The 57610-nt window shown below is 40.3% G+C and carries 42 protein-coding genes and 1 pseudogene; 24 read left to right on the forward strand and 19 right to left on the reverse strand.

Annotation, left to right across the window (positions count from 1 at the left end; all coding sequences use genetic code 11):
- Nucleotides 1–879: 879 nt before the first annotated feature.
- From Q1W14_RS13385 to bglX, 7 genes are all read left to right on the forward strand, one after another.
- Nucleotides 880–3765 carry a triple tyrosine motif-containing protein gene (locus tag Q1W14_RS13385; protein ID WP_300702167.1) on the forward strand — a complete coding sequence of 962 codons (2886 nt, stop codon included), beginning with the start codon at nucleotides 880–882 and terminating at the stop codon, nucleotides 3763–3765.
- 291 nt (nucleotides 3766–4056) lie between these two features.
- Complete coding sequence (locus tag Q1W14_RS13390; protein WP_300702169.1) at nucleotides 4057–7263, forward strand: TonB-dependent receptor; 3207 nt, start codon at nucleotides 4057–4059, stop codon at nucleotides 7261–7263.
- A 20-nt stretch (nucleotides 7264–7283) separates the two neighbouring features.
- Nucleotides 7284–8873 carry a RagB/SusD family nutrient uptake outer membrane protein gene (locus Q1W14_RS13395; RefSeq protein ID WP_300702171.1) on the forward strand — a complete coding sequence of 530 codons (1590 nt, stop codon included), beginning with the start codon at nucleotides 7284–7286 and terminating at the stop codon, nucleotides 8871–8873.
- Nucleotides 8874–8905: 32 nt separating this feature from the next.
- Nucleotides 8906–10276, forward strand: a complete 1371-nt coding sequence (locus Q1W14_RS13400) for a hypothetical protein (RefSeq protein WP_300702173.1) — start codon at nucleotides 8906–8908, stop codon at nucleotides 10274–10276.
- A 138-nt stretch (nucleotides 10277–10414) separates the two neighbouring features.
- Nucleotides 10415–11770: a family 16 glycosylhydrolase gene (locus Q1W14_RS13405; RefSeq protein ID WP_300702175.1), complete on the forward strand. Its 1356-nt coding sequence runs from the start codon at nucleotides 10415–10417 to the stop codon at nucleotides 11768–11770.
- 12 nt (nucleotides 11771–11782) lie between these two features.
- Nucleotides 11783–13075 carry a cellulase family glycosylhydrolase gene (locus tag Q1W14_RS13410; RefSeq protein WP_300702177.1) on the forward strand — a complete coding sequence of 431 codons (1293 nt, stop codon included), beginning with the start codon at nucleotides 11783–11785 and terminating at the stop codon, nucleotides 13073–13075.
- 26 nt (nucleotides 13076–13101) lie between these two features.
- Nucleotides 13102–15351, forward strand: a complete 2250-nt coding sequence (gene bglX, locus Q1W14_RS13415) for a beta-glucosidase BglX (RefSeq protein WP_300702179.1) — start codon at nucleotides 13102–13104, stop codon at nucleotides 15349–15351.
- Between the two features lie 99 nt (nucleotides 15352–15450).
- On the opposite strand, the gene eno is transcribed toward bglX, so the two are convergent.
- From eno to crcB, 3 genes are all read right to left on the reverse strand, one after another.
- On the reverse strand, nucleotides 15451–16731 hold the full coding sequence (gene eno, locus Q1W14_RS13420; protein WP_300702180.1) for a phosphopyruvate hydratase: 1281 nt from the start codon (nucleotides 16729–16731) through the stop codon (nucleotides 15451–15453).
- Nucleotides 16732–16795: 64 nt separating this feature from the next.
- Nucleotides 16796–17464, reverse strand: coding sequence for a pentapeptide repeat-containing protein (locus Q1W14_RS13425; protein ID WP_300702181.1), 669 nt, complete (start codon nucleotides 17462–17464; stop codon nucleotides 16796–16798).
- A 4-nt stretch (nucleotides 17465–17468) separates the two neighbouring features.
- Nucleotides 17469–17843 (reverse strand): fluoride efflux transporter CrcB, encoded by a 375-nt coding sequence (gene crcB, locus Q1W14_RS13430; protein ID WP_300702183.1) that lies wholly within the window; start codon nucleotides 17841–17843, stop codon nucleotides 17469–17471.
- 471 nt (nucleotides 17844–18314) lie between these two features.
- On the opposite strand from crcB, the gene Q1W14_RS13435 reads away from it, so the two are divergent.
- From Q1W14_RS13435 to Q1W14_RS13460, 6 genes are all read left to right on the forward strand, one after another.
- The gene (locus Q1W14_RS13435) at nucleotides 18315–18965 is read left to right on the forward strand and encodes a hypothetical protein (protein WP_300702185.1); all 651 of its coding nucleotides are present in this window, start codon (nucleotides 18315–18317) and stop codon (nucleotides 18963–18965) included.
- 19 nt (nucleotides 18966–18984) lie between these two features.
- On the forward strand, nucleotides 18985–19446 hold the full coding sequence (locus Q1W14_RS13440; protein ID WP_300702186.1) for a hypothetical protein: 462 nt from the start codon (nucleotides 18985–18987) through the stop codon (nucleotides 19444–19446).
- A 199-nt stretch (nucleotides 19447–19645) separates the two neighbouring features.
- The gene (bla, locus tag Q1W14_RS13445; RefSeq protein ID WP_300702188.1) at nucleotides 19646–20521 is read left to right on the forward strand and encodes a class A beta-lactamase; all 876 of its coding nucleotides are present in this window, start codon (nucleotides 19646–19648) and stop codon (nucleotides 20519–20521) included.
- Nucleotides 20522–20937: 416 nt separating this feature from the next.
- On the forward strand, nucleotides 20938–21981 hold the full coding sequence (locus tag Q1W14_RS13450) for an alcohol dehydrogenase (protein ID WP_300702189.1): 1044 nt from the start codon (nucleotides 20938–20940) through the stop codon (nucleotides 21979–21981).
- Between the two features lie 348 nt (nucleotides 21982–22329).
- Nucleotides 22330–22812 carry a hypothetical protein gene (locus Q1W14_RS13455; protein ID WP_300702191.1) on the forward strand — a complete coding sequence of 161 codons (483 nt, stop codon included), beginning with the start codon at nucleotides 22330–22332 and terminating at the stop codon, nucleotides 22810–22812.
- Between the two features lie 221 nt (nucleotides 22813–23033).
- Complete coding sequence (locus Q1W14_RS13460) at nucleotides 23034–25220, forward strand: glycoside hydrolase family 97 protein (RefSeq protein ID WP_300702193.1); 2187 nt, start codon at nucleotides 23034–23036, stop codon at nucleotides 25218–25220.
- A gap of 101 nt (nucleotides 25221–25321) precedes the next feature.
- On the opposite strand, the gene Q1W14_RS13465 is transcribed toward Q1W14_RS13460, so the two are convergent.
- Complete coding sequence (locus Q1W14_RS13465) at nucleotides 25322–26725, reverse strand: MFS transporter (RefSeq protein ID WP_300702194.1); 1404 nt, start codon at nucleotides 26723–26725, stop codon at nucleotides 25322–25324.
- A gap of 234 nt (nucleotides 26726–26959) precedes the next feature.
- Here Q1W14_RS13465 and Q1W14_RS13470 point away from each other — a divergent pair, with 234 nt between their 5' ends.
- The 3 genes from Q1W14_RS13470 to gcvT all read left to right on the forward strand — a co-directional run bounded on the left by Q1W14_RS13470 (nucleotide 26960) and on the right by gcvT (nucleotide 30851).
- Nucleotides 26960–28369 (forward strand): amidophosphoribosyltransferase, encoded by a 1410-nt coding sequence (locus Q1W14_RS13470; RefSeq protein WP_300702196.1) that lies wholly within the window; start codon nucleotides 26960–26962, stop codon nucleotides 28367–28369.
- A gap of 138 nt (nucleotides 28370–28507) precedes the next feature.
- Nucleotides 28508–29731, forward strand: coding sequence for a peptidase T (pepT, locus tag Q1W14_RS13475; RefSeq protein ID WP_300702198.1), 1224 nt, complete (start codon nucleotides 28508–28510; stop codon nucleotides 29729–29731).
- A 34-nt stretch (nucleotides 29732–29765) separates the two neighbouring features.
- Complete coding sequence (gene gcvT, locus Q1W14_RS13480; protein WP_300702199.1) at nucleotides 29766–30851, forward strand: glycine cleavage system aminomethyltransferase GcvT; 1086 nt, start codon at nucleotides 29766–29768, stop codon at nucleotides 30849–30851.
- 98 nt (nucleotides 30852–30949) lie between these two features.
- Here the strand turns inward: gcvT and Q1W14_RS13485 are convergent, their stop codons facing one another.
- The 3 genes from Q1W14_RS13485 to Q1W14_RS13495 form a co-directional block, all read right to left on the reverse strand.
- A complete protein-coding gene (locus Q1W14_RS13485; RefSeq protein WP_300702201.1) occupies nucleotides 30950–32473 on the reverse strand; it encodes a M48 family metallopeptidase in 1524 nt (507 codons plus the stop codon).
- Nucleotides 32474–32565: 92 nt separating this feature from the next.
- The gene (locus Q1W14_RS13490; protein WP_300702203.1) at nucleotides 32566–34953 is read right to left on the reverse strand and encodes a transglycosylase domain-containing protein; all 2388 of its coding nucleotides are present in this window, start codon (nucleotides 34951–34953) and stop codon (nucleotides 32566–32568) included.
- An 89-nt stretch (nucleotides 34954–35042) separates the two neighbouring features.
- Nucleotides 35043–35294: a type B 50S ribosomal protein L31 gene (locus Q1W14_RS13495; RefSeq protein ID WP_300702205.1), complete on the reverse strand. Its 252-nt coding sequence runs from the start codon at nucleotides 35292–35294 to the stop codon at nucleotides 35043–35045.
- A 176-nt stretch (nucleotides 35295–35470) separates the two neighbouring features.
- Between Q1W14_RS13495 and Q1W14_RS13500 the strand changes: the two genes are divergently transcribed.
- Entirely contained in the window at nucleotides 35471–36478 is a 1008-nt protein-coding gene (locus Q1W14_RS13500; RefSeq protein ID WP_300702206.1) for an endonuclease/exonuclease/phosphatase family protein, read from the forward strand.
- A gap of 213 nt (nucleotides 36479–36691) precedes the next feature.
- On the forward strand, nucleotides 36692–37693 hold the full coding sequence (locus Q1W14_RS13505) for a class II fructose-bisphosphate aldolase (protein WP_300702207.1): 1002 nt from the start codon (nucleotides 36692–36694) through the stop codon (nucleotides 37691–37693).
- A 154-nt stretch (nucleotides 37694–37847) separates the two neighbouring features.
- Here Q1W14_RS13505 and Q1W14_RS13510 read toward each other — a convergent pair whose 3' ends face one another.
- From Q1W14_RS13510 to mce, 7 genes are all read right to left on the reverse strand, one after another.
- Entirely contained in the window at nucleotides 37848–39698 is a 1851-nt protein-coding gene (locus Q1W14_RS13510; RefSeq protein WP_300702209.1) for a glycoside hydrolase family 13 protein, read from the reverse strand.
- Nucleotides 39699–39813: 115 nt separating this feature from the next.
- The gene (locus Q1W14_RS13515) at nucleotides 39814–41157 is read right to left on the reverse strand and encodes a hypothetical protein (protein WP_300702212.1); all 1344 of its coding nucleotides are present in this window, start codon (nucleotides 41155–41157) and stop codon (nucleotides 39814–39816) included.
- A 162-nt stretch (nucleotides 41158–41319) separates the two neighbouring features.
- Nucleotides 41320–42480: a sodium ion-translocating decarboxylase subunit beta gene (locus Q1W14_RS13520; protein ID WP_300702214.1), complete on the reverse strand. Its 1161-nt coding sequence runs from the start codon at nucleotides 42478–42480 to the stop codon at nucleotides 41320–41322.
- A gap of 1 nt (nucleotide 42481) precedes the next feature.
- Nucleotides 42482–42922: a biotin/lipoyl-containing protein gene (locus tag Q1W14_RS13525; RefSeq protein ID WP_300702217.1), complete on the reverse strand. Its 441-nt coding sequence runs from the start codon at nucleotides 42920–42922 to the stop codon at nucleotides 42482–42484.
- Nucleotides 42923–42946: 24 nt separating this feature from the next.
- On the reverse strand, nucleotides 42947–43873 hold the full coding sequence (locus Q1W14_RS13530; RefSeq protein ID WP_300702218.1) for an OadG family transporter subunit: 927 nt from the start codon (nucleotides 43871–43873) through the stop codon (nucleotides 42947–42949).
- Between the two features lie 31 nt (nucleotides 43874–43904).
- Nucleotides 43905–45458: an acyl-CoA carboxylase subunit beta gene (locus tag Q1W14_RS13535; RefSeq protein ID WP_300702219.1), complete on the reverse strand. Its 1554-nt coding sequence runs from the start codon at nucleotides 45456–45458 to the stop codon at nucleotides 43905–43907.
- 60 nt (nucleotides 45459–45518) lie between these two features.
- Nucleotides 45519–45932 (reverse strand): methylmalonyl-CoA epimerase, encoded by a 414-nt coding sequence (gene mce / locus Q1W14_RS13540; protein WP_300702220.1) that lies wholly within the window; start codon nucleotides 45930–45932, stop codon nucleotides 45519–45521.
- Nucleotides 45933–47352: 1420 nt separating this feature from the next.
- Here mce and Q1W14_RS13545 point away from each other — a divergent pair.
- The 3 genes from Q1W14_RS13545 to Q1W14_RS13555 all read left to right on the forward strand — a co-directional run bounded on the left by Q1W14_RS13545 (nucleotide 47353) and on the right by Q1W14_RS13555 (nucleotide 52495).
- Entirely contained in the window at nucleotides 47353–49260 is a 1908-nt protein-coding gene (locus tag Q1W14_RS13545; protein ID WP_300702222.1) for a hypothetical protein, read from the forward strand.
- A gap of 46 nt (nucleotides 49261–49306) precedes the next feature.
- Nucleotides 49307–50086, forward strand: coding sequence for a BT1926 family outer membrane beta-barrel protein (locus Q1W14_RS13550; protein WP_300702224.1), 780 nt, complete (start codon nucleotides 49307–49309; stop codon nucleotides 50084–50086).
- 156 nt (nucleotides 50087–50242) lie between these two features.
- Nucleotides 50243–52495: a cation:proton antiporter gene (locus tag Q1W14_RS13555; protein ID WP_300702226.1), complete on the forward strand. Its 2253-nt coding sequence runs from the start codon at nucleotides 50243–50245 to the stop codon at nucleotides 52493–52495.
- 45 nt (nucleotides 52496–52540) lie between these two features.
- Here Q1W14_RS13555 and Q1W14_RS13560 read toward each other — a convergent pair whose 3' ends face one another.
- From Q1W14_RS13560 to Q1W14_RS13580, 5 genes are all read right to left on the reverse strand, one after another.
- Nucleotides 52541–53527 (reverse strand): Gfo/Idh/MocA family oxidoreductase, encoded by a 987-nt coding sequence (locus Q1W14_RS13560; RefSeq protein ID WP_300702228.1) that lies wholly within the window; start codon nucleotides 53525–53527, stop codon nucleotides 52541–52543.
- Nucleotides 53528–53545: 18 nt separating this feature from the next.
- Nucleotides 53546–53968, reverse strand: coding sequence for an RNA-binding S4 domain-containing protein (locus Q1W14_RS13565; protein ID WP_300702230.1), 423 nt, complete (start codon nucleotides 53966–53968; stop codon nucleotides 53546–53548).
- Nucleotides 53965–54528: an aminoacyl-tRNA hydrolase gene (gene pth / locus Q1W14_RS13570; protein ID WP_300702231.1), complete on the reverse strand. Its 564-nt coding sequence runs from the start codon at nucleotides 54526–54528 to the stop codon at nucleotides 53965–53967. Before pth ends, Q1W14_RS13565 begins: the two co-directional genes overlap by 4 nt.
- 123 nt (nucleotides 54529–54651) lie before the next feature.
- Nucleotides 54652–55239, reverse strand: a complete 588-nt coding sequence (locus Q1W14_RS13575) for a 50S ribosomal protein L25/general stress protein Ctc (protein WP_300702233.1) — start codon at nucleotides 55237–55239, stop codon at nucleotides 54652–54654.
- A gap of 139 nt (nucleotides 55240–55378) precedes the next feature.
- On the reverse strand, nucleotides 55379–55783 hold the full coding sequence (locus Q1W14_RS13580; protein WP_300702234.1) for a PUR family DNA/RNA-binding protein: 405 nt from the start codon (nucleotides 55781–55783) through the stop codon (nucleotides 55379–55381).
- A 220-nt stretch (nucleotides 55784–56003) separates the two neighbouring features.
- Between Q1W14_RS13580 and nusB the strand changes: the two genes are divergently transcribed.
- The 3 genes and pseudogenes from nusB to Q1W14_RS13595 form a co-directional block, all read left to right on the forward strand.
- Nucleotides 56004–56930 (forward strand): transcription antitermination factor NusB, encoded by a 927-nt coding sequence (gene nusB / locus Q1W14_RS13585; RefSeq protein ID WP_300702236.1) that lies wholly within the window; start codon nucleotides 56004–56006, stop codon nucleotides 56928–56930.
- Nucleotides 56931–56969: 39 nt separating this feature from the next.
- Complete coding sequence (gene yajC, locus Q1W14_RS13590; RefSeq protein WP_300702237.1) at nucleotides 56970–57305, forward strand: preprotein translocase subunit YajC; 336 nt, start codon at nucleotides 56970–56972, stop codon at nucleotides 57303–57305.
- 15 nt (nucleotides 57306–57320) lie between these two features.
- A pseudogene (locus Q1W14_RS13595) lies at nucleotides 57321–57610 on the forward strand (YbbR-like domain-containing protein); the annotation flags it as partial.

Consider the following 57610-nt stretch of genomic DNA (forward strand, 5'->3'; position numbering starts at 1 on the left):
GCTTTGGTCAGCTATAAAGTTACTAATTTTCAAGCACATCTACAATTTTTAAACAGACTATATTACAGCTTATCAAGCGGTTAGCTACAAATAAAAGAGCATAACAAACAAGTGGAAATGCACCTAAAGTGACGAAGAACCTTTGTTTTCGGGTTCTTCGTCACTTTAGGTGCAGCTATTTTTCTTCAACACTCCTATCCATCGGCGTTTCATGATTTTTTAATTCATATCAATAAACCAATATGAAATTTTGATCTAAACGTACTTCAATCTCTCTATAGATCAAGCTTTGAAAATATACAGGTTGCACCTAAAGTGACGAAGAGCCTGTTTTCGAAAAAATATCTGCCATCTGCCACACTTTTGCTTATATCGAATTCTTTCTCAATAGTTTACGCTGTTGCAGATACCTGTTGCAGATGGTTGCAGATGATTTTATCTGCAACACTCCATTCTAGTCAGAAAAGAAAAGACGATAATCATACACGAGAATACATAGTTTTAGCTTGAGGATAATTTGAGTTAAATACTTAGTTCATAGTACTGAACACTTTGTTTTATATGGTATGAACAAGTCATTTCAACATATAAAAACGATTTGTTTTACTTGTTGAAACGAAGTATTCAGCCTATTGAAACAAAGTGTATTGCTTATTGGAACTAGCCGTACAGTTAGTTGAAACAATTCGTTTTACTTGCTGAAACTATTTGTTTAAGCATCGAAACAGCAAGTGGACAAAACATAAGCAGCGGTAAGGCTTGTTAGTTTGGCTTGAAGTAATCTAAAATAGGATAAGAATTAAAATTGTGGTACGCTTTAGAATAATGCTTTGAAATAAATGCTATTTTTGTGAGACGAATCGAAAATGAGTAATACAAATGAAAAAACGCATATTATATTGGCTTTTTACTTTCTTTTTTCTTCTCCCTTTTGTTGAAACTATTGCCGGCTGGAATAATTTTATCATTAATTTTGATAAGAGTGTTTATGGTAAAGGTGCACAGACCTGGCAGATTGCTCCATACGATGATAAGTGGGTATATTTTGCTAATAAAAACGGTATGGTGCAATTTGATGGCAATGTTTGGAGTGTATTTCCCTTGAAGAATTCTTCGGATGTGCGCTCTGTGCTGCCTTCTGCTACCCAGAAACGTATATATGTAGGAGGAATCAATGAATTTGGTTATTATGAACCGAATGCTGAAGGATCGTTGGCTTATCATTGTATGTCTGATACATTGGACGGCGCTATTCGTTATCTTGGCAATGTGTGGGGGATTCATGAGGCGGATAATATTCTGTATATGCAGGGTGATAACCGGGTAATAAAGTATTTGAATGGAAAATATACCGCCATTGAGATGGAGGCTAAGATTGACTGCTCTAATATGGTGAATGGTATTCTTTATATAGGTACAGATAAAGGTGTGTGGCTTTTGGTTGGAAATACATTTTTTCCTTTGCAGGGAGCCGATGCATTAACTTCCATGCGTATTCGAGGCATAGTGCCTTATAAAAAAGGAGTGCTGGTAGTGACTGCTTACAATGGTTTGTTTTATTGCGATGGGCGTACGATGGAGCCATTTATAACCGGTGCCGAAGATTTTATGCGGGAGAATGAAGTGTTTTGTGTGGCGATAAAAGATGATAAAATTGTTCTGGGAACTATTCATAAGGGATTGCTGCTGATAGATTGCAATACTACGCAGTTAAAATATTTCAATGAGAATAATGGATTGCGTAATAATACCGTTCTTTCCGTCTCTTTCGATGCCGTGGGAAATCTTTGGGCAGGACTGGATAGTGGAATTGACTATGTTTGCCTCAGTTCTCCGTTTACAAACTTGTACTCTTATCCTTATTCATACGGCACCGGATACACAGCGGCAGCTGAAGGAGATTATCTCTATTTAGGTACTAATCGTGGGCTGTATTATACTCACTATCCGGTACGGTTGAATGGTAATTTGCCTGATATTAATCCTATGCCCCAATCCAGTGGGCAAGTTTGGAATCTCTGTCGTATTGGTGATGAACTGTTTTGCTTACACGACCGTGGAATCTTTCTTATTAAAGGTACTTCAGTGAAACGAGTTACGGATATTACCGGTGCATGGTGTTGTCAGCCTGTAGTAGGGCATCCTGATTTGATGTATGTAGGTGTGTATAATGGAATTTATCTGGTAGCAAAGAAGAATGGGGAGTGGCAGGTTGTTTGCAAGATTGATGGTATAGCCGATTCATGCCGGCTTTTCGAGCAGGAGAATGAAAAAGTGATTTGGGTATATAATAATGATCACGTTACTCGAATAGAATTAAATAGTGATCTCACAAAAGCAGTCAGAGTAAGAGAATATTATGCGCAAGACGGATTTCCGGTGGGGCGAGATATGTATGTGACAAAGATAGAAGGTCGAGTTTATTTTGCTACTCCTCAAGGTATCTATAAATATAATCCTCATAAAGACGTTATGGAGCCTTGTCCTGATATGAATAATCTTCTAAACGGCACTTCTGTCTATTCCCGGTTACTGGAGTATAATGACCGACTTCTAAGCCTGAGTCCTCATGAAATTTGTATCGCTAATCTCGGAACATATAAAAGAGGTTCCAATACGAGTATTAATCCCATTCAACAATCTTTAATGGAGTTAGTGCCTAATTTTGAGGCAATAATTCCTTTGTCCGATTCTTTAATGGTTATACCTAATGAAGAAGGTTTTGCTCTGTTCAGTATTCCGGCTGTGCGTGAGCGGCAAGATCATAGCCACTCCTTATATATAAGGAACATGTATTTGTCTTATCCTAAAGACTCCTTAGTGTACTCGGCTAATTTTTTGGGTCAGAAACCTATTCCAATGATTTCATACTCTATGAATTCAGTTCGATTTGATTATGGGCTTTCAATGTTTGCTATGGGCGATGATATTCATTTTCAATATCGTTTGAATAAAGGCGAATGGTCTGACTTTACAACGGTCCGTACCAAAGAGTATAGTAATTTGTCCGAAGGTGAATATACGTTTGAGGTAAAAGCTGTTTTCCCGGATGGAACCACTTCTTCGGATGAAATCACTTTTCGTGTTCTTCCTCCTTGGTATCGCAGCGTTCCGGCTTACGTTTGTTATATTGTATTGGCATTGTTTGCGTTATGGTATGTTTATCGTTGGGATGATATTCGTGTAAAACGTAAAAAACAACAAGCGGTAGTTGAAAAAGACAAGGAATTGCATGAGATGGAGAAAGAGTATGAAGAAGAAAAAACTCGTCAGGAGAAGCAAATTATGCAGTTAGAGAAAGAAAAGTTAGAGTATGACCTACAGCATAAAAGTCAGGAGATGGCAAATCTGATGATAAACTTTGTCCGCAAGAATGAAATGCTGACGGAAATTAAATCGGAAATCTTCAAAGTCTCCTCTATGTTGAAAGGCGAGGGGGCTCGCGAAGGAAAACAGCAACTTGTACTTATCAATAGCAAGATTGATGCTAATATACAGAGTGATGAAGTTCTGAAGCGTATTGAAGATCAGTTTGACCTGATACATAATAATTTCATGAAACGTCTTCATGCCAAGCATCCCGATCTCTCAAACAATGAACGTATGATGTGTGCGTATCTGAAAATGAATCTTTCTACAAAAGAAATAGCTCCTCTATTGAACATCTCAGTTCGTGGAGTAGAAACGATCCGTTATCGGCTTCGCAAGAAGTTTGGTTTGGAAAGGGAAGACAGTTTTACGGATTATCTGAACAATAAACTATAGCTTTCACATATTAACTTCCTTTAAATAGAAAGGTGTTTATGGAGGAGAAGGATGTTAAATTCTTCTCCTTTATGTTTTATAACATAGCATGACGTATTCTATGAAAGTATATTTATATTCTTGATTTATAATACTATAATTGAAATTGACGTATTATTAACGTATTCATTATTTTGATTTGACGTATTAAAGAATGATTGTTTTGTGTATGTTGTATTCGGTTTTACTCTATGTTTGCATCGTTCTACAAAGAACAAATTTGAGAATGTTAATCTTAATTTAGTAAAACTTATGAAAAAGTTATTATCAGTTTTATTTCTGTTAAGCTTTACCTTGGCTTCTGTATATGCACAAAATATACAGGTAAAAGGTACGGTGGTAAGTGGTTCGGATAATGAACCATTGCCCGGAGTAAATGTGGTGGTGAAAGGTAACACCTCGCTTGGAACAATCACTGGTTTAGACGGTGAATTTACCTTGTCGGTACCTGCCGATGCTGTTCTTTCTATTTCTTATATAGGATTTAAATCACAAGATGTTGCAGTAAAAGGACAGAAAATTTTGAAGATTGTACTTCAGGAAGATTCGGAAACGCTAGATGAAGTCGTAGTTGTAGGTTATGGTGTTCAGAAGAAGAGTGTTGTAACAGCTTCTATCGCTAAAGTAAGTAGTGAAGATTTGGAGAACAAAGCTCCAGTACGTATGGATAATGCATTAAAGGGCTTGGCGGCCGGTGTGGATGTAACTTCAGCTTCCGGCCAGCCGGGTGACTCACCTCGCGTGCGTGTACGTGGTATCGGTACTATTAACAATAGTGATCCTCTCTATATTGTGGATGGTATGCCTATTGGTGGCGGTCTTGATTTTGTGAACCCTAACGATATTGAATCTATTGAAGTGTTGAAAGATGCTGCTTCTGGTGCTATCTACGGTGCACGTGCTGCGAACGGCGTTATCTTGGTAACTACAAAGAAGGGTAAAATGGGTAAGGCACAAATTAATTACAACTTTTCCTATGGATGGCAAAGTGCATGGAAAAGACGTGATGTGACAAGCGCCACAGATTATGCTATACTTCAGAATGAGGCAAATGTGAATGGTGGTCAGTTACCGATTTATGCAGACCCTTATAATCTGATTGATGCTAACGGAAATGCTATCAACGGTTTCGGAACAGATTGGCAGGATCTTGTTTTCTATGACAACGCCCCGGTAGTGAATCATGATGTGACAGTCAGTGGTGCTTCTGAAAAAGTAAATTATTATTTGTCTTTAGGATATTATTCACAAGACGGTATCGTTGGCGGTAACCATGGACATTCTAACTACGACCGTTTGACAATCCGTTCAAATACTCAGTATAATTTGATTGATGCATCCAAAGAACGTAATTTCCTTAATAAATTGGATTTGGGCGTGAACTTGGCTTATATGCGTACCCACTCTACGGGGGTTGGCACTAACTCTGAATTCGGTTCCATTTTAGGCTCGGCTCTTTATCTGTCTCCTATTTTGACTCCTACGTTGACTGGTGATGCTGCTACGAAGATGATTGACACGTATAAAGATTATGATTTGCCCCGCGATGAAAAGGGTAATCCTTATACAGTGCCTGGTTATGGAGGTGCTTATCAGGAAATGAACAACCCATTGGCTATGATGACGCTGAATCCCACGAAGAACTGGTCACATAAGTTTGTTCCTAAGTTCTCTATTGATTTGCAGTTGTGGGATAATTTGAAATATCATTTCAATTATAGTGCTGATATGGGATTTTGGGGCAATGAAGGTGCTACCAAGACTAAATATTATCTTTCGGCCAATAATAAAGCGACACATACCAATGCATCTTCATTCAAAGCACAGAATGTGACGTGGCAGATAGAAAACACATTGACTTATGACAAGACTATTGGTAAACATTCATTTGGTGTTGTACTGGGACAGTCTGCACTCAAATACAAAGGAGATCAGCTTGGTGGAAACCGCTGGAATTTGGTGAATCCCAACAAGCCTTCTATTGATTATGCTACGGGAAATATTGAATACACTAAAGATGCAGACGGCAACATTACTGGTGCTACTGTTCAGCATGGCGTTTATGGAGGCCCTTATACAGAACACAGAATGTCATCTATGTTTGCTCGTCTGAGTTATAACTATGCTGAACGATATATGTTCCAAGCTACAATACGCCGTGATGGTTCAAGTCGTTTTGGAGCCAATAATAAGTATGGTACATTCCCTTCTGTATCTGTAGGATGGAATGTGACAAATGAAGAGTTTATGGCTGATACACGTGATTGGTTATCCAATCTCAAGGTTCGTGCTAGTTGGGGTAAGAATGGTAATGATAATATAGCTGAGTTCGGTTATACTTCTCTTACTGCTATGGGCAACAATGTGCTCTTTGGTAAGGATGCTGTTAAATTCATCGGATCGAAAGCTCAACGTTTGGCAAATCCAGATTTGAAGTGGGAAGAGAGTGAACAGACGGACTTTGGTATTGATTTAGGATTCTTTAATAATGCTTTAACATTCAGCGCCGACTATTACATAAAGAAAACCAATGGCATGATTATCACGATGCCTATCCCAAGTTATGTAGGTGAAACTAAGCCTCTTGGTAACGTGGGTGATATGGAGAACAGCGGTTTTGAATTTGAACTTGGCTATAAGTGGAATATTTCCGATGCCAAGTTTGCAGTGAAGGGTAATGCTACTTACCTCAAGAATGAATTGAAGAACTTGGGTAATGATACTGGCTATATGGATTTGGATGGTATTCAGGGATTTTCAGGTGGTGGTACACGCGGATCAAACGGTCAGCCTTTCCCATATTTCTTCGGTTATAAGACTGACGGCGTTTTTCAGAATATGGATGAAGTCCGCGCTTATGTCAACAAAGATGGTAAGATGATTATGCAGGACGCTGTTCCTGGTGATGTGCGTTTTGTGGATATCAATGGTGATGGCAGTATTTCGGCAGATGACCGTACCAACATAGGTAATGGTACTCCGGACTGGACTTATGGTTTGAACCTTAGTGCAGACTGGAAAGGCTTTGATTTCAACATCTTCTTCCAAGGTGTATCCGGCGCCGATGTGTTTGATGGAACTTATCGTACAGACGTTGCTTCCGGTAACTATCCTTCTTGGATGCTGGGACGCTGGACCGGCGAAGGTACTTCCAACAAATATCCTCGTTTGGCAGTGGGTAATGCTACAAACTGGATGGTATCTGACCTTTACGTGTGTGATGGTTCATATCTTCGTCTTAAGAACATTACTTTGGGTTATACATTACCTAAGACCCTTACTCGCAAACTCACTGTTGAGCGTCTGCGTGTGTATGTACAAGCCGAGAACCTTGTGACTTGGACCAAATATTGGGGATTTGACCCTGAAATTTCTTCAGGTGCTACTTCTCTCGGAGTTGACCGTGGTATTTATCCGCAGGCCCGTACTTATACAGTCGGTGTAAATGTCTCTTTCTAATTTTAAAAAACATGAATTATATGAAAACAAATAAGATATTAGCAATAGGCTTGCTTGCCGCCGCTACAATGTTGACTACTGCTTGCAGTGACAGTTTCCTTGAAGTGGAAAATCCCACAGGTGAACCATTGGAAGATTATTATACAACAGATGAACATATTCAAGAGGCTTTGATTGCAGCTTACGATCCTCTTCATTGGCCTGATTGGGGATTGGGACAATACAATGCCTTAAATATAGATGGTGAAATTATGGGTGATAATTTCTGGGTAGGCGGTGCTACCAAGACCGATATGCAAAATTGGCACATGTTGTTTAATTATGAGGCTAATGAAAATAATACACTAGGTTCTCTTTGGACAGTAGATTACTCAGGTATAAAGCGCTGCAATGACTTGTTGAAATATTTGGGATGGGCTACGGACGTCACTTCCGAAAACAGCAAGAGCTATGAAATGCAGGCTCGTTTACTCCGCGTGTTCTATTATAACATGTTGTGGCATTATTTTGGTAACGTGCCTTTCTATCTGGAAAATCTTTCCACTCCTCCTTATACAGCTCCTCAATATACGGCTGATCAGGTTTATGCTGAACTGATTGCTGAACTTGAGGCCGTAATAGACTCTAAGGTCTTACCTTTGAAGTATTATAAGACAATCAAAGACGGTAAAGAAATTGATGACGAAGGTCAGTTAGGACGTGTCACTCAGGCTATGGCTTATATGATATATGCTGAAATGGTGATGTATCAGAATGACGAAAGTCGTTTTTCAAGAGCTTTGGGTTATATGAAAGAACTAATTGAAAACCCCGGCTTTAAATTGAATCCTGACTATGCTAGCATTTGGGAGACGGAAGGTGAGTGGTGTGACGAATCTATTTGGGAAATTAATTATGAGCAGACTAATAATGAACGTGGTTGGGGTAGTCCGTTGGCTATTGGTGGTACAGTACTTCCCACTTTGATATCTCCCAACTCCTTCCCCGGTGACGATGGTTGGTCAAAAGGAAATGACGGTTGGGGATTCATGCCCATGCGTCTTGAAACCTATAAGATGTTCGGCGAGAAAGACAAGCGTCGTGATGCTACTTGTTGGGTGATTGCCCAAGATGTGGAATATACGAAACGTTATCAAGATACCCATATCTGGTTACAGAAGTATCGCCCGTATGACAAGAACTTCAAGCAGTCTTCTGGTGACCAGAACTTGAACTATAACAACAATTACCGTTATTATCGTTATGCAGAAACACTGCTCAATGCGGCAGAACTCTCTCTCCGTACCGGTGGAAGTGCTACCGGTGAGGCCAAAATATGGCTGAACGAAGTTCGTACTCGTGCTGGTTTAACAGAACTTAATAATGTAACGGTTGACGATGTCCTTACTGAGCGTCATTATGAATTTGTAGGTGAAGGCAAGCGTTACTTTGACTTGGTGCGTGCTGAAGGAATCAGCGGGGCATCAGCTAGAAACAAGGCTACTACCGCACTCATTCCTGATGAATATGGCTTCCGAACTAATTCCTGGACTGCTAAGAAGAAATACATTCCTATTGCGCAAGGAGAGTTGGATTCCGACCCGGCTTTGATTCAGAACGATTATAAATAAGTTTACCATCACTCTATTAATAAATGATTGATATGAAAAATATATTCAAATATATGGCTGGGATGCTGGTTACAGGTTTGGTGATGACAGCATGTTCACCCGAAGATTTTACGGGAGCCAATGGCAATATTCCACAAGCATCGGATTATGCCGATAATTTTAAAATCACGGTAGATCAAACAACTAATTATGCAAACTTTGAGTTTACCTCCGCTCCCGGAGTATCTCCGATTTGGATAATTGACGGCTCTTATATGGCCTCATACAACCTGTCCAAATACTATCGTAAGAAAGGTTCATATACGGTAGAATGTAAAGTGAAGAATGCGAACGGTATTAGTGATGGTTCGGTAACGAAAACTTTTACTGTGGACAAAACTATTATGAACGGTTTCGGCGGTTTTGTGGAAGACAGTGATTTCAACCTTTTCAAAGGAGTTACTTTCAATGTGGCATCTTTCTGGTATGCTCCGGGATGGAATCAGATTGCAGATCCGAAGTATTCCTATCAGAATGGGGCATTTGTAGTCACTTTGCCAGAGGCTACCACCGACCAGTGGCAGGCTCAGATGCACGTGGAACTTGATAAGGCAATTGCTTTGCCGGCTGATAAAACTTATGATTTTTCAGTGATAATTACTTCTACTACCAAGCATCCCGGGGTGACGGTTAAGTTACAGCAGAAGGGTGATGATAATATGCTTATTAATATGCAGCGTGTAGCTCTTGATGCTAATGAACCTAAGTGCGTATGGTTTAGTAATGTAGCGGGCGTAGATATTACAGATTTGAAGTTCGCACTAGATTTTGGCGGTAATGCAGCCAATACAGATATTACGTTGGAAAGCTTCGTGTTGAAAGACCATGCCAATGATGACGGTACAGTAGTTCCGGAAGTGCAAGAGCCTGAACCCTCTTGGGTAAAGGTGGGCAGTGATGACAATCTTTGGAACGGTGCGACATTCACCAATTCATTCTATTATGCACCGGGATGGGCACAGATTGCTAATCCGGACTTGGTGGCAGATGGAAATGCATACACATTGACTTTCCCTGAAGCTACTGGAGAACAATGGCAGAATCAGGTTATATTCAGTACTGATTTGTCTGCTGATGTAGAAACAGCTTATGACTTCTGTGTTATATTGAATCCCAGTGTCGATTTGAAAGGGGTGACTGTGAAACTGGTTCAGTCAGATGAGCCCGATGTGAAGCATGACGACAACTTCTTCTTTGCAGAGCAGACAGATTTGTTAGGCAATGAGGATAATAAGTTTTGGGTTGCAAGTAAAAAGGCCCCCAAAGATATGCACGCTATATCTCTGGTCTTTGATTTTGGTGGAAATCCTGCTGATACCAAAGTGACTGTCAAGGATATTATTTTCCAGACTCACAGAGATTGATGGACGACTTTGGATAGGATGTCGGTTTATCAGAAGTGATAAATTAGTAAGATATGGAGAAGGATGTTTGTTATCTTGGCGATTGCTCGAGTTCTCATCTTTCTCCTTTATCTTATTTATATAGTAAGAAAAATATATATGAAAGAATATTATCTATTACTTATTTTTTTGTTCTCGTTGATGGCTTGTGGAAGCAACGATGACAAAGATCCGCGATCTGAGAGTGTTACCATTAAATGCTCTCCTGAAAAAGTAGAGGCTACCGCACAAGCGGGGCAATATGTGGTGAATGTAGCTTGTTCAGGAAAGGAATGGACTGCTTTTGCTTCTGATGATTGTAGTGCTTGGATCAAGGTTAGTGTGACTGGTTCTTCTTCGAGTCAAGGTACGGCTACGATAACAGTCAGTGCTCATACGGGTACTACTTCCCGTGAGGGTACGGTGGTGATCAAGTCCGGCATTACCCGTGTGTCTGTTCCTGTGACGCAAGCTGCTCCTCTTTCTGTTTCGAAAACCGAGTTGTATTCTAATTCCGTAGGTGAAGCATTCTCTTTGTCAGTCATTACTTCGGGCGAATGGAACGTGAAGTCCAATGATAACTGGATTACCGCAGAAAAGATTGATGGGAAGATTGTTGTGACCACTTTGGCTAATGACGTAAAGACTTCACGTACTGGTTCTGTTGAGGTTGTGTCTGGTGCGGAGAAAGTAACTGTAACCGTTATTCAGGAATCAGCAGAGGATCGTGACATTCATACTCCTGAAGGATATCGTTTGATTTGGCATGATGAATTTGATGAAGGTACAACTCTTGGCAGTGACTGGACGCATGAGGTTCAAGGACCGGGTTGGGTAAATAATGAACTTCAGAGCTATGTCAACGGTTCAGCAGGCGGTAAGCGTGTAACTGAGCTGATGGATGGCAAACTGAATATCAACTGTTTTAAAGGAACTGACGGCAAGATTTATTCAGGTCGTGTCTATGCCAAAGTTAATGAAGGATGGCTTTATGGATATTTTGAGGCTCGTATTCTGCTTCCGAAAGGTAAAGGTACATGGCCTGCTTTTTGGATGATGCCTGTGAACAATAACTTTTCAACCAATCCTTGGCCGGGGTGTGGTGAAATAGATATTATGGAGGAAGTTGGTGCCGATCCGAATGTGGTATCATCTTCTATTCACTGTGCGGCTTATAATCATACGATAAATACTCAGAAGACCGCAGCCCGCAATATTGGTACAGCTGAATCTGAATATCATATATATGCTTGTGAATGGACCACCGACTATCTGAAGTTCTTTGTGGATGGAATCGAGCTTATGGCATTTAAGAATGAAGGAACTGGTAAGAATGTTTGGCCGTTTACCTATAACTTTTATCCGATTCTTAATCTTGCATGGGGCGGTGACTGGGGTGGATACAAAGGTGTAGATGAAAATGCCTTGCCTATTACGATGAAGGTGGACTATGTGCGAGTATTTCAAAAGAAATAATATTTAACTTGTATGAAAATTTTTCTATTATTTGCTATTCTCTTTTTCTCTTGCCAGTTTGTCGGCTGTTCTTCTTCATCCGGAGTAGGTATTGAGATAGAGAAAGCTGGCGATGGATATAAACTCTATATCGACGGAAAAGAGACTTATATTAAAGGTGTTGGCGGAACATACCGTTTAGATGTTGCCAGTCAGAACGGGGCCAATGCTTTCAGAACATGGGGAGGTGATGTTGAAGCAGTACAAAAAGCTTTGGCATCGGCTGCTGAGAATAAAATGTATGTAATGCAGGGAATAGGATTGACAAAAGATTCCCTTAAATACTATGATAATGCATACAAGAATAAGATGCGTGAAGAAGTGCGGACGCTGGCGGAAACATTTAAGAACGATACGAACTTATTGGCTTGGGGCATCGGTAATGAAATTGAATTGGGAAATGCCAATATAGGTGCTGCCTGGAGTTTTGTGGAAGAACTGGCACAGTTGATAAAATCAATAGATAAGCGTCATCTGGTGTCTACAGTGATTTCATACAATCCGAAAGCATTGGATTCTATTGCTAAGTACGTACCTTCTATTGATTACGTTGGCATCAATGTCTATGGTCCGATGGAAGCAGTAAAGAAAACGGTTGACCAGTCAAACTATGAAGGTGCTTTTATGATAACGGAGTGGGGACCGACAGGTTGGTGGGAAACTGCTTCTACAGAATGGAAAGCTCCTATTGAACAGACCAGTGAGGAAAAACGCGCCGTGTATGAAGAACGTTATACCCAATATATTCAATCCAATCCCCGTTGTTTAGGCTCTTTTGTCTTCTTATGGGGGCAGAAAGAAGAACGTACTCCGACTTGGTTTAGCATGTTTGTGGAAGATAATGTGGAACAACTTCCGTTGCAGGGAGAGAAGACACCAATGGTTGAGGCCATGCAAAGAGTCTGGACCGGCAATACTTTAACGGAAACAGCACCTGTAATCGGAGGAATGACCATCAATGACAAACAGGCTATTGATAACATTCGTGTGAAAGCCGGTGCAACATTTAAAGCAGAAGTTACTGTAACCGATAAAGAGAACAATCGCTTGACTTACGTTTGGGAGATACTTAAAGAAGCTACCGTACTGGGATTTGGTGGCTCATACGAACCTCGTCCCGATAGAGTAGGTGAAGTAGTAACTTTAGATACGAATGTATATGAAGGAACTGTCAATGAACCCGGAGAATATCGCTTGTATGTTTATGTCTTAGATAATACAGGTTTCGTATCTACGGTGAATGTTCCTTTCCAAGTAGTTAAATGACCAATTATATTTTGAAAACTACTATCATGAAAACAATTAAAATTCTTTCAGCATGTTTATTGCTGCTTCCGCTCGCTTCTTGTACGCAGATGCAATATAAGGGAGACGCAGTGACCGAACAGAAAGTCGAAGCTTTGTTGTCAAAGATGACCTTGGAAGAGAAGATCGGGCAGATGAACCAGATTTCTTCTTATGGGAACATCGAGGACATGAGCGGATTGATAAAGAAAGGTGAAATCGGTTCTATTTTGAATGAAGTAGATCCGGTGCGTGTCAATGCGTTGCAACGTGTGGCTGTAGAAGAATCTCGTTTGGGCATTCCTTTGCTGATGGCACGTGATGTTATTCACGGTTTTAAGACTATATTTCCTATTCCTTTGGGACAAGCTGCATCCTTCGATCCGCAAGTGGCGGAAGACGGCGCTCGTATTGCTGCTATTGAAGCTTCATCGGTAGGTGTCCGTTGGACATTTGCACCTATGATTGATATTTCCCGTGATCCTCGCTGGGGACGTATTGCCGAAAGCTGCGGTGAAGATACTTATCTTTCTTCTGTAATGGGAGCTGCTATGGTGAAAGGTTTTCAGGGAGATTCTTTGAATAGCCCTACTTCCATTGCTGCTTGTGCAAAGCATTTTGTAGGATATGGCGCCTCAGAAGGGGGACGCGATTATAACTCAACCTTCATTTCAGAGCGTAGCTTGCGCAATGTATATTTCCCACCGTTTGAAGCGGCTGCAAAAGCGGGTGTTGCAACGTTTATGACTTCATTCAATGATAATGACGGAGTACCATCTACCGGCAATAATTTCATCTTGCGGGAAGTGTTGCGTAATGAATGGGGCTTTGACGGATTAGTGGTAACCGACTGGAATTCTGCCCGGGAAATGATTGCTCACGGTATAGTTGCCGATGATAAGGAAGCAGCTGCCCAAGCAGTGAATGCAGGTGTAGATATGGAAATGGTAAGCTATACTTTCGTTAAGTACTTACCCGAACAGATTAAAGCAGGAAAGGTGAAAGAAGCTGTAATAGATGAGGCTGTACGCAATATCTTACGTGTAAAATTCCGCTTAGGACTGTTTGATAATCCGTATGTAGACGAGAAGCGTCCTTCGGTAATGTACGATGAATCTCATTTGGCAGCTGCTAAACGTGCAGCAGAAGAATCAGCTATTTTGTTGAAAAATGATAAAGAAGTATTGCCTTTGAAAGAGAATATTCGTTCGATTGCTATTATTGGCCCAATGGCAGATGCTCCTCACGATCAGCTGGGTACCTGGATTTTTGATGGGGAAAAGTCGCATACAAAGACACCGTTGACTGCTGCCAGGGAGATGTATGGAAACAAATTGCAGATAATCTATGAACAAGGTTTAGCTTATAGCCGTGACAAGAATACAGCGGGTATATCCAAAGCGGTATCTGCTGCACAGCGTGCGGATGTAGTAGTGGCATTTGTAGGAGAAGAATCCATTTTGTCCGGTGAAGCACATTGTCTTGCCGACTTGAATTTGCAAGGAGCACAGTCGGAATTGATTGCTGCTTTGGCAAAGATAGGTAAACCATTAATTACAGTAGTAATGGCAGGTCGTCAGCTTACTATTGGTAAGGAAGCGGAAGCATCTGATGCGGTGCTGTATTCTTTCCATCCGGGTACAATGGGTGGTCCGGCAATTGTTGACTTATTGTTCGGTAAATCCGTACCGAGTGGTAAAACGCCGGTTACTTTCTTAAAGACCGTAGGACAAGTACCTTTATATTATGCCCATAATAATTCCGGCAGACCGGCTTCTTCCCACTTTAAACCGTTAGATCAGGTTCCGTTGGAAGCCAGTCAGACTTCAGAAGGTAGCTCGTCTTCTTATATGGATGTCGGTGTGGCACCTCTTTATCCATTCGGATATGGTCTTTCTTATACTACTTTCAAATTCGGTAAGCCGCAGTTATCTTCCAAAGAGCTTTCTGGGAAAGATGTGCTGACTGTTACTTTCGATTTGGAAAATACCGGGAAATATGAGGGAACAGAAGTTGCCCAACTATACGTACAAGATAAAGTTGCTTCCGTAACTCGTCCTGTAAAGGAGTTGAAGCGTTTTACCCGCGTTACGTTGAAGCCGGGTGAAAAGAAGAATGTTTCGTTTGAACTTCCGATAAGCGAACTTGCTTTTTGGAACTTAGATAAGGTGAAAACGGTAGAACCGGGAGACTTCGGACTCTGGGTAGGACCGGATAGCCAAACTGGTGAAGAAGTTTTCTTTAAGGTAGTAGATTAATAGTTGATTTTTAAGGTTAAAAAGAGAGGGGGCAAACTAAATGGTTTGTCCCCTCTTACTTTACTAACACATGTTTATCTACTAACCTTCAAAATGCGACTATTTAAGTTTCTTATATCCGTAAACGGCATTACTACCCAATTCTTCTTCTATACGCAGAAGTTGGTTGTATTTTGCCATACGGTCTGAACGGCTCAATGAACCTGTCTTGATCTGTCCGCTGTTGGTAGCTACGGCAATATCGGCAATGGTTGCATCTTCCGTTTCACCGGAGCGGTGGGAAGTTACGGTAGTGTAACCATGACGGTGTGCCATCTCGATAGCGTTCAGCGTTTCGGTCAACGAACCGATTTGGTTTACTTTGATCAGGATGGAGTTGGCGCAACCTTTTTCGATACCCATTGCAAGGAAATCAACGTTGGTTACAAACAAGTCATCACCTACCAATTGACAACGACTACCGATGCGGTCGGTCAGTTTCTTCCAACCTTCCCAGTCGTTTTCACTCATACCATCTTCAATGGAGTCAATAGGGTACTTATTAATCAATTCTTCCAGATAATCTATCTGTTCGTCGGCTGTACGTTTCTTACCTTTTTCACCTTCGAACTTGGTATAGTCATAGATTCCATCTTTGTAAAATTCAGAAGCGGCGCAGTCCATGGCAATTTTTACATCCTTGCCCGGTTCGTAACCGGCTGCTTTGATAGCGGCAATAATGGAGTTCAAAGCATCTTCTGTTCCTTCCAGTTCGGGAGCGAAACCACCTTCATCCCCAACGGCTGTAGTAAGGCCACGATCTTTCAAAACTTTCTTTAGTGCGTGGAATACTTCGGCACCTATACGCAGACCTTCGCGGAAGGAATTGGCACCTACGGGACGAATCATAAATTCCTGAAATGCAATGGGAGCGTCGCTGTGCGAACCACCATTGATGATGTTCATCATCGGTACGGGCATTACGTATGTGTTGGTTCCGCCAATGTAACGATAAAGAGGAATATCCAGGAAAGCAGCAGCAGCTTTAGCTACGGCAAGTGAAACTCCTAAAATAGCATTAGCACCCAGATTGGATTTTGTTTTGGTTCCATCGAGTGCTAACATAGTATGGTCTATACCCATCTGATCGAGAGCAGACATGCCTATCAGTTTAGGAGCAATGATATCATTAATATTATATACGGCTTTCAAGACACCTTTACCGCCATAACGTTTCTTGTCGCCGTCACGCAATTCCAGTGCTTCGTGTTCTCCTGTAGATGCGCCCGAGGGGACGGAAGCACGGCCCATAAAGCCTGATTCCAGAATTACATCTACTTCTACAGTTGGGTTTCCTCTTGAATCGAGGATTTCACGTCCGATAATCTTTTCTATTTTCATGTTGTTTGAATTTTTAGTTTAAACTATACTTATAACAAACGAAAATAGAGAATTGTTTAACTGCTCAGTCTTTTATTATGATGCCCAGCAGCGAAGTTAAATCCATAGCTTGTGCTGTATTGACGATAGCTCCGCGTATATCGGGCAGGTTGGCGTGGATGCCTTCAATATGGGAATCGCTTAGATCAATGCCCCTGAGCGGAGTGTGCGAGAATTCACTTTCTACCAATTCGCAATTTTCAAAGGCGATGGAGGTTAGTTTGCAATCATTAAAATCGCTGTTTCGCAAGTCGCAAATGGAGAATCGTGCTTGATTGATTTTGCTCATAGAAAGATTGAGATACCGGGCATTGCAATCTTTCAGGTATAGATGGTTCAGGATGGATTCCGCAAGATTGGTACCGACTAATTTGCAAGAAATGAATTCTACTCTGAACAGGGAACTTTCTGCAAATGATATATTGGATAAATCGCAGTTCTCAAAGCGTACATCGGTGAAGTGGCTCGACTTTAGTTTGCAGTCGTTGAAGTGGATATGGCTGAATGTACAGTTGGTGATACTCTTGTATAAGTAGTCCATCTGTTCTTCATTCTGTTTGCTGAAACAAAGTGCCCGAACGGTTTCTTCAGTTTCAAGCCATTCACTCAGTGACTTGTTGCTTTCGTTTTGTCCTTCCAGGGTGGGAGGAACAATTCGCACGGGGGGCATTATGAAAGGTTTGCTTGGTCTCATACATTTATATATAACGTCCGAAAGCTCCACCTGCAAAAGCGGCGATCACTCCTAATACTATACTTAATAAGGTATATAGGATAAATAGGCTGTAAAATCCTTGTTTTATCATTATCAGTCCATCGTTGCTGAAGGTGGAGAAGGTGGTGAAACCGCCGCATAATCCGGTAGTCAACAGCATACGTACCTCGGTAGACAGGTTGAAACGGGCAGAAAGCGTATAGAATAGTCCGATCAGGAAACAGCCGAGGATGTTGACAGCAAACGTTGCCCACGGAAAAGAGTAGGGGACTATGCGTTCGTGCAATGCCACTTGCACACAATAACGCAGTACGCTGCCTGTGCCACCACCGAGAAAAATAAAGAATAATAATTTCATTTGATATTGTCGGAAATGTTTCGGGATGCAAAGGTAGTGAAGACGGATGGAATTTTGTTAATTTTAGGTAGACTATTTTTTATTGTATATATTTTGGAGGGGGAGAGAATATGGAGTCATTCGATTGGATATATTCCAATATCATTACTCTTCTTTATACGGTAAGCAAAAAATATTATATAGAATAAGTTGTTTTCGTATATTTTTATTAATTTTGCAATTGGGCTGAGGGAACTTTGCCCAAGACATATTAGAAAAAAAAGAAGCGTTATGCTTGTTTCTTGCGAATGAAGACCCGAGAAACTTTCAACTGTGTACAAGATAGCATAGTGGTTCTTACACTATATTAAGGGCTACAATTACTACATCTATCAGGACTTTTATTCAAAGACGAGGCATTTAGTTCCACGCTTTTTTACATTTAACCAAGAGACTTTCGGAGGGACTGGGGAGTCGGTAAATACCAGTGAAATGTTTCAAAAAATAACATTAATTCTTTTGGTGTTCTTTTTAACTTCAGGACCATCAATAGCTCAAACTTATTTTTATAAGAGAATTAAAATTATAGAAAAAGGTAGAATTACTAATGTAAATGATGATGCGCATTATGTTACTTTTTCTAGTACTGGTTGCTATGATTCTGATGAAAATGGCATATCTTCTACCTCATCAGGATTGAAATACATTAAAAGCAATAAAAATATATTGTGTTATTACGGTGACTGCATATATGGTTCATGTTGCTATTATTATGTTTCGAGTTCAAAAGACAGAATTAATCTGGAAAATGATGGTGTAGTCTATGTTTATACTAAAACAAGCCCTCATGAAACGACTGCTAAACTTAGGCAAGCAGTTGGTCAAAATCACAAATCAATCATAGTTACAAAACCTATTCTTAATGGGGCTGGTGAAAAAACATCGACAAGCCGAAAACAACGTAAAACGTGTCCATATTGTAATGGTAGTGGTAAAGGGAGTGACCAAATTACCTATACCCCTAATTATACAGGAAATGATAATTCTCAATATTGTAAAATTTGTGGAAAAGTTATGAATGCCCATACACACCGCCAACCAATGTGTAGGACATGTTTTGGTAAAGGATATATCGAATATTAACAATTTAATAAAGTATAAAATGAAAAAGCGATCAATTTTATTACTTATGCTACTTTTTGTGGGATGTGTAATGCAATCTGCATTAGCGCAAACGTATGCTTATAAAGTATCACATTCAGTCCAAGACGATGTGAAAATTGCTGGTGTAGTTTCTAAGGGTACAGTGTTCTATTTTACTTTTACTAAGGGTAAATCTATGTGTTACCTAACTAATAAAAGTGGTGTTTACGAAAGTGCGTATGGGCAGAACTCATACCGCTATATTGGAAAAAGAAATGGTATACGTGTATATGAGGAATGTAATCAAAATATGTTTAAGGCCAGAAATCAACAAGATATGCTTTATTTTGCTGATGATTATAGTCGTTTAAACTGGGATAATGGTTTCGATAATTTTCAAAATAATGGAGGTACGATAATCCGTGTGCTTAATTATGTGTCTGATCCGGATGAAGTAGAGGTGCCATCAGAATTATATTAACTTTTGATTTTACAAATAGCTGATAATACCTTTTTAAATTAATAAACTGATCCGCTGATAATCAATGAATAATCAGCGGATTTTTTATTATTTTAGAAAAGTGCTTGGCATTCTCCGTTTATTTCTCTCAGAAGATGGTGGTTGATTTAAGTATGATACGAATTTTATGTATAACTTCGCACACATAATTGTGTGTGTTATGAAGAAAATTATAGTTTTAGTAATTTTGCTTGCTTTGAACAATTTTGCTTTTGGGCAGCTATCCCAAGTGAGAAGCAGTATAGAAAAGATCGTTGCAGATAAAGAGTTGGAATTAGGATTTGCATTATATGACTTTTCTACAGGAGATACGTTAAGTATCAATGGGGAGAAACGCTTCCCGATGCAAAGTGTTTTTAAATTTCCGATAGCGTTGGCGATGTTGCATGAGGTTGATAATAAGAAATTTGATTTGGAGCAGAAGATATACCTCGGAAAAGAAGATCTTCGTCCGGGTTTATGGAGCCCTATCGAAAAGCAATACCCTGGTGGCGAGGTTTTTCTGCCATTGTCTGAGATACTAAAACAGACTGTGTCGCTAAGTGATAATGTGGGTTGCGATCTTTTGCTGAAGTTGATGGGTGGTCCACTTGTTGTCAACGACTATATCCACGGTAAGGGAATTGCTGATATTCGTATTCAAAACAATGAGCAGGAAATTCAATCTTCGTGGAATGTGCAGTTTGATAATTGGATTACTCCTGATGCCATGATCCGATTATTAATGCAGTTTAATGCCAAGAAGTTATTATTACCTGAATCACACTCGTTTTTATGGAAGATCATGGCCGAAACTTCAACAGGATCCATAAAAAACAAGCTCCCCCAAAACATTGTTGTTGTTCATAAGACCGGGCACTCGGGGTATAATGAGAAGAAAATATCAGCTGCAACCAATGATGTAGGAATTATGGTGGCACCTAACGGAAAGCGGTTGGCTTTTGCAATCTTTGTAGCCGATTCTAAGGAACTACAAGAAGTGAATGCGAATGTAATTGCGGATATTGCTGTTGTATTGTTGCAAGCTTTGCAGTAAATGACACAATGATATTGAGAAGACAAATATCAAATGACTTGAATACAGTATATAATTATCTATCTTTGTAAATAAAAGAGATCTCTGCTTTAGAACTGCAAACCCCACTCAGAATACCTTCTGGAATAGGGAGAAAATTTTTAGTAAATTTCCATCGGATTTTTACTAAAAACTGTCGGAGTTTTTAGTAAAAATTGGTCGAACTTTTAGTAAATATTCTGAGGGGTTCTTTAATGTCAATAATAATGATAAATACGCTAACGGTATACCATTTCTTTTTTTGTAAAGTCACTCTCCAAAAACTGATGATAGGAATATTAATCGGAAAAGTGTATAGCGCAGATTGAGATATTATTGGAAAAGTGTACATTTGTGATCGGATAAATCATGGAAAAGTGCAATAACCTATTAACATTATGCTGGCATACACATACATAGAGCAAGGAAAGTTCGAACTTCAAGAGAAACCAATACCTCAAATAACAGATTCGCGGGATGCCCTTGTGCGTGTTACGCTTGGGAGTATTTGTAGCAGTGATTTACATATCAAGCATGGTAGCGTGCCTCGTGCTATTCCGGGCATCACTGTAGGGCATGAGATGGTAGGTATCGTCGAACAAGTAGGCTGTAATGTTACTACGGTGAAACCTGGTGACAGAGTGACTGTGAATGTTGAAACCTTTTGTGGTGAATGTTTCTTTTGCCAAAAAGGATTTGTGAATAACTGCATTGACTCCAATGGTGGTTGGGCTTTGGGTTGTCGCATTGACGGTGGGCAAGCCGAATATGTGCGTGTGCCTTATGCCGATAGTGGTTTGAACCGCATACCCGATACTGTGAGCGATGAGCAAGCTCTTTTTGTAGGCGATGTACTTGCCACTGGATTTTGGGCTGCCCGCATTTCGGAGATTACCGAAGATGATACTGTGCTGATAATTGGGGCTGGTCCTACCGGCATTTGTACCTTGCTTTGTGTGATGTTGAAGAAACCGAAGAGAATTATTGTTTGCGAAAAGTCACCCGAACGTATTCAGTTTATCCGCGAACACTACCCTGATGTGTGTGTCGTAGAACCGGAAAAATGCAAGGACTTCGTGCTTCAGCATAGTGAACACGGTGGAGCAGATGTTGTTTTAGAAGTAGCCGGAAGTAATAACTCCTTTCGATTGGCGTGGGAGTGTGCCCGTCCCAATGCTATAGTTACTGTAGTTGCTCTTTACGACAGACCGCAACTTTTGCCTTTACCCGATATGTATGGTAAGAATCTTACTTTTAAGACAGGTGGAGTAGATGGTTGTGATTGTGCCGAAATTCTTCGTCTGATAGAGCAGGGCAAGATAGATACCACTCCGCTTATCACCCACCGATATCCATTGAATGAAATAGAAGAAGCCTATCGTATCTTTGAAAATAAATTGGATGAAGTAATAAAAGTGGCAATAATAGGAAAAAGTCGCTAAGAAGCTAATTGTAGATATCTAAAAAAAAAGATTATTAATAATCAGTTATTTACAATCTGAATAGTAGAGATTGTCTCCTAAATCTTCCTTTCTCTACTAATCATCATTTTTACACTTGTAGAGATTGCGTATTTTTAATATGCTGTTTTATAGTGATTTAACGGATTTGGTTGTAGATGCCCTTTTCTTGCATTCTTTGCTTTCCCACCCTAACTTTGCAACATCGCTTTTGAGAGAAACGGATGCTATACCGTTGAGGCCTCGCGGCAAACTTTCCGTCTTTTAAAGGAGATAGGGTTTCGACCCTTTACATTCTTATTATATTAACCCTTTAAAAAAGTAAAGATTATGGGACTTCAGTATGTAGTAACAAAGCGTGTGTTTGGTTTTGACAAGTCAAAAGCCGAAAAGTATGTAGCCAAATCCGTAGGAGCCGGTGATATGAGTTTTGATAAACTTTGTGCCAAGGTAAGCCGCATCCTTGGTATTCACCGCAAGGTGGTAGATTTGGTGGCTGTAGGTTTGGTAGATATCATGGCGGAAGAAATTGATGATGGAAAGACAATTGTTTTAGGAGACTTCGGACGCTTCCGCCCTTCATTTGTAGGCAAGAGTGCAGATAAGCAAGAAGATGTTTCGTCAAGTAATATTGTACGTAAGCGCATTCTTTTCCTGCCGGGAAAAGCTTTCAGCGCAATGCTGGGAAGTATGAGCATCACCAAAATGGCAATACCCGATACCGATTATACCGATGGAAGCAGTACCAGTGGTGGTAATTCAAATCCTTCGGGTGGAAACTCCGGCGATGAAAACGACAATCCTTTGGGATAAGCTGCCTTTAGGACAACTGCCTGTATACTTCGAAGACATAGGCAAATAGAAATGGGAGTGAAGGGGACATTAAATGCCCCTTCATTCCCGTTTTTGTTTCAGGAAATACCTCTTATGCAAACGTTTGCCGATAAATCATTTATCTTTTAGTTCGATAGCTTTCAATATTATCTCTTTACTGCTTATATTTGTAATACGTTAATTATTTTATAAATCATAATATGAGAAACATGAAAAGTATCTGCACGAAACTTGCCTGCCTCTTGCTCGTCTTATTGGTGAGCGGTGTGGCTAAGGGGGAAGAAATCAAACTCTCGACTGCTGAAAACATTGGATCTCCCAATGGACAACTGCAACTGAACTTCGCCGTAAACTTAAAAGGCGAGCCGCTTTACGAACTTATGTATAAAGGAAAAACGGTAATCAAACCTTCTAAATTGGGACTGGAACTGAAAGATGATCCGGGTCTGATGAATGATTTTACCATGACCGATGTCAAGACCTCTTCATTTGATGAAACATGGGAACCGGTTTGGGGAGAAGTAAAGCAAATCCGTAACCGCTACAATGAAATGGCTGTTACGCTGCATCAGAAAGAACAAGATCGTGACATCATCATCCGTTTCCGTCTGTTTGATGATGGTATGGGCCTTCGTTACGAATTTCCATTGCAGAAGAATCTGAATTACTTTGTTATCAAAGACGAGCATACCCAGTTTGCAATGGCAGGCGACCACACTGCTTTTTGGATTCCGGGCGATTACGATACACAAGAATATGATTACACCGAGTCCAAACTTTCTGAAATCCGTAGTTTGATGGCAGGTGCCATTACTCCGAACTCATCACAGACACAATTCTCACCCACAGGCGTACAGACTTCTTTGCAGATGAAAACTGCCGATGGCATTTACATCAACCTGCATGAAGCTGCTTTGGTAGATTATTCTTGCATGCACCTGAACCTGGATGATAAAAATCTTATTTTTGAATCTTGGCTGACTCCTGATGCAGTAGGGAACAAAGGCTATATGCAAGCTCCTTGTAAATCGCCTTGGCGTACGGTTATCGTAAGTGATGATGCCCGCGACATCTTAGCGTCCCGCATTACTTTGAACTTGAACGATCCTTGTGTATACGAAGATGTTTCCTGGATTAAACCAGTGAAATATGTAGGTGTATGGTGGGAAATGATCGCCGGCAAGAGCACTTGGGCTTATACTGATGATCTGCCTTCCGTAAAATTAGGTGAAACCGATTACTCAAAGACTAAACCAAACGGTCGTCATGGTGCCAACAACGAGAATGTAAAACGTTACATCGACTTTGCCGCCGATAATGGCTTCGACCAAGTCTTGGTGGAAGGTTGGAACGAAGGCTGGGAAGATTGGTTCGGTAAATCAAAAGATTATGTATTCGACTTTGTAACTCCTTATCCCGATTTTGATGTGAAGATGCTGAATGCATACGCCAAGAGCAAAGGCGTGAAGCTGATGATGCACCACGAAACTTCAGGCTCGGTTCGTAACTATGAGCGTCACATGGACAAAGCTTATCAGTTTATGGCTGATAACGGTTATAACGCAGTGAAAAGTGGCTATGTAGGTAATATGATACCTCGAGGCGAGTACCATTACGGTCAATGGATGAATAACCATTACCTCTATGCCGTGAAGAAAGCAGCTGATTATAAAATTTGTGTCAATGCTCACGAAGCGGTTCGTCCTACCGGTTTATGCCGTACTTATCCGAATCTGATTGGTAATGAATCTGCCCGTGGTACAGAATACGAAGCCTTTGGCGGTAGCAAACCGTTCCACACGACCTTGCTTCCTTTCAACCGTCTCATTGGTGGTCCGATGGATTATACACCGGGTATCTTCGATATCAAACTTGACTTTATGGGTGATTTGCCTCATGGCCGCGTTCAGACTACACTCGCCAAACAGATGGCATTGTTTGTAACCCTTTACAGCCCCTTGCAAATGGCTTCCGATGTAATTGATAACTACGAGAAGCACATGGATGCCTTCCAGTTCATCAAAGACGTAGCGGTAGATTGGGATGATAGCAAATATCTTGAAGCCGAACCGGGTGATTACGTTACTATAGCTCGTAAAGCTAAAGGAACAAACAATTGGTTTGTTGGTGGTATTACCGATGAGAACGCCCGTACTTCAAACTTTACTCTCGACTTCCTTGAACCTGACAAGCAATACGTTGCAACTCTTTATGCCGATGGTAAAGATGCCGATTATCAGGAAAATCCTACTTCCTATCAGATTAAGAAAGGTATTGTAACTGCTAAGACAAAGATGTCCGTAAAGGAAGCACGTAGCGGTGGTTTCGCATTAAGCTTGATTGAAGCGACTCCGGCTGATAAAAAGGCTGTGAAGAAATGGAAGTAAGTAAAAGCAATTATCGAACTTACATAAACTTAGGGTAAGAAGAGTTTTTTATTAGGTGTTGGTGGCGCCCCACAGAAGTTCGTTTCTGTGGGGCGTTTTTATTAATTAGTCTTTTTAAGTGCCGATGTCTCAGATAACCGGAGACTGCTTACCACTGCTGCTATTAAAGCAAATACACTACCCGTTATCAAGCAGACTTCCGTACTTTTACCTCCTACAATCCAACTGAATAGAAGTGCTACAAAGGTAGTTCCTAACGTTTGCCCCATAAGTCTTGCCATTCCCAGCATACCACTTGCCCCTCCTGAACGCTGGGTAGGAGCAGAAGAGATGATGGTACTGTTATTAGGAGTTTGGAAGATACCGAATCCCGCACCGCAAAGTGCCAGTCTCCAAATAATACTTATTACCGATGACCCGGCATCCAGGCTCGAAAGCGAGAAAAGTCCGATACCGAATATCACCATACCAACGCTGCCTAGAATACCCGGATGAATCCGCTCTACCAGATACCCGGCAATAGGAGCCGTAATCAAGGAAGCAAGAGGCCAGGGAGTTAATAACAAACCGGTCATAACTTCGCTATGCCCCAACGTGTTTTGCAGGAAGAAAGGCAAAGAGATCATTGCTAACATCTGTGCGGTAAACGAACAGACAGAAGTAAGTATGGAAAGCCTGAAAATAGGAATCTTCAGTAAATCCAACGGCAGCAAAGGAGCTTCCTGCCCTAATTGGCGTCTTATATAATAGGTACCCGCCACAGCCAATACCACTAGTTGAAGAATCAAATAGTCATACCGTTCGTGGTGTGCAAAACCATCCAATGTATATATCAGTAAACCGAAAGTAATTGCATTGGCAACAGCACTGATCGTATCGAACTTTCGTTTCTTATTCTCTTCCTGACGTGGCAAGAATTTAATTCCTAGTGTCAAAGCTATAATCCCTAAAGGTAGATTGATGGCAAATAACCAATGCCACGACGCAATAGATAATATCCCGCTCGCCACAGACGGACCTGCCGCCGCCGATATGGCAATAACCATGGCATTGATTCCCATGCCTCTGCCTATTTGGCTCTTGGGATAAATCTGCCGTAATAAGGCGGTGTTCACACTGGTAATAGCAGAAGCGCTGAACCCCTGGAAAACACGTGCAGTGGTCAATGTCCAAAAAGAGTCGGACAACGCACAGATCAGAGAAGTAATGCAAAATAAGATTACTCCGGATATGAAGACTTTTCGATATCCCCAGATCTCCCCCAACGACGAGAATGATAGCAACGATACAACGATAGCCAACTGATAACCATTGACAATCCATGTGGTGACCGAAGGTGAAGTACCAAAATCATGCGCGAGGGTAGGCAGGACTACATTACTTATATTAATGTCGAGTACCGACATGCTTAGTGCAAAGCCAATGGCTACTATTGCCCATATCCGTTGGGGTAAAGGTAGCCCGTCGGTTTCATTTCCGGCTTGTATATTTTCATTTTGAACCATAATGTCGTTTTTCTTAAAGATTATAGCGATTTATACACTATTCTGAAACCTAGAATCTGTTTTTTCATTTTAAAACAACCCTTAAAGATAACAATTTGTTCTTTTCATTGCTCAGCCCAATTTAGGAAAATAAGTTTTTTTAGAATTTGAATCTGTAGAATATGACGTGAACAAAGAAACTTCTTTGTAACTTTGCAGTCGTTAATTTAAGTAACTAATAACAAAAAAGAATATATGGGAGGTTTTTTTGGAACGGTCGCTAAGGCAGGTTGCGTGACAGACTTGTTTTACGGCACAGATTATAATTCGCATCTAGGGACAAAACGTGGAGGATTGGCAACGTATGATGCAGACACAACACTATTTACTCGCTCCATTCATAACTTAGAAAGTACCTATTTTCGCACAAAGTTTGAAGATGAACTGGATAAGTTTAAAGGAAATTCCGGAATAGGAATCATTAGCGACACAGACCCCCAACCTCTTATTTTAAACTCCCACCTCGGCCGCTTTGCCATCGTTACAGTAGCTAAAATCGTAAACATGCAGGAACTTGAAACAGAATTGCTTACTCACAATATGCATTTCGGTGAATTAAGTTCAGGCAAAACCAATCAAACAGAACTTATTGCTCTTCTTATCATACAAGGCAAAACATTTGCCGAAGGCATCGAGAATGTGTTTAAGCATATCAAAGGCTCTTGTTCCTTATTGCTTCTTACAGAAGATGGAATTATTGCTGCCCGTGACCGATGGGGACGTACTCCGGTGGTTATCGGCAAGAAAGATGGTGCTTATGCCGCCACAAGCGAATCGAGTAGTTTCCCTAATCTGGATTATGAGATAGAACGTTACCTCGGACCGGGTGAAATAGTACATATAAGTGCCGATGGCATAAAGCAACTGCGTAAACCTAATGAGGAAATGCAGATTTGCTCATTCCTATGGGTCTATTACGGTTTCCCCACTTCCTGTTATGAAGGCAAGAATGTAGAAGAAGTACGATTTACATCCGGTTTCAAGATGGGACAAAAGGATGATTCGGAGGTTGATTGTGCTTGCGGTATACCTGATTCCGGTGTAGGTATGGCATTGGGATATGCCGAAGGTAAGCAAGTACCTTATCATCGTGCCATCTCTAAATATACTCCGACCTGGCCGCGTAGCTTTACTCCAAGCAGACAAGAAATGCGTTCTTTGGTTGCAAAGATGAAGTTGATACCTAATCGTGCCATGCTCGAGGGTAAACGCTTGTTGCTTTGTGACGACTCCATTGTTCGTGGAACTCAGTTGCGCGATAATGTAAAGGTGCTGTACGAGTATGGTGCTAAAGAAGTACATATCCGTATTGCTTGCCCTCCGTTGATATATAGCTGTCCGTTTGTAGGCTTTACCGCATCCAAAAGTGACTTGGAGCTTATAACTCGCCGCATTATCAAGGAATTGGAAGGTGATGAAAATAAGAATTTGGAGAAATACGCCACTACAGGTTCTCCTGAATATGAGAAGTTGGTAGACGTAATTAGAGAGCGTTTTGAACTTTCTTCTTTGAAGTTTAATACGTTGGAAACTCTGGTAGAAGCTATTGGTTTACCCAAGTGTAAGATATGTACACATTGTTTTGATGGTAGTAGTCACTTTTGATTGACAATTTGTCGTTAATGAATAAAAAAGGGGCGTGAATTGCTTGGCAGTTCACGCCCCTTTTTTTATCTTTACAGCTGTATAAATGATTGAAACGAACTTCAATCGTAATTTGTAAATCGTTAAATCGTAAATAACATGACTCTAGTAGAACGTTTTTTAAAGTACGTGAGTTTCGATACTCAATCGAATGAGGAAACAGGTGTAACTCCGAGTACTCCGGGGCAAATGGTCTTTGCCAAGTATTTGAAAGATGAATTATCATCTTTAGGTTTAGAAGAAATTACGTTGGATGAACATGGTTATCTGTTTGCCACACTTCCGGCAAATATTGATAAACCGTTGCCGACTATAGGCTTCATTGCCCACATGGATACAAGTCCTGATATGAGTGGCAAAGACGTATCTCCCCGCATCGTGAAGAATTATGATGGCAAAGATATTGTACTTTGTGCCGAAGATGAGATTATTCTTTCTCCTTCCCAGTTCCCCGAACTGCTTGACCATAAAGGCGAGGACTTGATCGTGACCAATGGCAAAACTTTACTGGGCGCTGACGATAAAGCAGGTATTGCCGAAATAGTTTCTGCTATCGTTTACTTGAAAGAACATCCTGAAATCAAACATGGAAAAATTCGTATTGGTTTCAATCCGGATGAAGAAATAGGCTTGGGTGCCCATAAGTTTAATGTAGAGCAATTCGGTTGTGAATGGGCGTATACTATGGATGGCGGTGAAGTGGGTGAACTTGAGTTTGAAAACTTCAATGCAGCCGGTGCCAAGATCATTTTCAAAGGACGTAATGTACATCCCGGCTATGCCAAACATAAGATGATTAACTCTCTCCGTGTAGCTAACCGTTTTATCTCTATGCTTCCGAGTCATGAAACACCGGAACATACTGAAGGTTACGAAGGATTCTATCACTTGACCGGTGTTAATGGAGATGTAGAGCAAACCACTGTTTCTTATATCATCCGTGACCACGACCGTGCTCGCTTTGAAAGCCGCAAGCAAGAGTTTGAGCATCTTGTAAGGAAGATCAATGCCGAATATGGTGCAGGAACTGCAACCCTCGAACTTCGTGACCAATACTACAACATGCGTGAGCAGATTGAGCCGGTAATGCATATCATCGATACTGCTTTTGCCGCTATGCAAGCTGTAGGTGTGGAGCCTCATGTAAAGGCTATTCGTGGAGGTACGGATGGTGCACAACTCTCTTTCAAAGGTTTGCCATGTCCCAATATCTTTGCCGGTGGTCTGAATTTCCACGGTCGTTATGAGTTTGTTCCTATTCAAAACATGGAAAAAGCAATGAACGTCATTGTAAAGATTGCCGAGCTAGTAGCTGCGAAATAATTAACTAATACCTAATATTTAATACCTGATTTTTATGAAATCTACACCGTTTACCGAAAAGCATATCTCACTGGGTGCCAAGATGCACGAATTTGCGGGATATAATATGCCTATTGAATACTCCGGTATCATTGATGAACACCTCACTGTATGCCAGGCTGTAGGTGTTTTCGATGTTTCCCACATGGGAGAATTCTGGGTGAAAGGTCCTCATGCACTGGACTTCTTACAGAAAGTGACTTCTAATAACGTAGCCGCCCTGACACCGGGTAAAGTACAATATACTTGTTTTCCTAATGAAGATGGTGGTATTGTAGATGATCTCCTTGTCTATCATTACGAACCAGAAAAATATCTTTTGGTTGTGAATGCCTCCAATATTGAAAAAGATTGGAACTGGTGTGTTACTCATAATACCGATGGCGCTGAATTGGAAAATGCTTCTGATCACATGGCGCAACTTGCTGTGCAAGGTCCTAAAGCCATAGAGGTTTTACAGAAGTTGACTTCTATCAATCTTTCCGACCTTCCTTATTATACCTTTACTCATGGTGAGTTTGCCGGAGAGAAAGATGTTATCATTTCTAATACTGGCTATACAGGTGCAGGTGGTTTTGAACTTTACTTCTATCCCGATGCTGCTATGAAGATTTGGGATGCAGTATTTGAGGCAGGTGCAGAGTTTGGTATTAAGCCTATTGGTTTGGGCGCTCGCGATACTCTTCGTCTGGAAATGGGCTTCTGCTTATATGGTAATGACTTGGATGATACTACATCACCCATTGAAGCTGGTTTGGGATGGATTACCAAGTTTACAGAAGGTAAGAACTTTACCAATCGTGCATTGCTCGAAAAGCAGAAGGCAGAGGGTACCACACGTAAATTGGTAGGATTTGAAATGATAGACCGCGGTATTCCCCGTCATGGTTATGAGTTGTGTAATGCTGAAGGCGAGACCATTGGTGTAGTTACTTCCGGTACGATGTCACCTACTCGTAAGATCGGTATAGGTATGGGATATGTAAAGCCCGAATATAGCAAGATTGGTACGGAAATCTGTATTGACATGCGTGGACGTAAACTGAAAGCTGTGATTGTGAAACCTCCATTCCGCAAGTAAGCTTTAACTAAAGCATATCTACCTCTAAGTAGTTGGGTATTTACTTAGAGGTAGTTCTTGAACTACTACTAAGTAAATACCCAACTACTTAGAGGTAATTATATTCTGCTTACTTTATTCAGCATTTGATTAGCCCAACCTATTTCTTTGTTTGTCCAATCTTTATCTTCACCCTCTACACCTTGGCTTTGGTATCTGGTTAATAATGTGAGGTATTCTTTCAATGTATCGGCTGCTTTAGCTTGTTTATTCATACGCATCAAGAGTAAGATACGTTGTTTATAGATATCCAGATTATGATTTTCCCCTATCAATTCTTGAGCTTTGTCGAGCAGAGAGAGGCATTGGTTATTGATCTCTTCTGTATTGGACAATGCCATTTGTGATTTTACATAGATGATATAATCATTATCAGTGGCAAGCTTGTTATCCATGTTTTTGTTTATCAATCGGGTAGCTTCTTTGTAGCGCTTGTTGGCGTAGTTCATGGAGGCATTGAAGGTGACTGCATCACTAGTTGTTTTCAGGTAGGGGCGGCTATACAAACTTTGACCTACACCTATTTTCTCTACACGTTTTTGCAGATCTTTGATGCTGTTGTAACGAGTGATATCATCGCTACGCAGTTGTAGATTGTAATAATCGATAATTTTATTGAGGGCAGATGTCAACCCATCTGGATTATAACCCTTGAAAATCAGTAAATCACGAGCTATACGGTCGGAAATGTTTTCTTGCCCTATTTTATACTTCATGCCGAGGCGGTCAGTGGCGGGTATACTCAACAGAGAAGCCACCATGCCGATGTCGGCAACCAGGCTGACGGAGTATGCTTTGTCATTGTCATCCCAATAAGCTACATCGAGAGCGGCATTGGCAACATCGGCAAATACACCTGCCCAAAAGGAGGCACGCTTGGCACGCCGTTCGGCAATGTAGATGTTCTCGACTTGATGGTCAAGTACAAAGTGAGACAATTCATTGGCAATGATTGCTGCCAGTTCGTCTTCAGAATCAAGCGTACAAAGAAGTCCGGTACTGATTATCATAGAACCATTGGGGAGCATAAATGCATCCGGTTCGGGAGATTGAATAAGGCGTACGTTAAGGTTCTCATCACGATTGGGATCGATGGTTATTGCATTCAGTTTGGCAAATATGCCTTGGACGTAGGAGGTCAGATAATCGTCTTGATAAGCTATTTCTTGAAGTTTATCGAGATAATCAAGGCATTCTTCATCAATTTCCTGACGTAGTTTATGCTTGTAACCACGATTGTTGAAGTGTTCATAAAGGTGTTTTGTCAGATATACTTGTTGCCAGAACTCCTGATCTGTTTCGGGTTTGACAAGAGCAATCATATTCATTTCCTCGGAAGGGATGGTCTCTTGTATACCGTTTATTTCAACAGCATAGTAAATATTGCTATTGTAATTATCAGATTTGTTCATCTTCACCACCCGTCGAATCATAACAGATGTACCCATCGGGGCATTCTTGTACTCTTTCTTCAACTCTCCTCGGATTGCAATAGTGCCGCTTAAATCCTTTTGTTTGGGTTTGGCAAATCCTGTTGCAATGACAAGTGTTGCCAAAAGGAATAAAGTGATTAGTCGTTTCATGATTATTGGGATTTTATGTTTTTCTGATACAAAAATAGGAAAGAGTTTTTCCTCTTTCCTATTTTTTCTCCTATTAGATAGTAGGATTTTCCCTATTCTTCCATTACTTTTTCTATTACTTCTTCCAGTGCTATGCTGTCTATAGCTATAGAGTCGGTATCACGCGGATGGTAAATAGTGCGGCATCCATACTCTTTGTTGATTTTCTCTTTAGCTTGTGGGAATCGTGTTTGGTACTGTTTCAAGCCTTTGTCCTTGAGTACCTGTTCCATAAAATAAGCAAATATCGGCAATGCGGTGCGACTGCCTTGTCCAAGTTCTCCGGTACGGAAATGTATGCTACGGTGTTCACCACCTACCCACGCACCGCCTACCAACTTGGGAGTAACTCCTACAAACCAAGCGTCCGAGTGATTGGAAGATGTACCGGTTTTACCGCCGAATTCAGTGTTATAACGGAATAGATCATATCCCCATAGGGCTTGTGAGGTTCCTAATGGTTCAGTAAGTCCGGCTTTCAACATTTCTGTCATAAGGAAAGCTGTTTCGTAAGGAAGTACCTGTTTCTGCGTGGTTTTGTCTTCGTAGATTACATGTCCGTTTGAGTCTTCAATACGGGTAATCAACACCGGATCGTGTGTCTTTCCTTCATTGATTACGGTGGTATAAGCATTTACCAATTCCAGTAGAGATACATCTGAGGCCCCCAAGCTTAAAGAAGGAGTTTCCTCCAGAGGAGTTTTTATTCCCATAGCACGTGCTGTTTCGGCTACTTTGTGTGCTCCTACTTCTTGACCTACTTGTACGGCAATAGTATTGACGGAGCGTGCAAAGGCAGCTTTCAAGGATAGAGTATCACCGGTATAATCACCATTGGCATTGCGTGGAATCCACTTTGCCGGTTTGTTGTCTTCTATTACATCCCAAGCTTGTTGTTGGTCTATGCAGTAATCGCACGGAGACATTCCATCATTCATGCCTGCGGCATAGACAAAGAGTTTGAAGGTAGAGCCCGGCTGGCGTTTGGAAAGTACTTTGTCATACTTCCAGGAGCCAAAATTAATATCACCTACCCAAGCTTTCACTTGTCCCGTCTGAGGTTCCATCGCTACAAAGCTACAATGCATAAAGCGCTCCATGTAACGGATAGAATCCATTGTGCTAATGGTAGTATCACGCGTGCCCAAGTCATAATCAAAGACTTTCAGACGATGGGGGAGGTTGAGATAGTAATCTACGGAATCCGGCTGATCGGGATATTTTTCTGTTAGAATCTTGTAGGCAATGGTACGTTTGGCAAGGTCTTCAATAAAATGAGGTATCTCTTGGTGATTGCGGTCACGCCAAGGTGCTTGGTTCCCCCAATGATTGTTGAAGTTGCGTTGTACAACACGCATCTGACGGTTGGCAGCAGATTCGGCATATTGCTGCATACGACTATCGATAGTTGTATAGATTCTTAGTCCGTCGGCATACAAGTCAATGTCGTTTTCTTCGCACCAGGGTTTCAGATAATCAGCTATTGCTTCTCTGAAGTAAAGGGCTTCTCCGTCATAATTACTTTCTACATTATAATTCAGATGAATAGGGATTTGTTTGAGAGAATCGCATTCGGTACGGGTTATTCCATGATGCTTCATCAGGTTCTCCAATACCACGTTACGACGTTTCATACTATTCTCCGGATGCAGACGGGGATTGTAGGTAGTTGTTGCTTTCAATAGTCCTACAAGAGTGGCTGCTTGCTCGTATGTAATCTTTTGAGGAGTGGTGTGGAAATAAGTCTTGCACGCAGTCTTTATACCGTATGCGTTACTTCCGAAATCTACGGTATTGAGATACATGGTAAGAATCTCTTGTTTAGAATAAAACATTTCGATCTTAACGGCTGTGATCCATTCCTTTGACTTCATAATGAGTAGCTTTAGTCCCGGTATATACCCTAATAATCCGGTGGAGTATTGGGAACGGACTTTAAACATATTCTTTACCAATTGCTGGGTGATGGTACTTGCTCCTCGTGCTTCTCCTCGTGCCATATCCTTGATGGCAGCAAATACGCCTTGAAAGTCAATGCCGAAATGTTGGTAGAAACGCTCATCCTCTGTACTGATAAGAGTCTTTACCAGTATAGGAGAAATCTCTTCATAGTCTACCGGACTCCGGTTTTCACGGAAATATTTGCCTATGAGTTTACCATCGGCACTATATATCTCAGATGCAATAGGTTGGTTGGGATTGTGAATGCTCGATAAACTGGGAGATTTACCGAATAACCAAAGAAAATTAACATCTACCATGACCAGGTAGATTAAGAAGACAATGATGAAAGTAGTAACAGATACTAAAGCCCGTTTATACCATGGCTTATTAAGATAAAGAGATTTGTACCACCGTATGGACTTTTGGCAAACAGTTGTTGCCTTATGGAATACGCTCATTCCGAGTGATACCCATTTTTTGGTATCTATGTTTATCATATACTATATAATATAACTAGTATGTCGCTTGTAATAAAAAAGGGAATCTTACGTAAGATTCCCTTTTTTTCAGATCTCTTGATACTGATTTATTTCTTGCGGTTACCGTAACGGCTCATGAACTTATCAACACGACCTGCAGTATCAACCAACTTAGACTTACCTGTATAGAACGGGTGAGAAGTGCTGGAGATTTCCATTTTGAGTACCGGATAAGTTTCTCCTTCGAATTCGATAGTTTCTTTGCTATTTGCAGTTGAACGTGACAAAAATACATCACCATTGGACATATCTTTAAATACTACCGGACGGTAATTTTCAGGATGAATACCTTTTTTCATTTCGATATTTGTTTTTAAATTTATATTCTGTTACTATTTTGGTATTAAATAGTGTAATGGTCTTTTTCAGGCTGCAAAGATAATGTATTTCTCTGAAATAGAAAAAAGTTTCTGGAAAAAATAGGTTTATCTCGTTTTATTTCTGATTTTTGTAAACTCTTAATTTTGTTAGTTATATGAAGAAACTACTTATCTTTTTTTCTTTTTGGTTCTGTGTAGTCACACTGGGAGCGCAGAATACTGAACGGAATTTATACAGTGTTGCGTTCTACAATCTTGAAAACTTATTTGATACAATCCATGATACCGGTAAGGATGACCATGAATTCTTGCCAGACGGTAGTTATCAATGGACTGCGAAGAAGTATGAGGCCAAGTTACAGAATCTTTCTAAGGTGCTGAGTTCGCTTTCACGTGAATTAGTGTCGGAAGGACCTGCCTTTATTGGTGTGGCGGAAGTAGAGAATCGCAATGTTTTAGTTGATTTGGTAAGCCAGTCGGCTATTTCCAATTACGAGTTTGTACATTATGAAGGTCCCGATAAACGCGGAATTGATTGCGCTTTGCTATACGATCCGAAACAGTTTAGCGTAACGTCTTCCAAGTTGGTACTTTCCACTCCTTTTCAGGGAGATACAGTCCACCTGACGCGTGGTTTCCTTATTGTGGACGGGCAATTGGCAGGAGAGCGAGTATGTGTTATTGTCAATCATTGGCCATCTCGTGGAGCGAAATCTCCTGTTCGTGTGCATGCCGCCGAGCAAGTGAAAGCATTGAAAGATTCATTGATGCGTGAAGACAAGCGTTTGAAGCTTATAGTGATGGGTGACATGAACGATGATCCTATGGATGAAAGCATGCAGGAGCTGGGTGCACGCAAGTACGCAAAAGAGGTGAAGAAAGGTGAGTTCTTTAACCCTTGGTGGGGGACTTTAGAAGATAAAGGAGTAGGGACGTTGCTTTACCGGGGTAAGTGGAACTTATTTGATCAAATAGTCATTTCAAAACCTTTGTTGAAAGCAAAGAAGGGGTTACGTTATGATCATAATGAAGTATTTATCCGTGATTATCTTATTCAACAAGATGGAAAATATAAGGGTTCTCCGTTGCGTACCCACGGAGGTAGGGAATGGTTAAACGGTTACAGTGACCACTTGCCAACCATTATATATTTGAGGAAATAATGACTCAAAAAGTAGTGCATTTTTGCCGGACAAATGTAAAGAGTTTGTAATATAGAGATTACAATCCTCTGTTAAATGAAGCCAATACGTTTTAAATAGGTTGATTTAAAGGACCAATTTGGCTATTTTATTTAATTCAGGTTCTTTTCTTTAAAGGATAATGCGTACTTTTGCATAGAATTTTGATTCACTAACAATAAACATTAAAACAAAATGGTAAATTACAAAGAATTAGGATTGGTAAACACAAAAGAAATGTTTGCTAAGGCTATTAAAGGTGGATACGCTATCCCCGCATTCAACTTCAATAATATGGAGCAGATGCAGGCTATCATCAAGGCTGCTGCTGAAACAAAATCTCCGGTTATTCTTCAGGTTTCTAAGGGTGCCCGTCAATATGCTAATGCTACTCTGTTGCGTTACATGGCTCAAGGTGCTGTAGAATATGCAAAAGAATTGGGTTGTGAAAAACCGGAAATCGTTCTTCACCTTGACCACGGAGATACTTTCGAAACTTGCAAGAGCTGTATCGACTCTGGTTTCTCTTCAGTAATGATCGATGGTTCTCACCTTCCTTACGAAGAAAATATTGCTTTGACTAAGAAAGTAGTAGAATACGCTCACCAATTCGATGTAACTGTAGAAGGTGAACTCGGTGTGTTGGCTGGTGTAGAAGATGAAGTTTCTGCTGAACACCACACATATACTGACCCTGAAGAGGTAATTGACTTCGCTACTCGTACAGGTTGCGACTCTTTGGCTATCTCTATCGGTACTTCTCACGGTGCTTACAAGTTTACTCCGGAACAATGTACTATCGACCCTGCTACAGGTCATTTGGTTCCTCCTCCTTTGGCATTCGAAGTATTGGATGCAGTTATGGAGAAACTTCCGGGATTCCCTATCGTTCTTCACGGTTCTTCTTCAGTTCCTCAGGAAGAAGTTGAAACTATCAACAAGTTCGGTGGTGCTTTGAAGTCTGCTATTGGTATTCCTGAAGAATGGTTGCGCAAGGCTGCTACTTCTGCAGTATGTAAGATCAATATCGACTCTGATAGCCGTTTGGCTATGACTGCCGCTATCCGTAAGACTTTCGCAGAGAAACCTGCTGAATTCGATCCTCGTAAGTATCTGGGTCCGGCTCGCGACAATATGGAGAAACTGTACAAGCACAAAATTATTAATGTGTTGGGTTCAGACAACAAGTTGGCTTAATAAGAGTAAACTCTGATATATGAAATAGCCCTTACAATATATTTGTAAGGGCTATTTTTATGTGGTTTACACTTATAGCTGCATCAGCTTACGCTTATAACTGCGTTGGCTTACACTTATAGGAGTGTGAGGCGACGCAGTTATAAGTGTTTTTTTAGAGTTCAATAACCAGTGATTCTCTCGGTCCCATTTTCAGCTCTTCGCCGAATGTGATCATTTTCCCACTAAGAATATCTTTTCCGCTTTTTGAATCTTTCAGTATTTCCTTGTAGAACTTCAAAGGGACAGTAGTATCGGAATTGGTACCATTAAGCATTACGAATACGGTCTTTCCTTCATACTGGCGTGCGTATGCATATACACCGTTCTGAACCATGAATTGGGTCATGCTACCTTTGGCGATGACATCATTGCCTTTACGCCAGTTCAGGATTGTTTTGTAGAAGTTATAACAATCATTCTGAAGTTGTGTACGACCTTCGGCGGTGAATGCATTTTCTTTGTCGGAGGCCCAGCCACCGGGGAAATCTTTACGTACATAACCGTCGCTCTTTCCTTTTGTACCGTTCATCATGATTTCTGTTCCATAATAAAGCTGGGGAATACGGCGGGTAGTAAGTAGGAGGGTAGAAGCTTGTTTCAACATCGGTAAGTTGTCACTATCACCTAAGAAACGGTCAGTGTCATGGTTTTCAATAAATGCCAGTACCGAAGCCGGATTAGGATAGAGGAAATCGTAAACAAAGCTATTATAAACGCGGTCTAACCCTTTGAACCAGGTTTCTGTTTCTTCATTTTTAGCAGTATTGATTTTGTCGAAGAAACTGAAGTCCATAACAGTCTTCAAGTTACTGTTCTTAGGTGCCGAAAGTTTGGAATCTTTCTGCCACCAAGCGGTATAAGCAGGTTCGGTAACCCAAGTTTCGCCTACAGTATTGTAGTTGGGATATTCCTCATTCAGTTCTTTCATCCAATTGCTCATGGCATCGTAGTCGGCGTAGGGGTAAGTATCCATACGGATACCGTCTATGCTGGAAAATTCAATCCACCAGATACTGTTTTGTACCAGGTAACGATATACGTGTGGATTCTTTTGATTCAAGTCGGGCATGGCGGTAACAAACCAACCGTCGTTCATCTGATCGAAGTCATATTTAGAGGTATAAGGATCGACGTGCGGAGTCAGTTTGAAAGAAGTCTGCACAAAGTTGTTTTTGTGATCGGGATTATTGAAAAAGTCTTTTGAAGGCATGTCCTTTATCCATGCATGATCTACACCGCAATGGTTGAAAATCATATCCATAACAACCTTTATATCGCGGGCATGGCAATTTTCAATCAGCTGTTTGTATTCTTCGTTCGTCCCAAATCGTGGATCTACTTTGTAGTAGTCGGTAGTGGCATATCCGTGATAAGATCCACCGGTCATGTTATTTTCCAGTACGGGGGTGAACCAAAGAGCGGTTACACCTAAGTCGGTGAAGTAATCCAAGTGTTGCTCTATACCGGCAAGGTCACCGCCATGGCGAGCATTCGGATCATTACGATCTACTTTATTATCGATCATACCGGCAATTTGATCATTGTCAGGATTACCATTCGCAAAACGGTCTGGCATTAATAGGTATAATGCATCGGAAGCATCAAAGCCTTTGTGTTCACATCCCTTTTTGGCACGGGCTTTCAGTTCGTATTCTTTGACGAGCTTCTTTTTGCCTTCAGAAAATGTGAGGGCTACTTTACCGGGTTTTACATCTTTGTCTAGTTTCAGATAAACCAGTAGGTAGTTGTTGCTTTCCAGCTTGACTGTGCTACTTAATGATACACCAGGATAGTTGACAGATACTAATGCGTTACCGATGCCTTCGCCGTATACCATTAGTTGCAGTTCAGGATTCTGCAATCCGGTGTACCAGAAAGGTGGATCGATTTTGTTGACATTCATAGCTGCAAACGTGCTAAGGGAAAGTAGAAGAGTTCCCAAGATTAAAAATACTTTTTTCATGATAGTAACTTGTTCGGTTATATATTCTCGGCTAATTTAAAACAAATAGCGGAAAAACAATCTGTTTTTCCGCTAACTATACATTATTATATTATGCAAACGTTTTCTATAAAGTTTATCTGACTGGCGCAACACTGGCAGTATCTACTTTTCCTTTAAAGAAATCTTCTTTCTTGCGACGATCTTGTAGGTCTTTTAGCCATGCTTCGGCAGCATTATAATAATTGGTGTCATCTAACAGTATATCACCTTCGTCAGTCATGGATTGCGATTTATTATTAGAATCCTTCGGACGCGTTTTCAAATAGGCTTGCAAGTACCGCTCTGCACTTGCAGTGTCTTTCAGGCGATAATTGTAGATATATGCTATATCGTATAGTAACTTATGATTTTCAGTGTCAAATTTCTCATACCTTGTCTGGAGTGTTTTTATCTGCTCATTGAACATTTCCGCAGCTTTATAACAATCGGCTAATCCTACATAAAGACGTGATACGGCACTATCCGGGGGCAATGCATAGGTTACGGCATCTTCCAGGTACTTTATACCCTCTTCTTTCCATGATGTTTTGGAGCAAGAACGTCCTAAATAATAGAGCAGATTAACATCACGGGGAGCATATTTGTGTGCTACTTCCAGTAAATCATGGGCCTCATAATACCTCCCTATAGCATAATAGCTTATTCCCGTATAGTAACATGTATGGAAAGTACTATCTCCTTGGCTAAGTAAGTATTCGTACCTTTGTATAGCTGTAGGATAGAGTTGGTTCAAACAGTATGCTTGTGCGTTTTGTTGGTTGACCACAATGTTTGTTGTATCTCTTTTACGGTATTCTTCCGTAGCATCTATGGCATATTGATAATCTTTTCCTGCAATGTAGATACTACCCAGTTTGGCAGCCGCCAAATAATCCGTAGGATATAATTCTTGTATAAGGTGATAACATCCCAGCGCAGACTGAAAATCATCCATTCCTTCAAAACTTTGTCCCATCAGATGCAGGGCTATAGCAGAACTGTCCTTTTCGGCAAGTAAACTACTTTCTCCCAATGCTTCCTGATACTTACGTTCAATCAATAGTAGGTTGATATACTGAATAAGGGCATATTTGTTTTCCGGATTCAAGTCGATAGCTTTTTGATAGTAGCTCAAAGCCTGCTTATTTTTGATCAGCATTTTGCTGCACTCGGCAGCTTCGATGTAGGCACGCGGATTTAGCGAATCTTGCAAAGTGATGTTCTGAAATACTTCTAATGCCTCTACATTATTTCCTAACCCTTTCAATGCTTTTCCTTTCTGATAGAGTAGGGGAATAGTTGGCTTTTCTTTGTTAATAAGTGATAGAGCAGTTTCGTAATCATAATTGGCCATGGCTTCCTGAATGGCATTTGTGTTTTGTGCCGTAATGAAGGAACAATAGACACAGAGACAAAAGCAGATAAAAAGTTTTCTCATACTATTTAGCTTTAATGTATCATTATTGGGGATGCAAGTTACTAAAAAGAATGTGCTTACGAAATAATCGTAACCTATTTTAGATAGATTAACTAATAAAAAAGAAGCGCCCTTCCTATGAGGAAGAGCGCTTCAAGGTTGTATCTGTTTAATTCAGAATGTTTACATCAAGAATCCCAGCAAGATACCGGCAGCGACTGCTGAACCGATTACACCTGCTACGTTCGGACCCATAGCGTGCATCAACAAATAGTTGGTCGGATCATATTCCAAACCTACAATTTGCGAGATACGGGCAGAGTCGGGTACGGCAGATACACCGGCGTTACCGATCAGCGGGTTAATCTTGTTATCCTTAGACAGAACCAGATTGAATATCTTCACGAAGAGTACACCTGATGCAGTGGCAATAACGAATGACAATGCACCCAGACCGAAGATTTTGATAGAGTCCAAAGTAAGGAACTCAGAAGCCTGAGTAGAAGCACCTACTGTCAAACCTAACAAAATTGTAATAGTATCAATCAACGGACCACTTGCAGTATTAGCCAAACGACGAGTTACTCCACTTTCTTTCAATAGGTTACCGAAGAACAGCAGACCCAACAAAGGAAGACCTGAAGGAACAAGGAATGTAGTAAGCAACAGACCCACAATCGGGAAAATTACTTTCTCTGTATGCGAAACAGCGCGCGGCGGTTTCATGCGGATCAAACGTTCGTGCTTAGTAGTAAGGGCACGCATGATAGGCGGCTGTATTACGGGTACCAACGCCATATAAGAGTAGGCTGATACCGCAATAGCACCCATCAAGTTTGGAGCCAGTTTGGAAGAAAGGAAGATAGCCGTAGGACCGTCGGCACCACCGATAATACCGATTGCACCAGCTTGCATAGGATCGAATCCAATTTCAAGCGCAATCATGTATGCACCGAAGATACCAAACTGGGCTGCCGCACCAATCAGCATCAACTTAGGGTTAGAAATCAGGGCCGAGAAATCTGTCATGGCACCGATACCCAAGAAGATGAGCGGCGGATACCATCCGGACGTTACCCCTTGATACAAGATGTTAAGTACAGAACCTTCTTCATAGATACCGACCTTTAATCCGGCTTCCATGTTGAAAGGAATATTACCGATGAGGATACCGAAACCAATAGGAATCAGCAGCATCGGTTCAAATTCCTTGGCAACTGCCAAGTATATGAAAAATAAGCCGACTAGAATCATCACAATATGTCCCACCGTTGCATTGGCGAAACCTGTGTATGTCCAGAAGTCTGCTAAGTTATTCATTAAGAAATTAGTAAATTCTCCCATATTATTCAATAATTACAAGGTCAGTACCTTCGAGAACGGAATCTCCTTTATTTACACTAATAGCGGTAATTTTACCATCTTTGTCGGCATTGATATTGTTTTCCATCTTCATGGCTTCGAGGATGATGATGGTTTGTCCCTTTTTCACGGTATCGCCTACGTTTACCTTCACTTCAAGGATCACACCGGGCAGCGGAGATTTTACACCCGATTTGCCAGAAGAAGGAGTAGCCGGTTTAGTGATAGGAGTTACAGGAGCCTGTGCAGGAGAAGTCGGGTTGGTAACCGGACGTACTACTGGTTTAGTAGCTGCTTTTGGAGCCTTATCCATTTCGACATTATAGGGAGTACCGTTCACTTCTACGTGAGCGATGTTTTCTTCAATATCTCCAATGGTCACTTTATATAAGTTACCGTTGATTTTATATTTATATTCTTTCATCGTTTTATCTGTTATTAAAGGTGACTATTTTCTGGGAGTTTCGCGTAATGTGTAAATCTTCGAGCTCCACGGTGAGTAGGTACGTTTTACGCGTGTAATGGTAAGAATGGTTTCTTCCATATCGTGTACATCGCTCTGCATTTCATGCATAGCCATACCGATCGCAGCGTAAACTTCGCCCGGAACTTCACCTAACTTCTTTTCTTTGGCTTCTTTCTTATCAGTGATACCCTTAACCTTCATAGCATTACGCTTGCTGAGGTTAACAGATATTCTTCCGATAATCTTGAAGGAAATGTAAAGAAGGATCAAGCCTACGAATACTACACTCATAGCGGAAATTGACATACCAATACCTGCGCTATCCTTTTCTTCGAACTTTTCCATCTTGACATTCTTGTCGATGGTCTGGTTGTTGGTACTTGGAGTAACGTATTTATCGGGACTTCCACCTTTTACTTCCCACTTGTCGGCAGCGTCACTTACGCGGGCATACGACTGGTTGGCCTTCAATGTGCCGGCAGGGATAGTAATTTGGTCGAGTAGCTTTCTACCGGAGTCATATAAACCAATCCAGTTGGCATTGAGGGTATCCAGTTGGAAATTCAGGTGGAAAGTACCGCGCTTTGGGTTATTGTCAGCCCAGAATAAGGAGTGTTGGCGGGGTTTTACTACCGTCATGACGTCACCTTTCGGGATGAAATAAGAAATGGTATCACCCGGTTTACTGCTGAATTTCAGTAAATGAGCGGCCAAATCGGCACTACCATACGTTCTATTGAATATTTCAATCCATGCACTGTGCATTCCGTAGTCATCCTGAAAGTCGCTTTCGTTGTTGATAAGCACCTCATTCAGAACTAACTTGTTGTTTGATTTCTGCTCTTTACAGGAACTCAAACCCAACATTAGCAGCAAGGCAAAGAATATTCCGATCGTTGTTTTATCCATAATCGTTCTTGTTTTAATGTAAAAAGCTTGATTACAAAGGAATATTACCATGCTTTTTAGCCGGGTTAGTCAATTTCTTGGTTTGCAATTGTTGCAAAGCACGAATCACGCGGAAACGAGTGTTGCGCGGTTCGATAACGTCATCGATATAACCATATTTAGCTGCGTTATAAGGATTAGCGAATAACTTCGTGTATTCAGCTTCTTTTTCTGCGAGGAACGCAGCCGGATTTTCCTGAGTTTTAGCTTCCTTGGCATACAATACTTCTACAGCACCGGCACCACCCATTACAGCAATTTCAGCAGTAGGCCATGCATAGTTCATGTCACCACGCAATTGCTTACAGCTCATTACGATGTGTGAACCACCGTATGACTTACGCAATGTAACGGTTACTTTAGGTACAGTAGCTTCACCGTAAGCATACAGCAACTTAGCACCATGCAGAATTACAGCATTGTATTCCTGACCTGTGCCCGGAAGGAATCCCGGAACGTCAACCAATGATACGATAGGAATATTGAAAGCATCGCAGAAGCGTACAAAACGAGCAGCTTTACGAGATGCATTGCTATCGAGCACACCTGCCAGATATTTAGGCTGGTTAGCAACGATACCTACTGATTGTCCATTGAAACGAGCGAAACCAATGATAATATTCTTTGCGTAATCTTTCTGAATTTCAAGGAATTCACCATTATCAACGACTGCACTAATGATTTCGTACATATCGTAAGGTTTGTTCGGGTTGTCAGGAATAATCTCATTCAATGAATCTTCCAGACGGTCGATAGGGTCTGTGCAGTCTACAAGCGGAGCTTCTTCCAAATTGTTCTGAGGAATATAGCTCAAAAGGCTGCGGATCAGTGCCAAACCTTCTTCTTCAGTCTTAGCGGTGAAGTGAGTAACGCCCGATTTAGTTGAGTGTACACTTGCACCACCCAGATTCTCCTGGGTAACATCTTCACCTGTTACAGTCTTAACAACTTTAGGACCGGTAAGGAACATATAAGAAGTACCTTCCATCATTAAAGTAAAGTCGGTCAAAGCAGGAGAGTAAACTGCACCACCTGCGCAAGGACCAAATATTCCGGAGATTTGAGGAATCACGCCGGAAGCAAGGATATTGCGTTGGAAGATTTCAGCATAACCAGCCAAGGCATTGATACCTTCCTGGATACGTGCACCACCCGAGTCATTGATACCGATACAAGGTGCACCCATCTTCATCGCCTGATCCATAATCTTACAGATCTTCAGAGACATAGTTTCAGACAGAGAACCCGCAGTAACGGTAAAGTCTTGTGCAAAGATATAAATCAAACGACCGTCGATAGTACCACAACCGGTTACTACACCATCGCCGGGATAGTGGCTCTTTTCCATACCGAAGTTGGTACATCTGTGCTCAACGAACATGTCCATTTCTTCGAAACTACCTTCGTCGAGAAGCATAGCTATGCGCTCGCGAGCTGTGTATTTACCTTTCTCGTGTTGCTTGGCAATTGCCTTCTCACCACCACCAAGGCGTGCAGCTGTACGGCGGTCAATAAGCTCTTTAATTTTTTCAAGTTGATTGCTCATCTTCTTATAATATTTTGTTATTTACTATATACTTATTTATAAGTTTACGCTCCGTAAATCTTATGGTTTTTCGCAAAGTTCGGTTAATACACCGAGAGTGGATTTCGGATGCAGGAATGCGATGTGTAATCCTTCAGCACCTTTGCGGGGAGCTTTATCGATGAGGCGGATACCTTTTCCTTCAACTTCGGCAAGTGCATTGGCTACGCCGTCTTCCACAGCAAAAGCCAAGTGATGCATACCACCGTTGCCATTATTTTTCTCGATAAATTTAGCGATAGCGCTTTCAGGTGAAGTCGGTTCAAGTAGTTCAATCTTTACATCACCTACTTTAAGGAAGGCTGTTTTAACTTTCTGATCTTCTACTGTTTCAATGCTGTAGCATTTCAGACCTAAAACGTTTTCATAATACGGAAGGGCCTCTTCAATGCTAGTAACAGCAATGCCCAGATGCTCAATGTGTGAAATCTTCATAACGATATAAATTAGTGTTAATACTGTTTTTCTTCGTAAAGACAAAAAGCAGCACAAAGAAAGAGATTTATTCCAAAATAAAGAAATATTTCATCAATTAATTATTCCATTATTGAAGTTTAGAAAGCTTTTTTTAGACTTTTGATAGATTGCTCTTTTACTTGTTGGCGGAATTGTATTCTATAATTGGGAAGAAATAAAAGTCTTAACCCTTTTTGGTACATACCAATTTATTTGAAACTTGTATTCGTTAAGAGGAGATGTTGCATTTATAAAGTTGAATTCATCCTCCTCTACACAAAAGTTCGTTTTCTGGAAAGTATCTGCCATCTGCCACCTTTTTGCTTATATATTCTTAATAACTAAATGATTACAGTGTTGCAGATACCTGTTGCAGATAGGTGGCAGATGTTTTATCTGCCACACATATATTTGTAAGTAGCCATAGTACCATAAAACGTTTACGGCGGAACTATCATTTCAGGTTATAGATGATAAGTTAATATCTTAGTTTATAGTGTTGAACACTTTGTTTTAATTAGAGATATAAATAGTTTCAGCCAATATAAACGATTTGTTTAGTATGTTGAAATGAACTGTTTCCCAGAGAGAAACAAACTGTTTCCCTAGTTGAAACGGGTCATTTCCTTAGAAAAAACAGAATATGTTGACTGCTAATTTTGATCCAGAATAGTACTTTCCTGATGTATATTGGTTGACCCTTTTGCTAATTTTCCTATATCAGTGAGTAATTCAACTTAATGAATGGGACGGCAATTAATATGGAATTTTACAATAATTAATCGTGCTTATGTTATACTTAAATATGGAATAAATGGAATTATATCGTAACTAATTGTTCTTTATCTGTGATTATAGTGTAGAATTAGTAATATGTAGTTACATTAAAGTTATAATGAATACAATTTTATTCTTCTGATTATGTAAATCATATTATTTTGAATATGGGCTGAATATGCATTTTAAAAAATACACTTTTGTGTTCTGTTTCTTTGTGTTTATCGTGTTTTACTTTGTCTTTTATGAAACGTATTTTAAGAATTAGGCTATGTGGTTGTAACGGTAAACCGTTACAAAATGACTATTTGTCATTGAAAAACATTATTATTTAAATAAATTCTTTGCTTTTCTATTGTAAATTGATTTGTTATTTTTATATTTGCTGAAAATTAAACGAATAAAGGTTAAACAGTAATTGATACATATAAAAAGAATGTTAATTATGTTGTTGATGAAAAAGATTGCGTATTTGCAATGAATTGATATATTATATGTATATATTAATGTTTTAATTTTAAATATAAAGATATAGGATATATTCTCCAATAAGGAAATATCATATTTTACATAACACATGTTTTACTAATACAAAAAAATTACGATTATGAAAAAGAGACTCATGATGGTAGCAGTGCTTCTAGGTGCTTTGACACTTGGAGCTTGCGTAGACGACAATGAATCGCAGTCTGTTACAGATGTGCGCAATGCCAAAGCTGAGCAGCTGAAATCAATTGCTGCGATGAACAATGCTGAGGCGCAAGCTAAAATGTTGATTGCAGAGGCTAATGTTAAAATTAAGGAGCAGGAAGCTGCGTTGAAGAAAGCAGAAGCAGATAAGGCTGCTGCAGAAGCAAAAATTGAAGAGCTTAAAGCTAAAATGGCTGCGGATACTTATGACGCAAAGTTGGCAGCTGAATTGGCTCAGGCTCAAGTTGAGAAAGCCCAAGCGGAATCAACATTGGCTTATGTTTTGGGTGAGGCACAACAATATCAATTACGTTTGCAAGCAGCATTGGCAGAATTGCAGGTTACGGTATTGAGCAAACAAGCAGATTTGGTTAAACATAAAGATGATGTTACTAATGCTGAACTTGACAGATTGGAAGCTTTAGCAAAGAAATATGGTGCACTTTTGTGTTCTTATACTGAAGAACAAAATAATTTGGCTAACCTGAAATCGGGATTGGTTACTTTGGAAGCAGGACTGACAGACTGGAAGGCTGATAAAGAAAAGACAATTGCTAAAAATAATGCTTCAATAAAGGTTCTTGATGAACAGATTGCTCTTTATAAGAAATATGCTAATTATACAGAGAATATTGATGATCTGAAAAATAAAATAACTGTGAAGCAGGCTGAATATAATCAAGCTGCCGATCAAGTAACTGCTTTGAATTTAGCATGGACGAATATGAAGTTAGACGTAAAGGCTACGGACAAGATGCGTGATGATATTTTAGCTACGGAACTGACATGGAATGGATTGTCTGAATATGACGCAGTTGGAATATATTTTGCTTCTTACAATCCTGTTACTAACTTGAATTTTACTTCTGCTTCATCGTATTATGGATATGGCACTATTGTAAAAGGCGATTATGAATTACCTATTGATACGATTGCTCTTGAAATAGAAGCTAAAGATGTAAGAGCACTTAAGGTTGGCATGAATGATGCAATTGCAGCTTTGGATGTCAAAGGAAAAGAAGATGCAATAAATACAGCTAAAACCGGATTGAAAGCGGTATACGATGCTGCTGTAACAGCTTCGGCTGATGCAAAGAAGGCTTATGAAGCTGCTCCTACAGATGCTGCTAAAAAACAAGCATATACTGAAGCCTTGGCTGTAGAAGCCACTGCAAAGTCAAATTACGACGACGCTGTTGAAACTTTAGCATCAGCTAAAGAGAGCGTTGAGAAGCTGAATAAAGGCTATGACTTGGTAAGCAATAAATCCTATACAGATGCTTTGGTTAAGGCCGTGAAAGAATACAATGATGCAATTCGTACTCTTTATACTCCAAAAGCTGAAGCTAAGTTTGCATATTTAGATGCGGACAAGGTTAAGTCTGACATAAATGATGAATTGACTGCTATGAATTCTGTTTATTATGGAACATCAAATTCTCAGCAATATATGACTATTAATCAATGGTTATATCAAAACGAAAACTGGCTCTTTGATTCTAATAATAGTATTGATAACAATATTAATATTGAGTATATGCAGAATGGTTATCGGTATAGTTTCTCTATAGGAGACATTTATTCTTTATATGTGCAAAATAACACTTCAAATGGTGCTTTCTCTATCGATAACTTGGTAAAAGTATTGGAGGCTCAAAAAGAATATTTGCTAAAGGAAAATGTAGATTATTCTGCTGCTACTTCTACTGAACAGACAATTGCTTTGAAAAAGGCTGCTATTGCTCAGAAAGAAGGAGTCATTAAAATTATTGAAATTCAGATGAACAAGGCTAAGGAACTTCTAGCTGAGGCAACAAAAGATGCTACTCCTGCTGCATGACGATTTGTAACTAGTGCTAATAATATAAAAGTAAAATAGAAGTATCATGAAAATAAGAAAACTTTTACTATTAGCCGTTATGCCCATGATGTGTCTTGCAGCGAATGCACAAGAAAAAAGTTGTAGCAAAGATTTCACTCCAAAGAAAGGTGATTTCACATTAGCAGCAACTGTAGGATACAATAGCTACGCAAGCGTTACAGCCCCTTCGGGTTTGTTGACGGACTATGAAGTTGCGGCTCTCTCTACCAATTGGTCAGATAAAAAGCTGATGGTTGGTTTTGAAGCAGGCTGGTTCTTCAAAGACTTGTGGAAACTTAACTTGGGTGGCGGTATGAACTTCACGAATAACCCCGGTTATTCGGCTGTTCCCGGCACGATTGACGATACGAATAGAGGCAACTCCGTAGAAGATAATATGGGAGAAATTCCTAACTATCGTGCGGTGGCAAATGCCCAATCATTCTCCTACAATGTATTTGCAGGCGTCGATCGTTATTTTAAGATTAAGAAAGTTCCTAATCTGATGTGGTATACAGGGGTGCGCGTAGGCATGGCTTATGCTCAGAACCAGATGAAATATGACGAGTACGAAACAATGGGTAAATCTGTAGGAGAAACCTGGAACCTTCGTGGTGCCGTCACTATGGGTGTAGATTATTTTGTACTACCTGCCATGTACATCGGTGCTCAGATTGATCCCTTCTGCTATACGTACAACATGACTACGTATAAACCACAAGAAGGTTTGAGCAATCTTGATGCGGATAGTCACAACTTCAGCCTTTTGGCTGCTCCGACAATTAAGATTGGGTTTAAATTTTGATAAATCTCTTTTCAGTTACCTGAGATAAACGTTGTGCAATTACTCTAGATGGGGGAAGTTCGATAATCGAACTTCCCCCTAACTTTTTATCTTATAGTCTGTTTATGATATAATTTGTTGTATCTTTGTAAATGAAAATGCATAAAGACAAATATTATGTCACATTTAGCTCCTCTGATAGCTGATTTAGCTCTGATTCTGATTTGTGCAGGGATTATGACCCTGATTTTTAAAAAGCTGAAACAACCTTTGGTGTTGGGATATGTGGTGGCAGGATTTCTTGCCGGTCCCCATATCGCATTTACTCCTTCGGTGGTGGATGCGACTAATGTACAAACATGGGCGGATATTGGAGTGATATTCTTATTGTTTGCACTAGGACTTGAGTTTAGCTTTAAGAAAATTGTAAAAGTGGGAGGGGCTGCGATCATTGCTGCGTGTACCATTATTTTCTGCATGATACTGCTTGGTGTAACGGTGGGGACCAGGTTTGGATGGAAACGAATGGATTGTATCTTTCTTGGTGGTATGATTGCTATGTCTTCTACTACCATTATTTATAAAGCATTCGATGATTTGGGATTGCGTAAGAAGCAATTCACCGGTTTGGTACTGAGTGTGCTGATCTTGGAAGATATTCTTGCCATTGTATTGATGGTGATGCTCTCTACAATGGCAGTCAGTAATAACTTCGAAGGTTCCGAAATGTTGGAAAGTATTGCAAAGTTGCTGTTCTTTCTTATCCTTTGGTTTGTAGTAGGAATCTATGTTATTCCCGGTTTCTTAAAGCGTTGTCGAAAACTAATGAGCGAGGAAACATTGCTGATTGTTTCGCTTGGGCTTTGTTTCGGTATGGTGGTCTTGGCATCGCATACGGGTTTTTCTGCGGCGTTCGGAGCCTTTATAATGGGATCTATTTTGGCAGAAACGGTAGAAGCTGAAAGTATTGAGAGACTGGTGAAGCCAGTAAAAGACTTATTCGGGGCTATTTTCTTTGTATCAGTCGGCATGATGGTAGATCCCAATATGATTATGGAATATGCAGGACCTATTATTGTAATAACCTTGGCTGTGATTATAGGACAATCTCTATTTGGTACATTGGGTGTTTTGTTAGCAGGTCGACCCTTAAAGACGGCTATGCAATGTGGATTTAGCTTGACGCAAATCGGAGAGTTTGCTTTTATTATAGCATCTTTAGGTGTCTCTTTGCATGTTACAAGCCACTTTTTATACCCCATTGTGGTAGCGGTGTCTGTGATAACTACCTTCCTTACCCCTTATATGATTCGTGTGGCAGAGCCTGCTTCTAATTTTGTAGACACTCACTTGCCTACTAAATGGAGGAATTTCTTGAACCGATACTCTTCAGGTTCTCAAACAATGAATCATGAGAATTTATGGAAAAAACTGATACTGGCTTTGGTGCGTATTACTGTAGTGTATTCTATTGTTAGTGTGGCGATCATAGCCTTGACGTTTCGTTTCTTAGTACCACTTCTTCACGATAGTTTGCCGGGAATTTGGGGCTCATTGTTGGCAGCGTTGATTATTATCTTATTTATTTCTCCATTCTTGCGTGCTATTATGATAAAAAAGAATCATTCTGTAGAGTTTGTTACTTTGTGGAATGATAGTCGTGCCAATCGGGCACCTTTGGTCGCAACCATCGTCTTCCGTGTTCTTTTGGCTGTATCGTTTGTTATGTTTGTAATAGCCGGTTTGTTCAAAGTGTCCGTGAGTTTGGTGTTTGGGGTAGCTGTTGCTTTGGTTATCCTAATGATACTTTCGCGTCAGTTGAAAAAGCAGTCTATCTTGATTGAACGGAAGTTTTTCCAGAATCTTCGGTATCGGGATATGCGTGCAGAATATCTTGGGGAGAAGAAACCGGAATATGCAGGTCGTCTTCTCTCACGCGACTTACATCTCACCGATTTTGAATTACCTGGTGAAGCTAATTGGGCAGGTAGAACTTTGGCAGAATTGAATTTTGGCAATAGATACGGGGTTCATGTAGTTTCTATCCTTCGTGGTAAAAGGCGGATTAATATTCCGGGAGCTTCGGTTCGTTTGTTCCCTCAAGATAAAATACAAGTCATTGCGACCGATGAAGATTTGAATGTGTTCAGCGAGGAAATGAATAAGTCATCGGTAATGCAGTCTGATGTAATAGAGAAAAGTGAAATGATTTTGCGCCAATTCCGTGTGGATGAAAATTCTCCCTTCCTGAATAAGACATTAAAAGAATCGGGTATTCGTGAGAAATATCGTTGTCTGATAGTTGGTGTGGATAGGGATGGAGAAACTCTGCATGCTCCCGATCCGCACGAGCCATTTACGGAAGGAGATGTTGTGTGGATTGTAGGAGAGAATAGTGATGTTTATCAATTAGTAAATATCAACCAATAATTAAAAGGTAAAGAAGATAAGTGATTTTAAAATCACTTATCACTATCAAAGTTTTCCAAGAATTTTATCCATTACCCAGTTGGTAAGTGTGGCGCTTTCTCCATCACAGTTGCAGACTGATTTACCAAGTAAATGATCTACTACAGCTTGAATAAGTGGTTGCTGAACGTAAATAGGGTTTTCAACATGAATTTCTTCCCGTCCTTTTCCTGTGTGTAAAGCAATGGGATCGTAGGTAAAAACCGAAAAGCAGATCATTCCTTTGTCTCCGATAATTTCAATACGGTCTTCACGTGCAGATTCATGAGCTACGAAGCACCAAGAACCGCTGCCAACCAGTCCATTATCAAACTGAAAACAGGCACTCAAGGTATCTTCTGCCGGATATAATCCACCACGATTGCTTTTATAACCACTGGCTTCAAGAATGCAACCAAACATCTCTTGAAGTAGATCTATCTGATGTGGAGCAAGGTCATAAAAGTAACCTCCGCCGGCAATGGCAGGTTGTACACGCCAAGGCAGATTCTCTTTATTGTGATCTAAGTCACGCGGAGGCTGTGCAAAGCGTATTTGGATATTTATAATATTGCCGATAGCACCTTCTTCTACCAATGATTTCACTTTTTGGAAGTAAGGCAGGTAGCGGCGATAATAGGCAACGAAACACGGAACCCCTGTTTCTTTGGATATACGATTGATACGACAGCATTCCTCGTATGTAACGGCCATCGGCTTTTCTATATAAACAGGTTTTCCTGCTTTCATCGACATGATGGCGTAGGTAGCATGAGAAGAAGGAGGGGTAGCAATATATATGGCGTTCACTTCGTCGTCGTCAAGCAATTCCTGAGCATCGTCATACCATTTGGGAATGCCTCTTTCCTTTGCGTATGCTTTGGCTTTTTCTCCATTACGGCTCATGACTGCTACAACTTCCGAATCTTCTATTTTTTGAAAAGCCGGTCCGCTTTTATATTTGGTTACTTCTCCGCAGCCAATAAATCCCCATTTTATCTTTTTCTCACTCATATATCTTACCTTTCTTTTCTACTTCTCCTCTTCAAAGTCAAATTCAAAATCAAAATCATCGAGAAATTCCGGTGCAGTGAAGTCTTCTAGATTACGGCGATCTTTCTTCGTAGGACGTCCGGTGCCTTTGGCACGATTTACGAAACCGCTTACGTGACTCATTTCCAGCAATTCGAGTTGATCCGGAGTAGTTACATTTTCCATCATTTCGGATACCAGCTTGGCACCAACACGCTTTTCAATAGGTTGTAACACTTTGAAAGAGTAGGTGATAGGTGGCTTACGAACCTGAATAACATCTCCCGGTTTTACCATACGGGCTGCTTTGACGAATGCGCCATTTATGCTGATACGTCCTTTCTTGCAGGCTTCAGCGGCAATAGTACGAGTCTTGAAGATGCGTACAGCCCACATCCATTTATCAATTCTTGCCTCACTCATTTCTTGTTATATTGGTTCATGGTAATATCAATTCCTGCCAGACAGAAACTTTTGGCGATTTCTCCGGCTGTTTCCAGTCTCTCGTCCATTGTTTTCTGATCTTCATCGGTAAAGTGTCCGAGGACAAAATCAATTTGCCCCCCACGTGGAAATTCATTGCCGATGCCGAAGCGAAGTCGGGCATAATTCTGTGTACCTAGTGTTGCGGCAATATGTTTTAATCCATTATGACCGGCATCACTTCCTTTGCTTTTTAAACGTAAAGTTCCGAATGGAAGAGCTAAATCGTCCACTACTATCAACACGTTTTCCAAAGGAATGTTTTCCTTTTGCATCCAGTAACGTACCGCATTACCACTAAGATTCATATAGGTAGAAGGTTTCAGCAATAGTAATTGGCGTCCTTTTACCGAAAGGGTAGTGGTGAAGCCATAACGTCCATCTGTAAAAGTTGCTCCTGTCGCTTTAGCCAAAGCGTCAACTACCATGAAACCTATATTGTGGCGGGTTTCGTGATATTCGGGACCTATATTACCTAATCCTACAATTAAGTATTTCATCTTTATAATGATTAATCATTGAAAAAAAAGAACGCGGATTATCGCAGTTATCCGCGGATTATCAAAGAAATCTGCGTTATCTGCGTTAATCCGCGTTCCGGAATATTTTTATGAAAGAGCTGATTAGCTGTTTGTAGCAGCAGCACCTCTTGCAGCACGAGTTAACTTAACAGCGCATACAACAGCTTCTTTAGCATTTAATAATTCTAGACCTTCGTATTTCAACTCACCAACCTTAACAGTTTTTCCTAATGCCAAATGAGAAACATTGATAGTCAATTTCTCAGGGATAACATTATATTGAGCTCTTACTTTCAACTTACGCATCTGCAATACCAACTTACCACCGGCTTTAACACCTTCAGCAAGACCTTCCATCTGTACAGGAACTTCCATTACGATAGGTCTTGTTTCGTCGATTTGGTAGAAGTCAACGTGCAAGATAGTATCTTTTACAGGGTGGAATTGAATATCTTTCAAGATAGCATTTACTTTTTTGCCATCGATGTCTAAGTCAACTACATAGATATGCGGAGTGTAAACCAAATTACGCAGACCATCAGCAGGTACAGTAAAGTGAATGTTTTCACCAGCTCCATAGAGTACGCAAGGTACACCGTTGTCTTTACGAATAGCTTTCAAAGCTTTAGCTTGTTCCGAAGAACGTTCTGCAATAGTTCTTGCAGTTCCTTTTACTTCAATTGATTTCATTTTCTAATTTTTTGTGTTACTCTAAATTAAGTATTTATTTTGCTTAATTCACCATTACACAATGTGGATCACCCACACGATGTTGCAAAAAAGCGGTGCAAAAGTACTGCTTCTTTTTGAATTATCAAAAGGTTATAACCTAAAAATCTATGTCTATCTTGATTTCTCCATCTAAAGAAGAAATTTTCTCTTCTTGCAATTCTGCTTTGTCTTTTTCAAGACCAACTATTTCCTCATTGTCATTACGTTCTGAATAACTTCCTTGTTGCTCTTGGATGAAATGGACAGCTTGCTGTAATCCATTCATGAATTTTTCGAAATCTTCTTTATATAAAAAGATTTTGTGTTTCTCGAAACTTACTTGCGAGTCTTCTCCTTCACCCATTACTATTTTCTTGCTTTCGGTGATGGCGAGGAACATTTCGTCTTTTCTGTTTTTCTTGACGTCTAAATAGTAGATGCGCTTACCTGCTTTAATGGATTGGGAGAATACGATCTCCTTATCGTTCATATCCGCTGCGTTTTTCTTCTTAAAGTCTTCCATATTATATTAGGTATCAATTTTGATATTATTGCCTTAAAAGTTATATTTCGTAGCTTGTAGCTCTCTTATCGGGCTCAAAATTGACGATTTTTTTTAAACTGTCAAAGGAAAAAGCCCGGATAATCAAGTTCTGCATTAAAAAATGTGATTTCTTTATGTAAACTCATTAAAAATGCCTACTTTTGCAACTCGTTAAAACACCAGTATTTACTTTAGAATTATGATTAACAGAGTTCTTATTCGTCTTAAGATTATACAGATTGTATATGCTTATTATCAGAACGGCAGTAAAAATTTAGACTCAGCGGAGAAAGAATTGTTCTTTAGCCTATCTAAGGCTTATGATCTTTACAACTACCTGTTGATGCTGATGATAGCCCTGACGAACTACGCACAGAAACGCATTGATGCGGCAAAAGCTAAATTAGCTCCTACAGCTGAGGAGTTATATCCCAACATGAAGTTTGTAGAAAATAAGTTCATTGCCCAAATGGAAGTGAACAAGCAATTGATGGATTTTATAGCCAATCAAAAGCGTACTTGGGTAAATGATGAAGATTTTGTAAAGGGGCTATATGAGCAAATTATTGCTTCCGACATATATAAGGAGTATATGGCCTCTTCCGACAACTCATACGAAGCAGACCGTGAGTTGTGGAGAAAAATATATAAATCATTTATTTTCAGTAATGAAGCTTTGGATATTCTGCTTGAAGATCAAAGTCTTTATTGGAATGATGACAAAGAAATTGTTGATACCTTCGTATTGAAAACTATCAAACGTTTTGAGGAAAAGAACGGTGCGAACCAGCAATTACTTCCCGAATTTAAAGATGATGAAGATCAGGAATTTGCTCGTCGCTTGTTCCGTCGTACCATCTTGAACTGTGACTACTATCGTCATTTGATTAGTGAGAATACGCGTAATTGGGATTTGGATCGTGTTGCTTTTATGGATGTGGTAATTATGCAGTGTGCTTTAGCTGAAATTTTAAGTTTTCCGAACATTCCAGTGAGTGTTTCGTTAAATGAATATGTAGATATTGCTAAAGTATATAGCACAACTAAGAGTGGTAGCTTTGTCAACGGTACTTTGGATGGAATAGTTAATCAATTAAAAAAAGAAGGTAAGTTAACGAAAAACTGATACCTTTGTTGAATAATAAAAACTAAAACCGAGTATTTTATGAACTTAATGACTGTATTTTTCCTGCAGGCTCCAGCCGCAGGCCCTGCTGGTGGCGGAAGCTTAATGTGGATTATGCTGATAGCCATGTTTGTGATTATGTATTTCTTTATGATTCGTCCACAAAATAAGAAGCAGAAGGAAATTGCAAATTTCCGCAAATCACTTCAGGTAAACCAGAAAGTGATTACAGCTGGCGGAATTCATGGCGTTATCAAGGAAATTAATGATAATGACATTGTTCTTGAAATAGCTTCTAACGTTAAGATACGTATAGATAAGAATTCTGTTTTTGCTGCGGCTGCTGATGCTAATAGCAGTCAGGCTTCTAAATAAAAGAAATGTGAGCCTATGTTCGATCGTAGGAACATAAAAAGAATCTATTTGAAATTATATAAGCAAATGAAGGACTTCCTGCTCAGTGATAAGAGCAGGGAGTTCTTTATTTTTTTATTTTTCTTTTTCATAGCCAGTGGTTTTTGGTTGCTACAAACATTAAACAATGACTATGAAACAGAATTTTCTATTCCTGTGAAGTTAAAGGGGGTACCCAATAATGTGGTAATAACTTCCGAACCAGCTTCTGAACTTCACATTAAAGTAAAAGATAAAGGCACTGTACTTCTTAATTATATGTTGGG

Origin of the sequence: Bacteroides sp., assembly GCF_030151085.1 — a bacterium.
In the GTDB taxonomy this organism is placed as follows: Bacteria; Bacteroidota; Bacteroidia; order Bacteroidales; family Bacteroidaceae; genus Bacteroides.

Excerpts from the sequence above, each read along its gene's own strand:
- Q1W14_RS13455 (WP_300702191.1), top strand. The coding sequence starts at position 22,330 with ATGGGACTTCAGTATGTAGTAACAAAGCGTGTGTTTGGTTTTGACAAG.
- Q1W14_RS13435 (WP_300702185.1), top strand. The coding sequence starts at position 18,315 with ATGTTTCAAAAAATAACATTAATTCTTTTGGTGTTCTTTTTAACTTCA.
- mce (WP_300702220.1), bottom strand. The coding sequence starts at position 45,932 with ATGAAGATTTCACACATTGAGCATCTGGGCATTGCTGTTACTAGCATT.
- Q1W14_RS13465 (WP_300702194.1), bottom strand. The coding sequence starts at position 26,725 with ATGGTTCAAAATGAAAATATACAAGCCGGAAATGAAACCGACGGGCTA.
- Q1W14_RS13460 (WP_300702193.1), top strand. The coding sequence starts at position 23,034 with ATGAGAAACATGAAAAGTATCTGCACGAAACTTGCCTGCCTCTTGCTC.
- Q1W14_RS13555 (WP_300702226.1), top strand. The coding sequence starts at position 50,243 with ATGTCACATTTAGCTCCTCTGATAGCTGATTTAGCTCTGATTCTGATT.
- Q1W14_RS13470 (WP_300702196.1), top strand. The coding sequence starts at position 26,960 with ATGGGAGGTTTTTTTGGAACGGTCGCTAAGGCAGGTTGCGTGACAGAC.
- Q1W14_RS13525 (WP_300702217.1), bottom strand. The coding sequence starts at position 42,922 with ATGAAAGAATATAAATATAAAATCAACGGTAACTTATATAAAGTGACC.
- Q1W14_RS13550 (WP_300702224.1), top strand. The coding sequence starts at position 49,307 with ATGAAAATAAGAAAACTTTTACTATTAGCCGTTATGCCCATGATGTGT.
- Q1W14_RS13400 (WP_300702173.1), top strand. The coding sequence starts at position 8,906 with ATGAAAAATATATTCAAATATATGGCTGGGATGCTGGTTACAGGTTTG.
- Q1W14_RS13505 (WP_300702207.1), top strand. The coding sequence starts at position 36,692 with ATGGTAAATTACAAAGAATTAGGATTGGTAAACACAAAAGAAATGTTT.
- Q1W14_RS13510 (WP_300702209.1), bottom strand. The coding sequence starts at position 39,698 with ATGAAAAAAGTATTTTTAATCTTGGGAACTCTTCTACTTTCCCTTAGC.
- Q1W14_RS13440 (WP_300702186.1), top strand. The coding sequence starts at position 18,985 with ATGAAAAAGCGATCAATTTTATTACTTATGCTACTTTTTGTGGGATGT.
- Q1W14_RS13580 (WP_300702234.1), bottom strand. The coding sequence starts at position 55,783 with ATGGAAGACTTTAAGAAGAAAAACGCAGCGGATATGAACGATAAGGAG.
- pth (WP_300702231.1), bottom strand. The coding sequence starts at position 54,528 with ATGAAATACTTAATTGTAGGATTAGGTAATATAGGTCCCGAATATCAC.
- Q1W14_RS13410 (WP_300702177.1), top strand. The coding sequence starts at position 11,783 with ATGAAAATTTTTCTATTATTTGCTATTCTCTTTTTCTCTTGCCAGTTT.
- Q1W14_RS13560 (WP_300702228.1), bottom strand. The coding sequence starts at position 53,527 with ATGAGTGAGAAAAAGATAAAATGGGGATTTATTGGCTGCGGAGAAGTA.
- Q1W14_RS13535 (WP_300702219.1), bottom strand. The coding sequence starts at position 45,458 with ATGAGCAATCAACTTGAAAAAATTAAAGAGCTTATTGACCGCCGTACA.
- pepT (WP_300702198.1), top strand. The coding sequence starts at position 28,508 with ATGACTCTAGTAGAACGTTTTTTAAAGTACGTGAGTTTCGATACTCAA.
- Q1W14_RS13490 (WP_300702203.1), bottom strand. The coding sequence starts at position 34,953 with ATGATAAACATAGATACCAAAAAATGGGTATCACTCGGAATGAGCGTA.
- Q1W14_RS13385 (WP_300702167.1), top strand. The coding sequence starts at position 880 with ATGAAAAAACGCATATTATATTGGCTTTTTACTTTCTTTTTTCTTCTC.
- eno (WP_300702180.1), bottom strand. The coding sequence starts at position 16,731 with ATGAAAATAGAAAAGATTATCGGACGTGAAATCCTCGATTCAAGAGGA.
- Q1W14_RS13485 (WP_300702201.1), bottom strand. The coding sequence starts at position 32,473 with ATGAAACGACTAATCACTTTATTCCTTTTGGCAACACTTGTCATTGCA.
- crcB (WP_300702183.1), bottom strand. The coding sequence starts at position 17,843 with ATGAAATTATTATTCTTTATTTTTCTCGGTGGTGGCACAGGCAGCGTA.
- nusB (WP_300702236.1), top strand. The coding sequence starts at position 56,004 with ATGATTAACAGAGTTCTTATTCGTCTTAAGATTATACAGATTGTATAT.
- Q1W14_RS13500 (WP_300702206.1), top strand. The coding sequence starts at position 35,471 with ATGAAGAAACTACTTATCTTTTTTTCTTTTTGGTTCTGTGTAGTCACA.
- Q1W14_RS13565 (WP_300702230.1), bottom strand. The coding sequence starts at position 53,968 with ATGAGTGAGGCAAGAATTGATAAATGGATGTGGGCTGTACGCATCTTC.
- Q1W14_RS13395 (WP_300702171.1), top strand. The coding sequence starts at position 7,284 with ATGAAAACAAATAAGATATTAGCAATAGGCTTGCTTGCCGCCGCTACA.
- Q1W14_RS13425 (WP_300702181.1), bottom strand. The coding sequence starts at position 17,464 with ATGAGACCAAGCAAACCTTTCATAATGCCCCCCGTGCGAATTGTTCCT.
- Q1W14_RS13450 (WP_300702189.1), top strand. The coding sequence starts at position 20,938 with ATGCTGGCATACACATACATAGAGCAAGGAAAGTTCGAACTTCAAGAG.
- gcvT (WP_300702199.1), top strand. The coding sequence starts at position 29,766 with ATGAAATCTACACCGTTTACCGAAAAGCATATCTCACTGGGTGCCAAG.
- bglX (WP_300702179.1), top strand. The coding sequence starts at position 13,102 with ATGAAAACAATTAAAATTCTTTCAGCATGTTTATTGCTGCTTCCGCTC.
- Q1W14_RS13575 (WP_300702233.1), bottom strand. The coding sequence starts at position 55,239 with ATGAAATCAATTGAAGTAAAAGGAACTGCAAGAACTATTGCAGAACGT.
- Q1W14_RS13405 (WP_300702175.1), top strand. The coding sequence starts at position 10,415 with ATGAAAGAATATTATCTATTACTTATTTTTTTGTTCTCGTTGATGGCT.
- Q1W14_RS13515 (WP_300702212.1), bottom strand. The coding sequence starts at position 41,157 with ATGAGAAAACTTTTTATCTGCTTTTGTCTCTGTGTCTATTGTTCCTTC.
- Q1W14_RS13545 (WP_300702222.1), top strand. The coding sequence starts at position 47,353 with ATGATGGTAGCAGTGCTTCTAGGTGCTTTGACACTTGGAGCTTGCGTA.
- Q1W14_RS13530 (WP_300702218.1), bottom strand. The coding sequence starts at position 43,873 with ATGGATAAAACAACGATCGGAATATTCTTTGCCTTGCTGCTAATGTTG.
- yajC (WP_300702237.1), top strand. The coding sequence starts at position 56,970 with ATGAACTTAATGACTGTATTTTTCCTGCAGGCTCCAGCCGCAGGCCCT.
- Q1W14_RS13520 (WP_300702214.1), bottom strand. The coding sequence starts at position 42,480 with ATGGGAGAATTTACTAATTTCTTAATGAATAACTTAGCAGACTTCTGG.
- Q1W14_RS13495 (WP_300702205.1), bottom strand. The coding sequence starts at position 35,294 with ATGAAAAAAGGTATTCATCCTGAAAATTACCGTCCGGTAGTATTTAAA.
- bla (WP_300702188.1), top strand. The coding sequence starts at position 19,646 with ATGAAGAAAATTATAGTTTTAGTAATTTTGCTTGCTTTGAACAATTTT.
- Q1W14_RS13390 (WP_300702169.1), top strand. The coding sequence starts at position 4,057 with ATGAAAAAGTTATTATCAGTTTTATTTCTGTTAAGCTTTACCTTGGCT.